Source organism: Deinococcus aerolatus, from assembly GCF_014647055.1.
Classification (GTDB): domain Bacteria; phylum Deinococcota; class Deinococci; order Deinococcales; family Deinococcaceae; genus Deinococcus; species Deinococcus aerolatus.
The window spans coordinates 554,993-604,095 of record NZ_BMOL01000001.1; the positions used below are offsets into that span (position 1 = coordinate 554,993).

At 68.2% G+C, this 49,103-nt stretch carries 37 protein-coding genes and 2 tRNA genes (1 of these 39 cut by a window edge); 18 read left to right on the plus strand and 21 right to left on the minus strand.

Features of this window, described 5'->3' with window-relative positions; genetic code table 11:
* A protein-coding gene (locus IEY31_RS02630; protein ID WP_188968668.1) for a S9 family peptidase crosses the window boundary here: on the plus strand, positions 1-1,374 show its 3' portion. Its footprint begins 708 nt before the window's first position; only the last 1,374 of its 2,082 coding nucleotides appear in the window; the start codon falls outside the window, past its left edge; the stop codon is at positions 1,372-1,374.
* A 75-nt stretch (positions 1,375-1,449) separates the two neighbouring features.
* Here IEY31_RS02630 and IEY31_RS02635 read toward each other — a convergent pair whose 3' ends face one another.
* On the minus strand, positions 1,450-2,688 hold the full coding sequence (locus IEY31_RS02635; RefSeq protein ID WP_229723264.1) for an MFS transporter: 1,239 nt from the start codon (positions 2,686-2,688) through the stop codon (positions 1,450-1,452).
* Between the two features lie 40 nt (positions 2,689-2,728).
* On the minus strand, positions 2,729-3,808 hold the full coding sequence (locus tag IEY31_RS02640) for an FtsW/RodA/SpoVE family cell cycle protein (protein ID WP_229723265.1): 1,080 nt from the start codon (positions 3,806-3,808) through the stop codon (positions 2,729-2,731).
* A 165-nt stretch (positions 3,809-3,973) separates the two neighbouring features.
* On the opposite strand from IEY31_RS02640, the gene IEY31_RS02645 reads away from it, so the two are divergent.
* Genes IEY31_RS02645 through IEY31_RS02655 form a run of 3 tightly spaced genes read left to right on the plus strand, consistent with a single transcriptional unit; the run spans position 3,974 to position 5,213 of the window.
* Entirely contained in the window at positions 3,974-4,558 is a 585-nt protein-coding gene (locus IEY31_RS02645; RefSeq protein ID WP_188968669.1) for a YceI family protein, read from the plus strand.
* Positions 4,559-4,565: 7 nt separating this feature from the next.
* Positions 4,566-5,009: a hypothetical protein gene (locus IEY31_RS02650; RefSeq protein WP_188968670.1), complete on the plus strand. Its 444-nt coding sequence runs from the start codon at positions 4,566-4,568 to the stop codon at positions 5,007-5,009.
* Positions 5,010-5,042: 33 nt separating this feature from the next.
* Entirely contained in the window at positions 5,043-5,213 is a 171-nt protein-coding gene (locus IEY31_RS02655) for a hypothetical protein (protein WP_188968672.1), read from the plus strand.
* Positions 5,214-5,252: 39 nt separating this feature from the next.
* Here IEY31_RS02655 and minE read toward each other — a convergent pair whose 3' ends face one another.
* Positions 5,253-5,504, minus strand: coding sequence for a cell division topological specificity factor MinE (gene minE / locus IEY31_RS02660; RefSeq protein ID WP_188968673.1), 252 nt, complete (start codon positions 5,502-5,504; stop codon positions 5,253-5,255).
* 1 nt (position 5,505) lies between these two features.
* The gene (gene minD / locus IEY31_RS02665; protein WP_188968675.1) at positions 5,506-6,306 is read right to left on the minus strand and encodes a septum site-determining protein MinD; all 801 of its coding nucleotides are present in this window, start codon (positions 6,304-6,306) and stop codon (positions 5,506-5,508) included.
* 147 nt (positions 6,307-6,453) lie between these two features.
* Here minD and IEY31_RS02670 point away from each other — a divergent pair, with 147 nt between their 5' ends.
* Positions 6,454-7,446: a carbohydrate kinase family protein gene (locus tag IEY31_RS02670; RefSeq protein ID WP_188968677.1), complete on the plus strand. Its 993-nt coding sequence runs from the start codon at positions 6,454-6,456 to the stop codon at positions 7,444-7,446.
* On the plus strand, positions 7,421-8,359 hold the full coding sequence (locus IEY31_RS02675) for a pseudouridine-5'-phosphate glycosidase (protein ID WP_188968679.1): 939 nt from the start codon (positions 7,421-7,423) through the stop codon (positions 8,357-8,359). Before IEY31_RS02670 ends, IEY31_RS02675 begins: the two co-directional genes overlap by 26 nt.
* Positions 8,360-8,475: 116 nt before the next feature.
* On the opposite strand, the gene accC is transcribed toward IEY31_RS02675, so the two are convergent.
* The 4 genes from accC to IEY31_RS02695 form a co-directional block, all read right to left on the minus strand.
* Positions 8,476-9,813, minus strand: a complete 1,338-nt coding sequence (gene accC / locus IEY31_RS02680; protein WP_188968682.1) for an acetyl-CoA carboxylase biotin carboxylase subunit — start codon at positions 9,811-9,813, stop codon at positions 8,476-8,478.
* Positions 9,814-9,822: 9 nt separating this feature from the next.
* Positions 9,823-10,338, minus strand: a complete 516-nt coding sequence (accB, locus tag IEY31_RS02685) for an acetyl-CoA carboxylase biotin carboxyl carrier protein (RefSeq protein ID WP_188968684.1) — start codon at positions 10,336-10,338, stop codon at positions 9,823-9,825.
* 207 nt (positions 10,339-10,545) lie between these two features.
* Positions 10,546-11,247, minus strand: coding sequence for an IclR family transcriptional regulator (locus IEY31_RS02690; RefSeq protein WP_188968686.1), 702 nt, complete (start codon positions 11,245-11,247; stop codon positions 10,546-10,548).
* 71 nt (positions 11,248-11,318) lie between these two features.
* On the minus strand, positions 11,319-12,401 hold the full coding sequence (locus tag IEY31_RS02695) for a M42 family metallopeptidase (RefSeq protein ID WP_188968687.1): 1,083 nt from the start codon (positions 12,399-12,401) through the stop codon (positions 11,319-11,321).
* Positions 12,402-12,493: 92 nt separating this feature from the next.
* On the opposite strand from IEY31_RS02695, the gene lpdA reads away from it, so the two are divergent.
* Both lpdA and IEY31_RS02705 read left to right on the plus strand, forming a co-directional pair.
* On the plus strand, positions 12,494-13,900 hold the full coding sequence (gene lpdA, locus IEY31_RS02700) for a dihydrolipoyl dehydrogenase (protein WP_188968688.1): 1,407 nt from the start codon (positions 12,494-12,496) through the stop codon (positions 13,898-13,900).
* A 69-nt stretch (positions 13,901-13,969) separates the two neighbouring features.
* Positions 13,970-14,917 carry a type I phosphomannose isomerase catalytic subunit gene (locus tag IEY31_RS02705; protein WP_188968689.1) on the plus strand — a complete coding sequence of 316 codons (948 nt, stop codon included), beginning with the start codon at positions 13,970-13,972 and terminating at the stop codon, positions 14,915-14,917.
* Positions 14,918-15,147: 230 nt separating this feature from the next.
* On the opposite strand, the gene IEY31_RS02710 is transcribed toward IEY31_RS02705, so the two are convergent.
* Entirely contained in the window at positions 15,148-16,593 is a 1,446-nt protein-coding gene (locus IEY31_RS02710) for a phosphoglucomutase/phosphomannomutase family protein (protein WP_188968690.1), read from the minus strand.
* A gap of 194 nt (positions 16,594-16,787) precedes the next feature.
* Between IEY31_RS02710 and IEY31_RS02715 the strand changes: the two genes are divergently transcribed.
* A tRNA-Glu gene (locus IEY31_RS02715) sits at positions 16,788-16,862 on the plus strand.
* A gap of 145 nt (positions 16,863-17,007) precedes the next feature.
* Positions 17,008-17,084, plus strand: a tRNA-Ile gene (locus IEY31_RS02720).
* A gap of 158 nt (positions 17,085-17,242) precedes the next feature.
* Here IEY31_RS02720 and IEY31_RS02725 read toward each other — a convergent pair.
* From IEY31_RS02725 to IEY31_RS02745, 5 genes are all read right to left on the minus strand, one after another.
* Positions 17,243-18,709: a glutamate synthase subunit beta gene (locus IEY31_RS02725; protein WP_188968691.1), complete on the minus strand. Its 1,467-nt coding sequence runs from the start codon at positions 18,707-18,709 to the stop codon at positions 17,243-17,245.
* A gap of 92 nt (positions 18,710-18,801) precedes the next feature.
* On the minus strand, positions 18,802-23,589 hold the full coding sequence (locus IEY31_RS02730; protein ID WP_229723266.1) for a glutamate synthase-related protein: 4,788 nt from the start codon (positions 23,587-23,589) through the stop codon (positions 18,802-18,804).
* Between the two features lie 259 nt (positions 23,590-23,848).
* Positions 23,849-24,943, minus strand: coding sequence for a hypothetical protein (locus IEY31_RS02735; protein WP_229723267.1), 1,095 nt, complete (start codon positions 24,941-24,943; stop codon positions 23,849-23,851).
* Positions 24,944-25,028: 85 nt separating this feature from the next.
* Complete coding sequence (locus tag IEY31_RS02740; RefSeq protein ID WP_229723268.1) at positions 25,029-27,893, minus strand: LPS-assembly protein LptD; 2,865 nt, start codon at positions 27,891-27,893, stop codon at positions 25,029-25,031.
* On the minus strand, positions 27,890-29,200 hold the full coding sequence (locus tag IEY31_RS02745) for a SpoIID/LytB domain-containing protein (protein ID WP_188968693.1): 1,311 nt from the start codon (positions 29,198-29,200) through the stop codon (positions 27,890-27,892). Before IEY31_RS02745 ends, IEY31_RS02740 begins: the two co-directional genes overlap by 4 nt.
* Before the next feature lie 110 nt (positions 29,201-29,310).
* Between IEY31_RS02745 and IEY31_RS02750 the strand changes: the two genes are divergently transcribed.
* The 3 genes from IEY31_RS02750 to IEY31_RS02760 all read left to right on the plus strand — a co-directional run bounded on the left by IEY31_RS02750 (position 29,311) and on the right by IEY31_RS02760 (position 32,682).
* Positions 29,311-30,564: an FAD-dependent oxidoreductase gene (locus IEY31_RS02750; protein ID WP_188968695.1), complete on the plus strand. Its 1,254-nt coding sequence runs from the start codon at positions 29,311-29,313 to the stop codon at positions 30,562-30,564.
* Positions 30,565-30,687: 123 nt separating this feature from the next.
* Positions 30,688-31,020, plus strand: a complete 333-nt coding sequence (gene tatA / locus IEY31_RS02755; RefSeq protein WP_188968697.1) for a Sec-independent protein translocase subunit TatA/TatB — start codon at positions 30,688-30,690, stop codon at positions 31,018-31,020.
* A gap of 162 nt (positions 31,021-31,182) precedes the next feature.
* Positions 31,183-32,682 carry a YifB family Mg chelatase-like AAA ATPase gene (locus tag IEY31_RS02760; protein WP_188968699.1) on the plus strand — a complete coding sequence of 500 codons (1,500 nt, stop codon included), beginning with the start codon at positions 31,183-31,185 and terminating at the stop codon, positions 32,680-32,682.
* 211 nt (positions 32,683-32,893) lie between these two features.
* Here IEY31_RS02760 and IEY31_RS02765 read toward each other — a convergent pair whose 3' ends face one another.
* Both IEY31_RS02765 and IEY31_RS02770 read right to left on the minus strand, forming a co-directional pair.
* Positions 32,894-33,187 carry a hypothetical protein gene (locus IEY31_RS02765; protein ID WP_188968701.1) on the minus strand — a complete coding sequence of 98 codons (294 nt, stop codon included), beginning with the start codon at positions 33,185-33,187 and terminating at the stop codon, positions 32,894-32,896.
* 112 nt (positions 33,188-33,299) lie between these two features.
* Positions 33,300-33,590: a hypothetical protein gene (locus tag IEY31_RS02770; RefSeq protein WP_188968864.1), complete on the minus strand. Its 291-nt coding sequence runs from the start codon at positions 33,588-33,590 to the stop codon at positions 33,300-33,302.
* 216 nt (positions 33,591-33,806) lie between these two features.
* On the opposite strand from IEY31_RS02770, the gene IEY31_RS02775 reads away from it, so the two are divergent.
* The 3 genes from IEY31_RS02775 (at position 33,807) to mutL (ending at position 37,956) form a co-directional block, all read left to right on the plus strand.
* The gene (locus IEY31_RS02775; RefSeq protein WP_188968703.1) at positions 33,807-35,084 is read left to right on the plus strand and encodes a hypothetical protein; all 1,278 of its coding nucleotides are present in this window, start codon (positions 33,807-33,809) and stop codon (positions 35,082-35,084) included.
* Positions 35,074-36,177, plus strand: a complete 1,104-nt coding sequence (locus tag IEY31_RS02780; protein ID WP_188968705.1) for a [LysW]-lysine hydrolase — start codon at positions 35,074-35,076, stop codon at positions 36,175-36,177. Before IEY31_RS02775 ends, IEY31_RS02780 begins: the two co-directional genes overlap by 11 nt.
* A gap of 78 nt (positions 36,178-36,255) precedes the next feature.
* On the plus strand, positions 36,256-37,956 hold the full coding sequence (gene mutL / locus IEY31_RS02785; protein ID WP_188968707.1) for a DNA mismatch repair endonuclease MutL: 1,701 nt from the start codon (positions 36,256-36,258) through the stop codon (positions 37,954-37,956).
* A gap of 71 nt (positions 37,957-38,027) precedes the next feature.
* Here mutL and IEY31_RS02790 read toward each other — a convergent pair whose 3' ends face one another.
* The 5 genes from IEY31_RS02790 to IEY31_RS02810 all read right to left on the minus strand — a co-directional run bounded on the left by IEY31_RS02790 (position 38,028) and on the right by IEY31_RS02810 (position 43,782).
* Positions 38,028-39,221 (minus strand): M20 family metallopeptidase, encoded by a 1,194-nt coding sequence (locus IEY31_RS02790; protein ID WP_188968710.1) that lies wholly within the window; start codon positions 39,219-39,221, stop codon positions 38,028-38,030.
* A 111-nt stretch (positions 39,222-39,332) separates the two neighbouring features.
* Entirely contained in the window at positions 39,333-40,910 is a 1,578-nt protein-coding gene (locus tag IEY31_RS02795) for an ABC transporter substrate-binding protein (RefSeq protein WP_188968712.1), read from the minus strand.
* A gap of 150 nt (positions 40,911-41,060) precedes the next feature.
* Positions 41,061-42,143, minus strand: a complete 1,083-nt coding sequence (locus IEY31_RS02800; protein WP_188968714.1) for an alpha/beta hydrolase family protein — start codon at positions 42,141-42,143, stop codon at positions 41,061-41,063.
* Positions 42,144-42,147: 4 nt separating this feature from the next.
* Complete coding sequence (locus IEY31_RS02805; RefSeq protein ID WP_188968716.1) at positions 42,148-43,134, minus strand: alpha/beta hydrolase family protein; 987 nt, start codon at positions 43,132-43,134, stop codon at positions 42,148-42,150.
* A 102-nt stretch (positions 43,135-43,236) separates the two neighbouring features.
* Positions 43,237-43,782 (minus strand): hypothetical protein, encoded by a 546-nt coding sequence (locus IEY31_RS02810; RefSeq protein ID WP_188968718.1) that lies wholly within the window; start codon positions 43,780-43,782, stop codon positions 43,237-43,239.
* 321 nt (positions 43,783-44,103) lie between these two features.
* On the opposite strand from IEY31_RS02810, the gene IEY31_RS02815 reads away from it, so the two are divergent.
* Both IEY31_RS02815 and IEY31_RS02820 read left to right on the plus strand, forming a co-directional pair.
* Positions 44,104-46,695 carry an Ig-like domain-containing protein gene (locus tag IEY31_RS02815; protein WP_188968720.1) on the plus strand — a complete coding sequence of 864 codons (2,592 nt, stop codon included), beginning with the start codon at positions 44,104-44,106 and terminating at the stop codon, positions 46,693-46,695.
* A gap of 158 nt (positions 46,696-46,853) precedes the next feature.
* Complete coding sequence (locus tag IEY31_RS02820) at positions 46,854-48,932, plus strand: S8 family serine peptidase (RefSeq protein ID WP_229723269.1); 2,079 nt, start codon at positions 46,854-46,856, stop codon at positions 48,930-48,932.
* Positions 48,933-49,103 lie beyond the last annotated feature (171 nt).

Below are 49,103 nucleotides of genomic sequence, written 5' to 3' on the forward strand. Positions count from 1 at the left end.
TCGGAGAATGGGCACACGCTGCTGATCGTCAGCGAGGCCAACATGGCGCAGGAGTGGCGGGCGCTGGACGCCCACGACCCCACGGCCACGCCGCGGCTGGTCCTGCCACGCCAGCGGGGCACCGAGGTCATGCTGGCCGACGGCGGCGATCACTGGCTGGCGCTGACCAACGCGGGCGGCGCGGAGGAGTTCAAGCTGGTGAGCCTGCCCCAGCAGGGGGAGATCAATCTCCCGAACGCTGCCGAGGTGCTGCCCTACACCTCCGAGCGTTATCTGACCGGGATGCACCTGTTCAGAAACCATCTGCTGCTCTCCGGGCGTGAGGACGGCTTCACGCGGCTGTGGGTGCTGCCGCGCACCGCAGACGGGTACGGCCCGGCCCGCCGGGTGGAGTTCCCGGAAGCCAGCTACACCGTCCACATCGGCAGCAACCGGGTGTACGACACCGACACGGCGCGCATCCTCTACACCAGCCTGACCCGGCCCACCGAACATCTGGACCTGCATCTGAACACGCTGGCCACCGCGCTGGTCAAGGCCACGCCCGTGCCCAACTACGACGCCAGCCTGTACGTCTCCGAGAGGGTCTGGGCCACCGCGCCCGACGGCGAACAGGTTCCGGTGAGCGTGGTCCGCCGCCGCGACACCGCCCTGCCCGCGCCGACGCTGCTGTACGGCTACGGCAGCTACGGCATCCCCGTCGACCCGGGGTTTTCCATGGCCCGGCTGCCGCTGCTGGACCGGGGCTGGGTGTGGGCCACCGCGCACATCCGGGGCGGCTCGGAGCGCGGGCGGCGCTGGTACGACGCGGGCCGCCTGAGCCACAAGATGAATACCTTTACCGACTTCGTGGCGGCAGGTGAACACCTGCGAGAAGCGGGCATGGCCACCGATCTGGTGGCGATGGGCCGCAGCGCGGGCGGCCTGCTGATGGGCGGGGTGGTCAACCTGCGCCCGGACCTGTGGAAGGCGGCCTTTGTGGGCGTACCGTTCGTGGACGTCCTGAGCACCATGCTGGACGCCAGCATTCCGCTGACCACAGGGGAGTACGACGAGTGGGGCAATCCCAACGACGCGGCAGCCTACGCCACCATGCGCGCCTACAGCCCCTATGACAACCTGAAGGCGGGCTTGTACCCGCACCTGTTCGTGTCCACCGGCCTGAACGATCCGCGCGTGGCGTACTGGGAACCGGCCAAGTACGTGGCCCGCCTGCGAACCCTGCGCGAGCCGGGCAGCGGCACGCTGGTGCTAAAAACCAACATGGGCGCGGGCCACGGCGGCAGCAGCGGCCGCTACGACGCCCTGAACGAGGCGGCGGAGGAATACGCCTTCGCGCTGGCGGCGGTCAACGGGGCACTGCAGCGCGAATGAATTCCGGACTGGGGCGGCAGCAGACCGGACACAACGCGGTGTCGTCAGCGAACAGGGCGTTCGGCCGCCCTGCCCCTAACGCGGGGCTGGGGCCAGATCGCGCAGCGCCCAGCGCAGGCCCCAGGCGGTGACAAATCCGGTGGCGGCCAGCAGCAGCCACGGCAGGGCGGGAAAGCCCAGTTGCGCCCCGGTGTCCACCAGCCAGCCGCCTAGCACGCTGCCCACCGCCCCGCCCACGCCCAGACTGATGGCACTGAACCCGAAGTAGCTGCCCACCTGCTCGGCGGGCGCAAAGCGGGCCGTCAGGGTCTGCTGGGTGGGGTACACCAGCATGGTGCCCAGGCTGTACAGCGCCACGCACAGCAGCAGTGCGCCGAAGCTGGAGGCCAGTGCCATCAGCCCCAGCGCCAGCCCCACCGTGCCCACCGCCAGCGTCAGCACCGTGCGGACGCGCAGGTGACGCTCGGCCAGACGCAGCAGCGGGTATTGCAGCGCCACCGCCAGCCCCGCTGACACCGCGTACAGCGGCCCCGTCGCCTGCGGCCCCGCCAGCGCAATGGCCTTGAGGGTCACCGCCACATTGATCTGCGTGCTGAGCAAAAAGTACCCGATCAGCACCAGCGTGAAGCGGCGAAACGGCACGTTGGCGGCGGCGGCGCGCAACCCGGCCATGCCGCTGCCGCGTGGGCGCTGTGGCGGGCGCACATGCGGCAGGGTCAGGCCCATCAGCAGGGCAGCCAGCAGGTACACGGACGCCGAGGCCAGCGCCGCCACCTGAAATCCCAGCCCCAGCAGCGCCGCGCCGATCAGCGGGCCGGTCACCATGCCCAGGTTGCCCGAGATGCTGGTCAGGCTGAACAGCCGCGAGCGGTGGGCCGGGTGCGTCACCGCGGTGATCGCCGCGTTCTTGGGCGCGTCGAACAGCCCGCCGCCGATTCCCGCCAGCAGCGCGGAGGCCAGCAGCACCGGCAGCGTGCCGCTGAAGGCCATCCACGCGAAGCCCAGCGAGCGCAGCACGCACCCCGCCAGAATCAGCGGCTTCGGCCCCACCCGGTCGGCCCACGCCCCGCCCAGCACGGTCAGGCCCTGCTGCGTCAGCTGCCGCAGGCCCAGCACCAGCCCCACGCTGGCCGCCGCCCAGCCCAGCCCGCCGGACTGGGGCGATCCGGCAAAATGCACCGTGACCAGTGGAATCACGGCGAAGAACCCGCCCCACATTAAAAAATTGGAGATGATCAGGCCCAGCTGTGCTCCCGACAGACGCAGGGGTGGAGGCTGGACAGGGATAGGCGTGGGGGGCACTGCGACCGTCACGCGGACCGCCTCTGCGGCAGCGGCGCGGTGGGCAGGCCGTTCAGATTGAGCCCTCGAAGCGGTCCCGGTACACCACGTAGGCCAGCCCCAGCGTGGCCAGCGTGCTGACCAGACTGCTCAGCCCGTAGCTGATCAGCGGCAGCGTGATGCCGGTCAGCGGCAGCACCCCCAGCGCCGCGCCGATGTTCTCCAGCGCCTGAAAGCCCACCTGTCCCAGCACGCCCGCGAACAGGATCTGGTCCTGCAGGCGCGGCGAGCCCGCCGCCATGCCCGCCAGCCCCCAGAACAGCAGCCCGTACAGCAGCAGCACGGCCAGCCCGCCCACCAGACCCTGTTCCTCGGCCCAGGTGCTGAAGGCAAAATCGGTGTGGGCTTCCGGCAGGAAACCGTTGTGTGACTGGCTGCCCGCCTTGTACCCCTTGCCCTGGACGCCGCCCGAGCCCACCGCAATGGTGCTCTGGATGACCTGATAGCCCGCTCCGCGCGGGTCCTGGTAGGGATCGAGAAAGATGGTCAGCCGCTTTTGCTGGTACGGCTCCAGGCGCGGGTACAGCAGCGTGGGCACGGCGGCGCCCACCAGGATCACGGCCAGCAGCGCGTGCCACCACGGAATGCGGGCGGCCAGCAGCATGATCCCGAAAATGACGCTCAGCACCAGCGCCCCCCCGATGTCCGACACGGCCACCAGCCCCACAGCCGGCAGAAACACCGCCAGGGCCCACAGGTACGTCTTCAGGCCCCGGTACCCGGCCCGCAGCGCCACCGCCAGCATCAGAATCAACGCAAACTTCAGAACTTCCAGCGGCTGGAACTGCAGCGGGCCGATCTCGATCCAGTTGCGCTGCCCGTTGACCTCGCGCCCGATCACGAAGGTGCTGGCCTGCAAAAGTAGCGCGGCCCCGTAGATCCACGGCGCGAATTTATAAACGCGGTCCCGGCCAGCCCACCACAGCAGCGCCAGCGGCACGGCGGCCAGGGCCACACCGATCAACTGCTTGGTGAAGATGCCCGGCGCGGCGCGCGGCGACAACGCGGCGGTGCTGACCGTCATCAGGCCCACCAGCAGCAGCGCCAGGGTCACCAGCGGAAAACGCAGATCGTATTTAAAGGCTTCCCTCACGCCCACAGGCTACGGTACCGGCGGCCAGGGAGGATGGGAACGCAGCCGGAACCGGGACACACCCGGAACGTGCCGTTGAACCTTTTGGATGGCCGCGCCGTAAACCGGGAGAAGCCCTCACCCTTCGCCCATGGCCGCCGCGCCCTTTCCCCCAGGAGAACCCCCATGCGTTACCTGTTTATGCTGCCCGCCCTGCTGCTCGCCAGCGCCGTTGCTGCCCCAGTCAAGTACGCCGTGACCGACCTGGACAACGTGAACGTGATGACCGCCGAGAACGAGACCGACATCGAGAACTTCACGGCCATCACCAACAAAATCAGCGGCACCGTCACGTTTGACGCAGTCGCCAAAACGGGCAGCGCCGATCTGACGGTGGACGGCGCCTCAATCAAAACTGGCGTGCCGGCGCGCGACGGCCACATGGTCAGCAAGGACTGGTTCAATTTCGCCGCTAATCCAGTCATCCGCTTCAAGACGACGCAGGTCACCTGGGTCAGCGGCGACGACTACAAGGTCAGCGGCACCCTGACCATGAACGGTGTCACCAAACCAGTCAGCACCACCGCCCGCGTCAAGCTGACGCCGGCCAACGACGTGACCAAAAGCATGAAAATCCCTGGTGACGCGCTGGCCGTCTCGGTGAAGATGAGCGTGCTGCTCAGCGACTTCGGCGTGCAGCACGCGGCGATCAAGGCTGGGCGCGTTGGCAACACCCTGCCCATCAGCCTCAAGTTCATTGCCTCCAGGTAGGCACGGCGTGTCTGAGAAAAGCCGCCTGAACGCAGGGGCCGTCCTGAAAAGCCTGGCGGCCCTGTGCGCCGTTCTGGCCGCTGTGGCGCTGGTGGCCGGACTGTGGCTGGGCATGCAGGCTCAGCCGGTGCAACTGCTGCGCCCGGCCCCGGCCGCGCAGGCCGATCTGTTCGGCGGCGAGGCAGCGGCGGGCGAGCCAAGCGGCACCCGCATCGGCAGTCCACAGGCCCTGATCATTCGCAATCCGTCGGTCTTCCTGCCCGAGACCGGTGAGGATGGTCTGCGCTACGTGGACGAGCAGCGGCTGACCGAGCTGGGCCTGTACCCCCTGCAACTCAAGACCGTGCGGCTGCTGAGCACCCTGGCGGCGCTGGGTTTCCTGGCCCTTGCATTGGCCCTGTGGCTGGGTGGACGCTGGACCCGCCGGGGCGTCCGGCACGCTGCCAGGTAGGGCGAGCGTGACGCACCGGGGCAGAATGGGAGCTTGAACTTCAAGAACAGCAGGGAGGCCCGGATTTCCGGTCTGGTGTTCAGCGCCGGCCTGGGCCTGCTGCTGGGCGCGGCCACCGCACTGGGGCCGGCGCTGGGGGCGTGTTGGGGCCGGGGCCTGCCGGACAAACAGCAGCCACAGGAGAAACCCGCGCCGCCAGCCTGAAGGGGGCGGGCGGCGCGGGGCCAGACCGGGATCAGGCGCTCAGGGCTTGGGACGGCCCGGCGCGTTCTCGTCAATGGGAATGTTGGCCAGCAGCACCACCATGTCACCGCGCTGCTCAATCTCGATGCTGCTCTGGCCGGTGGGGAAGTAGCGGCGCACCACCTCCAGCAGATCGTTTCTCAGGGCCTCAACCTTGCCCGGCGGAATCTGGGCGCGGTCATAGGCCAGCACCAGTTCCAGGCGGTCTTTCAGGGTCTCCTTGGTGCGTCCGCGCTTGAGCCAGGAAAACACGTCACGCCCCCCCGAACAGTCGTCGCAGGGCGGCCATGAAACCACCTTCCACATCAGGCTTGGGATACGGCACGTCTTCACCTCTCAGGCGGCGGGCCGTGGCTGTAAAGGCCTCGCCCGCACGGGTCTTGCCCAGCACGGCAGGTTCGCCGATGTTGGTGGACACGATGATGCCCTCATCTTCCGGAATCACGCCGATCGGCTTGACCCCCAGGATGTCCAGAATGTCGGCCTCGGACAGCATGTTGCCGCTGGCCACCATCTTGGGGCGCAGGCGGTTGATGACCAGCCGGATCTCGTTGATCTGCTGCGCTTCAAGCAGCCCGATGATGCGGTCGGCGTCGCGCACGCTGGAGACTTCGGGGTTGACAACCACCAGCGCGCCGGTGGCCGGGGCCGCCGCCGTCCGGAACCCCGACTCGATCCCGGCAGGCGAGTCGATCAGCACGCGGTCAAAGCCCTCGTTCTCGATCAGGCCGCGCACGACTTCCTTGAAGACCTCGGGGTCCAACGCGTCCTTGTCGCGGGTCTGGCTGGCGGGCAGCAGGTGCAGGTTCTCGATGCGCTTGTCGCGGATCAGCGCCTGACTCATGCGGCACTTGCCCTCCAGCACGTCAATCAGGTCAAACACCACCCGTGATTCCAGACCCATCACCACGTCCAGGTTTCGCAGGCCCACGTCCACATCGATCACCACGACCTTCTCGCCCAGCCGGGCGAGCGCCGCCCCGATGTTCGCGGTGGACGTGGTTTTTCCCACGCCACCCTTGCCTGACGTGACCACAATTGCCTTGGCATCCATTGTCCGGCAGTGTAGCGCCTGCGACGCCGGGGCGTGGGCGCAAGGTCCGGCAGCCGTGTGGGCGCGTGTCCGCGCCGGATCCGCCCGAATCTGGTCGACGACACGCCCGTCCCCTCAGGCCCCAGGCCCCGCTACCATACCGGCCATATGCCTCCCCTTCCTTCTCCCCAGGTGATTGCGGTCGGTGGCGCCAACATGGACCTCAAGGTGCAGACGCTGGCCCCCGCCGTGCCCGGCACCAGCAATCCGGGGCGGGCCGCGCAGACCCCCGGCGGCGTGGCCCGCAACGTGGCCGAGAACCTGGCCCGCCTGGGCGTGCGCGTGGCCCTGCTCTCGGCGGTGGGCACGGACCCACTGGGTGACACCCTGCTGCGGCTGGCGACAGAGGCGGGCGTGGACGTGGCGCCCACCCTGCGCGTGCCCGAGGCCGTCACGGGAACCTACACGGCGGTGCTGGACCGCGGCGGCGAGCTGCTGATCGCGGTGGCGGCGATGGAGATCATGCATGCCCTGACCCCGGCGGCGGTGGCCGGACAGGAGGCCCTGCTGCGCGGCGCGGCCTTTGTCGTGGTGGACGGTAACCTGCCTCTCCACACGCTGGAGGCCCTGCTGCGGCTGGGCGCCGAGGCTGGCCCCAGGATCGTCTTCGAGCCGGTCAGCGTGCCCAAGGCGGCGCGGCTGCGGTCCGCTCTGGACGGCGGGGCCGCGCCGTGGGCCGTGACGCCCAACCTCGGCGAACTCGCGGCGCTGGTGGGGGCAGAGGTGGCCGACAATACTCTGGCCATCCGTGAGGCGGCGCTGATCCTGCACGGGCGCGGCGTGAACGCCGTGTGGGTGCGGCGCGGCGTGCGCGGCAGCCTGCTGTCGGTGGCGGATGGGTGGCATGAACTGCCTGCCCTGAAGGCCGAGGTGGTAGACGTGACCGGAGCTGGAGACGCCATGCTGGCCGCGTTTCTGGCGGCGCTGCTGGCCGGGGAAACGCTGCCGGACGCGGCGCGTGAGGCCCACGCGGCGGCGGCCCTGACCGTGGAAAGCGCGCAGACGGTGGTGCCGGGCCTGACACGGGCGGCGGTGCAGGAAAGGCTGTTTACCGGACTGACGTACCCTGTGGCCTATGAGCCGCCACCCGATCCGTCCTGAAGTCGCCGCCCTGATGGACCTGACGCCCGAGGTGGCCGCCGCGCTGGAAGCGGGCCGGCCCGTGGTGGCCCTGGAAAGCACCATCATCAGTCACGGCATGCCGTACCCGCAGAACGTGGAGATGGCGCGCGGCGTGGAGGCCATTGTGCGCGAGAACGGTGCGACGCCCGCCACCATCGCCGTCCTGGGCGGACGCCTGAAAGTGGGCCTGAGCCCCGACGAACTGGAACTTCTGGCGACGGACAAAAACGTGCAGAAGATCAGCACCCGCGATCTGCCGGTGACGGTGGCGCTGGGAGGGCACGGCGCCACCACCGTGGCCTCCACCATGCGCATCGCGTCGCTGGCGGGCATCCGCGTGTTCGCCACAGGCGGCACCGGCGGCGTGCACCGGGGCGCGGGCCAGACCATGGACATCAGCGCGGACCTGCTGGAACTGGCCCGCACGGAGGTCTGCGTGGTCAGCGCGGGCGTCAAGAGCATCCTCGACATCGGCCTGACACTGGAAGTTCTGGAGACCCAGGGCGTGCCCGCCATCACGCTGGGCGCGGATGAATTCCCTGCCTTCTACTCTCGCCGTAGCGGCTTCGTCTCGCCCCTGAGCGTGCAGAACGAGGCCGAGGCCGCCCGCGTGCTACACGCCAAGTGGACGCTGGGCCTGGGCGGCGGCGTGATGCTCGCCAACCCCATTCCCGAAGACGCCGAGATTCCCGCCGGGGAGATGGCCGGCCAGATTGAACAGGCTCTGGCAGACATGAACGCGTTAGGCCTGACCGGTAAGGACACCACGCCGTATCTGCTGGGCCGCATCGTGGAAATCACGGGCGGGCGCAGTCTGGAGACCAACATTGCCCTGGTGCGCCACAACGCGGCGGTGGCCGCACGGGTGGCCGTGGAGTACGCCCGGCTGTAGGGGCCAGCGGGCGCAGGCGCCGCAGGCTCCAGAAAGACCCGGCGGCCACGCTTCCCGGCGTTTGTCGCCGCAGAAGGTGCCCACCGGGAACCTGGCCGCCAGGACCAGCGCCGCGCCTACATGTCCATGCGCGTTTTCAGGAAGTTGGTCATGACCGCCCCGCGCTTGTAGAACGGGTTGTCCATGATCTTGACGTACAGCGGAATGGTGGTCTTCGGCCCCTGAATCACGGTCTCTTCCAGGGCGCGTTTCATGCGCGCAATCGCCTCATCACGGGTGTCGTGCCACACGATCAGCTTGCCGATCAGGCTGTCGTAGTGCGGCGGGATCACGTAGCCGGTGTAGCAGTGGCTGTCCACGCGCACACCAGGGCCGCCTGCGAAATGCACGTCGTTGATCTTGCCGGCTGCCGGGCGGAAATCCTTGGAGGGATCTTCCGCATTCAGACGGCACTCGATGGCGTGGCCGCGCAGCACCACGTCCTCCTGCTGCAGGTTCAGGCCGTGGCCGGAGGCAATTTCCAGCTGCATGCGCACCAGATCCAGGCCGCTGATCATTTCACTGACGCAGTGTTCCACCTGAATGCGGGTGTTCATCTCCATGAAGTAATAGTTGCCGTCGCGGTCCACGATGAACTCCAGCGTGCCGGCCCCGGCGTAGTTGACGTGCTGCGCGAGACGCACGCCCGCCGCCAGGATCTCCTGCCGCAGGCTGTCGGGCAGGGTGCTGGGCGCCTCCTCTATCAGTTTCTGGTTGCGCCGCTGGATGCTGCAGTCGCGCTCGCCGATGTGGATGACATGGCCGTTGCCGTCTCCCATCACCTGCACCTCGACGTGCCGGAACTCCTCCAGGAATTTCTCCATGATCAGGGCCGGATCGCTGAAGTACAGCCGCGCCTCTTCCTGGGCCTGCGCGAAACCCTTCTTCAGCTCATCCTGGGTGCGGATGACCTTCTGGCCGCGTCCACCGCCGCCCGCACTGGCCTTGAGCAGCACCGGGTAGCCGATCTGCTTGGCAGCCAGGACAGCGGCGTCCAGGTCCGCCAGAACGCCGGTGCCGGGAACGACCGGCACGTTGGAGTCGGCGGCGATCTCGCGCCCGCCGGCCTTGGAGCCCAGCGCCCGCATGCTCTCGGGGGTGGGCCCGATAAAGACCAGCCCGTGCTCACGGCACATCTCGGCAAAATCGGGGTTCTCGGCCATGAAGCCGTAGCCGGGGTGAATGGCCTCTGCGCCGGTCATCAGGGCCGCCTGGAGAATGTTGGGAATGTTCAGGTACGACGCGTTGCTGGCCGGCGGCCCCACGCACACGGATTCGTCGGCCAGCAGCACCGGCAGGCTGTTCTCGTCGGCAGTGGAGTACACCACTACCGTCTTGACGCCCAGCTCACGCGCCGTGCGGATAACGCGCAGGGCAATCTCGCCCCGGTTGGCGATCAGGATTTTCTTGAACATAACCCGCCCTTACTCGATGAGGAACAGCGTCTGGCCGTATTCCACCGGCTCGGCGTTCTTGACCAGAATCTCGCGCACCACGCCACCCGTCTCGGCCTCGATCTCGTTCATCAACTTCATGGCCTCGATGATGCACAGCACCTGTCCGGCAGTCACGCTGTCGCCCACCTTGACGTAGGGCGCGGCGTCCGGGCTGCTGCTGGCGTAGAAGGTACCCACGATGGGCGCCTTGACCGGCGCACCCTTGCTGACGCTGGGCGCGGGCGGGGCACTCCCGGCAGGCTCGGCGGCGGCCGGAGCGGAGACGGCAGGCGCTGCCGGGGCAGGCGGGCTGTCGTGTGCTGCCTCAAAGGCAGGGGGCCGGGCGGCGGCAGGGGCGCCGGGCGCCTGCACGGGTGCGGGGCCGCCGCCGGCCTGCGGGCCGCGCTTGAGATCAAGAGAAAAGCTGCCAGTCTGGAGACTGAATTCGCGGACATCGGCGGCTTTCAGGGCATCGAGCATCTGTTTCAGGTCTTCCGGGTTCATGGCCCCTCCTCGTGGTGGTGACAGGTGGTGGTAACGGTTGGATCGGTTGAAACGGGGTGCGCCTGTCTATCATGACGGGTCAGCGGTGGGGCACGGAACCGCCCGCCACCTAACGCCCGTTTGGCTGCCTGCCGAGTCTAACCGCTTTGGTCTCGCGGCGCACGGTTCCCTGTTCCCGGTATTCTGCGCCGCCGGGGCGGGGATCACTCAGCGGCCCTCGGCCTCGCGCACGATCTCCTGCACGCGCTCGCGCACCGTGCGTTCCTCGCGCAGGTAGCGCCCGGCGCTCATCTGCACGCCGATGGCCGCCACCAGGGTATCCGCGTAGTGGTACGGCACGCCCAGGGTGCACTGCTCCGGAATCCATTCCTCGATGCTGTAGGCGTAGCCCAGCCGCTGCACCCGCGCAACCTCGGTGCGCCACTCGTCGGGCGTGGTGATGCTGCTCTGGGTGCAGGCTGCAAAATGCTTGGGGGCAATGTCGGCGTGGGCATACAGAATCTTGCCGCTGGCCGTGGCGGTGGCCGGCAGGTAGATGTCCAGCGGCAGGTCAATGTCGGCGTCCGGGTGGCGCTCGCGGATGGCGGCCACCACCTCCTCGCCTTCCAGGATGCACAGGAACGCCACGCAGCGCACCTCCAGCGCCAGCCGGGTAATCAGGGCGCGGGCGTCGGGAAACCACGGCAGCGAGGCCGTGAGCTGCGCGCCCATCTCGGCCAGATGCCACGACAGGCGGTACTTGCCCACAGGCGTTCGGCGCAGGAATCCCGCTCCCGTCAGGCCCGCCAGGTACGCGTGGGCCGTGGCACGCGGCACGCCCAGATGGGCCGCCAGCGCACGCACGCCCCACTCGGGCTGCTCGGCGCTGAAGGCCGAAAGAATGTTCGCCGCTTTTTGGAGGGACAGCACCCGTCCAGCTTACGCGGACATCAGGGGAAATGTAAATGTATATGCGGCTTCATTGCGGGTTGAGCCAGAGGTCAGTTTTGGGCAACTGATTTCGCCCCGTCCCCGGCGACGCCCGAGTTCAGGTACGCCAGCATCAGTGCCGCCGTGTCGCGCAGGGCGTCGGTGTGCATGCGCTCGTAGGCGTGGCTGGCGTCCACGCCGGGGCCGATCAGGGCCACCGGGTAGTCCCCGCCGGCCCGCCACGCCGCCGTGCCGTCCGAGGCGTAGAACGGGTACAGGTCCACACGCAGGTCGAGGCCCGCCGCCTGCGCCGCCGCCCGCAGCCGGTTGCCCAGCGCGTGATCGTAGGGGCCGCCGCTGTCGGCCACGCACAGGGTCACGCAGTGTTCGCTGCTGGTCTGGCCCTCGCCCACCGCCGCCATATCCACGGCGATCAGTTCGTCGGTGTGCGGCGGAATACCGGTGGCCGCGCCGTGGCCCACCTCCTCGTAGGTGGTGACGTGAAAGGCCACTGTTTTCGCAGACGGATTTTTGACGAGTTCACGGGTCACGGCCAGGAAGATCGCCACCGCCGCCTTGTTGTCCAGATGACGCGACTTGATGTATCCGGCGGCGGTCACGCGGGGCCGCGCGTCGAGGCTGACGAAGTCACCCACGCCGATGCCCAGGCTGCGGGTCTCGGCGGCGCTGGCCGCCCGCTCATCGAGGCGCACCTCCATCACGGCGGCCTCGCGCTTCAGCTCGCGCAGGGCCGCGCCGTGGACATGGGTGCTCTGGCGGATGTTGACCACGGTCCCCGTAATCACGCGCCCACTCTGGGTGTGAACCTGCACGTCCTCGCCCTCCACGGTGGTCCATTCGTAGCCGCCCAGCATGGACAGCAGCAGACGGCCATTGGGCTTGATGCCCTTGACCATCGCGCCCAGGGTGTCGGTGTGGCCGCTGAAGGTGACGTGGCCCTTACCATTGCCGGGCACCTCCCAGGTCAGGGCGCCCTTGCGGGTGCGCTGCGGCGTGATGCCCAGCGCCTCTACTTCTTTCCGGATCAGCGCGATAGCGGCGTCGGTGAAGCCGGTGGGGCTGGGGGTGTCCAACAGGCGCACGAGGATATCCAGGGTGTAGTCCAGATCGAAGGCCGGGGTGGCAGCAGTCATGGCCTCCACTATGGCGGATTCCCCCCCGCTGTCTCCAGCACAGGAACGCGCCACCTTCCGTTTTGGCGCGCAGTGATACGCTCAGGGGCGATATGGATTCTTATGACGTGTTGGTCATCGGCGGCGGCCCGGCGGGGTATGTGGCGGCCATTCGTGCGGCGCAGCTGGGCTTCAAGACCGCCTGCGTGGACGACTTCACGCGGGACGGCAAGCCCAGCCTGGGCGGCACCTGCCTGAACGTGGGCTGCATTCCCAGCAAGGCGCTGCTGGACTCCTCCGAGAAGTTCGAGATGATCGCGCACGACGTGGCCGATCACGGCATCACGGTGGACGGCCTGAAGATGGATCTGGGCAGGATGCTGTCGCGCAAGACCGGCGTGGTGGACAAACTGACCGGCGGCATCGCCTACCTGTTCAAGAAGAACAAGATCACCTCCATTTCGGGTCTGGGCAAGCTAGTGCGGCAGGACGGCGAGGAATGGATCGTGGACGCTGCCGGAACCGAGGTGAAGGCCAGGAACGTAATTGTGGCGACGGGCAGCAGCCCCCGCGAACTGCCGCTGGTCCCCTTCGGCGGGCACGTGGTGGAGAACAGCGGCGCGCTGAACTTCACGGAAGTGCCGGGGAAGCTGGGCGTGATCGGCGCGGGCGTGATCGGCGTGGAGCTGGGCAGCGTGTGGCGTCGCCTGGGCGCGGACGTGACCATTCTGGAGGCCCTGCCCGGTTTCCTGCTGGCTGCCGACGACGCCATTGCCAAGGAATCCCTTAAGCAGTTCAAGAAGCAGGGGCTGGACTTTCACTTCGGCGTCAGCATCACCAAAGTGGAACAGGGTGACGCGGGCGTGACCGTCACCTACACCGAGAAGGAACAGGAAGTCACGGCGCAGTTCGACAAGCTGATCGTCAGCATCGGGCGCGTGCCGCACACGGCGGGCCTGGGCGCCGACGCCGTGGGCCTCGCACTGGACGAGCGTGGCTACGTCAAGGTGGATTCTCATTACCGCACCAACCTGAAGGGCATCTACGCCATCGGCGACGTGATCGGCGGCGCGATGCTGGCTCACAAGGCGGAAGAGGAAGGCGTGGCGCTGGCCGAGCAACTGGCCGGACAGGCCGGGCACGTCAACTACGACGTGATTCCCTGGGTGATCTACACCAGCCCCGAGATCGCCTGGGCGGGCCTGACCGAGAAAGCCGCCAAGGACGCGGGCCACAAGGTCAAGACCGGACAGTTTCCCTTCAGCGCCAACGGGCGCGCGCTGGGCCACGGCGACCCGCGCGGCTTCGTGAAGGTGGTGGCCGACGCCGACACCGACAAGCTGCTGGGCGTCCACATGGTGGGTCCCAACGTGTCGGAACTGATCGGCGAGACGGTGGCGATCATGGAATTCGGCGGCTCCTCTGAGGACCTGGCCCGCACCATCCACGCCCACCCCACCCTGAGCGAGGTGGTCAAGGAAGCGGCACTGGCCGCCGACAAGCGCGCCCTGCACATGTAACTTGGGCGAAGCTTGAGGAGAGGGGGGGACAGGCTGCGCGGCCTGTTCCCCCTTGTCTATGATGCGGCCATGACCCAGAACCTGACCTCTCCCCTGCCGCTGGAATCCAGGCTGGTCGAGCGCGTGTGGGGCGGCACCCGGCTGATCCCCGAAGGCAGCGATGATGGCCGCAAGATCGGCGAAGCGTGGGTGGTGGGCGAGGACAACCGCGTGGCGGGTGGCCCCCACGCCGGGCAGACGCTGGCCGAACTTTCGAACCGGTTTCCGGCAGCGTTGCTCGGCAGCCGCGCCACTTCTCCCCGCTTCCCGCTGCTGATCAAGCTGCTGGACTGCGCCGAATGGCTGAGCGTGCAGGTTCACCCGGACGACACCCAGGCCCGCAGGCTGGAGGGCCAGGGCTTTCTGGGCAAGACCGAGGCGTGGCAGGTCCTGGACGCCGACGAGGGGGCACAGATTATCGCGGGCATTCAGAACGGCACATCACAGGACACCCTGAGCGCGGCGATTCTGGCCGGAAAGGTGATGGAGCATGTCGCTTACACCCCGGTCCATGCCGGGGACACCTTCCTGATTCCCGCCGGAACTGTGCACGCGCTGGGGCCAGGGGTCTTTCTGTACGAGGTTCAGCAGACCAGCGACCTGACCTACCGCATCCACGACTGGGACCGTCCTGCCGCCGCTGGCCGCGCCCTGCACCTGTCCCAGAGCGCGGAGGTGGCCCGGCCCTGGCCGGCCCCCGCCTCGCCCCCACCGCCCGCCGGAGACGCCGTTCAGGAGCTGACCCGCTGTGATTACTTCGTGTTGGAGCGCCTCAAGAATCAGGCCGGTACGCTGACAGGTGACACCGCCGGGCAGAGTTTCCACGTTCTGACGGTGACGCGGGGCGAGGCGCAGGTGGAAGCGGGCGGGGAGCGCTCTACCCTGGGGCCGTACGGGTCGCTGCTGCTGCCCGCCGCTGTCGGTGACTATGTGCTGTCCGGCGACTTTGAGCTGCTGCGCTCCAGCCTGCCGGGCTAGGGCACAGTGCCAGCAGGGGCGCAGGCGCGCGGGACAACGCCCCGTCCATCATCGGGGCTTTTTACCCAGGCGCTGGCCGGGAAGCGCCCTGGGTGCCCCTTCACCAGCGGCCAGCCCCAAGCAGCAGCCCGCCCACACTTTTTGCCCCTTGATCTGCTGGTCCGCCGGGTTGAGCACCTGGGTGTGACCGGGACTGCTGACGGGATGATTCAGGCCCTGGGCGTGACGCCTCAGTTGGGCTGGTACGCCGGGTCGTGCAGATAGACCCTTCGGGTTGCTTCCGCCAGAATGGCGCGCAGATCAGAGTCGCTCTGGGCCTCCACGTAGACCCGCACCACCGGCTCGGTGCCAGACGCGCGGAACATCGCCGACGCGCCGCCTGCCAGCGAGAGCTTCACGCCGTCGCGGGTGTTGACCTCCTCTACCGCCCGGCCCGCCACCTCGGCAAAGGTCTGGGCCTCGGCCAGCAGTGCGGCCTTGTCGAATTGGGTGCTCAGGTGCAGATCGGCGCGGTCATAGTGATGCCGGAACCCCACCTCTTCCTCGATGTCGGCAAACAGTTCCGGCAGACTCTTGCCGCTGGCCGCCATCGCCTCGATCATCAACAGGCTGTTCAGCAGACCGTCGCGCTCCGGAATGTGCCCGCGCGAGGACAGCCCGCCGGATTCCTCGCCGCCAATCAGGACGGCCCTCGATTCATCGTCCTGCCCTTCCAGAAAGGCGTCGGTGATGTACTTGAAGCCTACCGGCGTTTCCAGCACCTCCAGCCCCAGTTTCCGGGCCAGCAGCTCGATCACGCGGCTGCCCGACACGGTCTTGACCACGCGTCCGCGCAGGCCGCGCACACGGTACAAGTGGGCAGTCAACACGGCGAAGATCTGGTGGCTGTTGAAGAACTGCCCGCCTGCCGTGACCGCGCCTACCCGGTCCGCGTCGCCGTCGGTGACCACGCCCAGGGTCTGCCCCTCCTCTTCGGCCAGCAGAGCCATCAGTTCGCCCAGACTCTGGGGAACAGGTTCGGGATTGACGCCGTGAAACAGCGGATCGGGGCGGCCGTGCAGCTCGGTCAGATCGAGGTTCAGGCCCGCGTGTGCAGCGTAGCCGGTCAGCCAGCCGCTGCCCGCGCCGCCCATCGGATCGTGGATGACGCCGCCCCGGTAGGTCCGCAGCACCTCCAGGTCCAGCTGCCGGTCCAGCTGTTCGTAGTATGCCTGCCGGATCTCCAGGGGCCGCACCGTGCCGCGCGGCCCGCTGTAGGGTTCGGGCGCCTCCAGGGCCGCTTCCACCTCCGCCACCAGGGCCGGAGTGGCGCTGCCGCCGTAGTGCCCCTTGAGCTTGTAACCGCTGTACTGGGGCGGGTTGTGGCTGGCCGTCACCATGACCCCCCCGGCCGCGCTGTGATGGACCACCGCAAAGGACAGCGCCGGGGTGGGCAGGTATTCGGCGGCCAGCCACACGTCCAGCCCCCCCTCGGCTATCGTCTCGGCCACCACGCGGGCAAAGCCGGCCCCCTGGAAGCGGGTGTCGAAGCCCACCACCACTGAGCCGCCGCCCGACTGCCCCCTGGCCTGACGCAGCGCCTGGGCATGGGCGCGCGCCACCCGTCGCACGTTGGCGTAGGTAAAGTCCTCAGCGATAATGTCGCGCCAGCCGTCTGTTCCAAATTTTATGGGCATCCAGGAGTCTCCGGTCCCCAGCGTAGCAAGAAGCTTCTGACAGGATTCCGGCAGCCACCGGGCAAAGCCTGTTGGGCGGTGGGCGGGGTTGCCCATTGACGTATCACCCAGGCTGGGCTATGATTCACGCCGTGCTGAAAAGCACCCCTTGAAAGGGCGGCGGACACACTGAAAAAAGTGAATGCTGAGGGTGTGGCCCCATCGTCTAACGGTTAGGACACTACCCTTTCAAGGTAGCGATACGGGTTCGAATCCCGTTGGGGTCACCAACTCAAGCCTCCGCCTCGGCGGAGGTTTTTGCTTTGTGGTCCGTGCGGTTTTCCCCTGATATTGGGGTGCGCATTGACACCCCGCCGCCCCCTTGCTACATTGACTGCCGCCTGCCCGGTCACGGGCGCGCGGAACATGCGGTGCGCGGGTGTAGCTCAGTTGGTTAGAGCGCACGCCTGATAAGCGTGAGGTCCCCAGTTCAAGTCTGGGCATCCGCACCAAGCAGCAGGAAACCCCGTCCAGTACGGGGTTTTTTTGTATTCAGAAATTCAGCCCGAACACCGGAAAACGTCTGCATAATGGCCGTAAGCGTGAGGTCATATGCACGGCGAGAGGGGAAGCCATCTCTCGCTTCCCCTCCCCCACCACCCGGCCGCTGTTACCTCGGCAGGACGCTTGTGCCCATCAGGTACTGGTCGATGGCCCGCGCCGCCTGTCGGCCCTCGCGGATGGCCCAGACCACCAGACTTTGCCCCCGGCGCATGTCGCCCGCAGCGAACACGCCGGGAAGGTTGGTGACGTAGCCGCCTTCCTCCTCCGTTCTGGCCAGGGCGTTGCCGCGCGCGTCCTTGTCGATGCCGAACGCGTCGATGACGCTGCCCACCGGGCTCACAAAGCCCATCGCCAGCAGCGCCAGTTCCGCCGGGTGGACTTCCTCGCTGCCCTCGATTTCCTTGAGGTGACCGTCGACCAGTTCAATACGCACTGTCTTAACGCCGGTCAGCTTGCCGCCCTGGCCCACAAATTCCTTGGTGGCTATGGCGAATTCGCGGGTCACGCCTTCCTCGTGGCTGGAGCTGGTGCGCAGCTTGAGGGGCCAGTACGGCCAGACCAGCGGCTTGTTCTCGTGTTCGGGCGGCTGGGGCATGACCTCGAACTGGGTGACCGAGACGGCGCCGTGGCGGTTGCTGGTGCCGACGCAATCGCTGCCGGTGTCGCCGCCGCCAATCACGACGACATGCTTGCCATCGGCACGCAGTTGCTTCTTGAGTCTGTCCCCGGCATTGACTCGGTTCTGGCCCGGCAGAAATTCCATTGCGAAATGCACGCCGTCCAGCTCGCGCCCCGGCACCGGCAGGTCACGGGGCTGCTCCGCACCGCCCGACAGCAGCACCGCGTCGAATTCGGCGCGCAGTTCATCCGGGGTCACGGTCTGTTTGGCGAGGTTGGTCACCGTGCTTTTTCTGTCCCACGCGCCCACCAGCACGCCGGTTTTAAAGGTCACGCCCTCGGCCTCCATCTGGGCCACGCGGCGGTCGATGTGGTGCTTTTCCATCTTGAAGTCGGGAATGCCGTAACGCAGCAGGCCACCCACGCGGTCATTCTTCTCGAACACGGTCACGGCGTGTCCGGCGCGGGCCAGTTGCTGCGCCGCCGCCAGCCCCGCCGGACCGCTGCCGATCACGGCCACGGTCTTGCCGGTCCCCACCTGCGGCGGCTGCGGCCTGACCCAGCCCTCCTGCCACGCACGCTCGATAATCGCCAGCTCAATGGACTTGATGCCCACCGGGTCATCGTTGATGTTCAGGGTGCAGGCGGCCTCGCAGGGCGCGGGACAGATGCGGCCCGTGAACTCCGGGAAATTGTTGGTGCTGTGCAGGGTTTCGATGGCCGAAAGCCAGTCGTTCTCGTACACCAGATTGTTGAAATCGGGAATGATGTTGCCCACCGGGCAGCCGTTGTTGCAAAACGGGATGCCACAGTCCATGCAGCGCACCGCCTGCTTCTGTGCCGCCTCGCCTGCCAGTGGCAGCACGAATTCGGCGTAGTTCTTCAGGCGGACATCAACAGGTTGATACTTCTCTTTGACGCGGGGCTGTTCGAGGAAACCGGTAATTTTGCTCATATGCCCTCCGGGCAGCGTGTGGCATGTGGTGTGTGGCCTGCAGAAAAGAGGAGGAAACGGGCGCTTTCCGGCCCTTCATCCCCACGTCCTGCCTACTGCGTCAGCGTGCCCTGTCCGCCCTTGCGGCCCGCCCCGGCCCCCATGCCCGTCGTGTCAGCGGCCTGCACGGTTCCGGCCTCCTTCTGCGCGGCGGCCCGTTCCTTCAGCGCCCGCTGGTATTCCAGCGGAAAGACCTTCACGAAGCGCTTGCGGGCGTTGTCCCAGTCGTCGAGAATATCGCTGGCGATGGCCGAACCCGTCCAGCGGTGGTGGCCCTCGATCAACGTGCGAAGCTGCGTCTCGTCGGCCTCGCCGCCGTGCAGGCTGGCCACATCGGCGCTCTGCATCTGCTCGTCGGCCGGCTGGACCCGGTGCAGGCTGACCATGCTGTGGTTGCAGCGCTTCTCGAAGCTGCCGTCCTCGTCGAACACATATGCCACGCCGCCGCTCATGCCTGCCGCGAAGTTGCGCCCGGTCTGGCCCAGCACCACCACCGTGCCGCCCGTCATGTACTCGCAGCCGTGATCGCCGGTGCCTTCCACCACGGCTTTTGCCCCGCTGAGGCGCACCGCGAAGCGCTCCCCGGCCACGCCGCGCAGGAACGCCTCGCCCGCCGTCGCGCCGTACAGGGCGGTGTTACCGGTGATGATGTTCTGCCGCGCGTCGCCCCGGAACTCGATGCTGGGCCGCACCACCACGCGCCCGCCGCTGAGGCCCTTGCCCGCGTAGTCGTTGGCGTCGCCAATCAGGTACAGGGTCAGGCCCGGAGCCAGGAACGCGCCGAAGCTCTGGCCACCGGTGCCTTCCATCTGAATAAACACAGTCTGATCGGGCAGGCCTTCCGGGCGCACACGAATCAGTTCGCCGGAGAGCATTGCGCCCACCGAGCGGTTGACGTTCCGCACGTCCTGAAGGAAATGCACGCGCTCGCCTTTCTCGATGGCGGGGCGGCATTTCTCGATCAGGATGCGGTCCAGCGCCCCCTCCAGCCCGTGATCCTGCGTGCCGGTGTGGCGGCGGCCCACGTCGGGCAGGTCAGCGCGGAAGAACAGGCGGCTGAAATCCAGGCCCTGCGCCTTCCAGTGGTCTATTCCGGCGCGGGTGTCCAGCAGGTCCGAGCGCCCGATCAGCTCATCGAAGCTGCGGAGGCCCAGCGAGGCCATGATGGCGCGCACCTCCTCGGCCACGAAGAAGAAATAGTTGATGACGTGTTCGGGCTTGCCGGTAAAGCGGGCGCGCAGCACCGGGTCCTGCGTCGCCACCCCCACCGGGCAGGTGTTCAGGTGGCACTTGCGCATCATGATGCAGCCCTGCACCACCAGCGGCGCGGTGGCGAAACCGAACTCATCCGCGCCCAGCAGGGCGGCCACCACCACGTCGCGCCCGGTCTTGAGCTGCCCGTCGGTCTGCACCCGCACCCGGTCCCGCAGGCGGTTCAGCACCAGGGTCTGCTGCGTCTCGGCCAGCCCCATTTCCCAGGGCGTCCCAGCGTGCTTGATGCTGCTCCACGGCGAGGCACCTGTACCGCCATCATGCCCGGCAATCACGATGTGATCGGCCTTGCACTTGGCGACGCCCGCCGCCACCGTGCCGACGCCCACCTCTGAGACCAGCTTGACCGAGATGTCGGCACGCGGGTTGACGTTCTTGAGGTCGTGGATCAGCTGCTTGAGGTCCTCAATGGAATAGATGTCATGGTGCGGCGGCGGCGAGATCAGGCCCACGCCCGGCACGCTGTGGCGCAGGAAGCCGATGTACTCGCTGACCTTGCCGCCGGGCAACTGCCCGCCCTCACCGGGTTTCGCGCCCTGCGCCATCTTGATCTGGATCTGGTCAGCGCTGCCCAGGTAGCCGGTGGTCACGCCAAAGCGCCCGGAGGCCACCTGCTTGATCCTGGAACGCAGCGAATCGCCGGGTTCCAGCGGGTAATCCACCTCCACACGCCGCTCCCCGTTGGCGCTGACGCCCAGGATTCCGGCCAGCGTCTCCCCCTCGCCGATGCTCTCGCCGCGCAATTCACGCTCATAGCGGGCCGGGTCCTCGCCGCCCTCCCCGGTGTTGGACTTGCCGCCAATCCGGTTCATGGCAACGGCCAGCGTGGTGTGCGCCTCAGTGGAGATGCTGCCCAGGCTCATGGCCCCGGTGGCGAAGCGTTTGACGATCTCGGCGGCGCTTTCCACCTCTTCGATCGGCACGGGCGTCGCCTCTGACGTTTTGAACTCGAACAGGCCGCGCAGGGTCATGTGGCGCCTGCTCTGATCGTTGATGATGCGGGCGTATTCCTCGTAGGTGCTGGCCGAACCGCTGCGGGTGGCGTGCTGCAGCTTGGCGATGGCGTCCGGCGTCCACATGTGCTCCTCGCCGCGCACGCGCCAGGCGTACTCGCCGCCCGCGTCCAGCCCACGCGCCAGCACCGGGTCCGCCCCGAAAGCCGCCGTGTGGGTCCGCAGAACTTCCTCGGCCACCTCGAAGATGCCGATGCCGCCGATCTGCGTGGCCGTGCCCCGGAAATACTTTTCCACGAAGTCGGTCTGCAGGCCCATCGCCTCGAACAGCTGCGCGCCGCAGTACGACATGTACGTGCTGACGCCCATCTTGGACATGATCTTGCTCAGGCCCTTGCCGATGGCCTTGATGTAGTTGCGCATGGCCTTGGCCGGGGGAATGTCGCTCAGGTTGGGCATCCCCGGAATCTCGGTGTGCAGGTCGATCAGCGTTTCCAGGGCCAGGTACGGGTGAATGGCCTCTGCGCCGTACCCGGCCAGCGCGGCGAAGTGATGCACCTCGCGGGCGTCCCCGGTTTCCACCACCAGTCCGACTTTCATCCGCAGGCCCGCCCGGACCAGATGGTGGTGCACGCTGGACAGCGCCAGCAGCGCCGGAATCGCCACGCGCTCCCGGTCCACCCGGCGGTCAGAGATGATGATGATGTTGTGGCCGTTATCGATGGCGTCCACCGCCCACGCGTTGATGGTGGCGAGTTTGGCCTCGATGCCGCGCGCTCCCCACTCGGCAGGGTAGGTGATGTCCAGCTCGTAGGCGCTGAACTTGCCGCGCGTGTGTTCGCTGATGGAGCGGACGCGGGCCATGTCGTCGAAGTCAAGAATCGGCTGCGCGACTTCCAGGCGCATCTGCGGGTTTACCGCGTTGATGTCCAGCAGGTTGGGGCGCGGCCCGACAAACGACACCAGACTCATGACCACCGATTCGCGAATCGGGTCGATGGGCGGGTTGGTTACCTGCGCGAACAGCTGCCGGAAGTACGAGTACAGCGGCTTGCTGCGCGCCGACAGCACCGCCAGCGGCGAGTCGTTGCCCATCGAGCCCAGGCCCTCTTCCCCGCTTTTTGCCATCGGCCCCATCAGAAACTTGAGGTCCTCCTGGCTGTAGCCGAAGGCCTGCTGGCGGTCCAGCAGCGTCTCGCTGAAGGTGCCGACGGTACCCATTTCCTCGGCGTCGGCCAGCGGGACGCGGGTGTTGTCCACCCACTGGCGGTACGGCTTGGCCGAGGCGTACTGCGCCTTCAGTTCCTCATCCTCGATGATGCGCCCGGCCTCCAGGTCCACCATGAACATCTTGCCGGGCTGCAGGCGCCACTTCTTGACGATGCGGCTTTCGGGAATCGGCAGCACGCCGGATTCGGAGGCCAGAATCACCAGATCGTCGCGGGTCTGGATGTAGCGCGCGGGGCGCAGGCCGTTGCGGTCCAGCATCGCGCCCACCTGCCGCCCGTCGGTAAAGACCATCGCGGCGGGGCCGTCCCAGGGTTCCATGAGGGCCGCGTGGTACTCGTAGAAGGCGCGGCGGCGGTCATCGAGCAGGGGGTTGTCCTCCCAGGCCTCGGGAATCATCATCATGGCGGCGTGGGCCATCGGGTAGCCCGCCAGCGTCAGCAGTTCCAGCGCGTTATCGAAAGTGGCGGTGTCGGACTCGCCCTCGAAGGACACCGGGTAGATCTTCTTCAGATCATCGCCCAGCACCGGAGAGGACATCACGCCCTCGCGCGCTCGCATCCAGTTGAAGTTGCCCTTGACGGTGTTGATCTCGCCGTTGTGGGCCACCATGCGGTAGGGGTGCGCCAGCGGCCATTCGGGAAAGGTATTGGTGGAAAAGCGCTGGTGCACCAGGGCCAGGGCCGACACCACCGCATGATCTTGCAAGTCCAGGTAATACTCGCCCACCTGGGTGGCCAGCAGCAGGCCCTTGTAGATGACCGTGCGGCACGACATGCTGGGCACGTAATACTCCGCCCCGTGCGTGAAATTCAGTGCGCGAATGGCGTTGCTGGCGCGGCGACGGATGACGTACAGCTTGCGCTCCAGCGCGTCGGGAACGAGGGTGTCCGGCCCCGCCCCGATGAAGATCTGGCGGATCACGGGTTCCTTGGCGCGCACGGTGGGACTCATGGGCATCTCGCGGTTAACCGGAACGTCACGCCAGCCCAGCACCAGTTGCCCCTCGGCGAGGACGGCCCGCTCCAGTTCCTGCTCGCAGGCCCGGCGCGAGGCGATTTCCTTGGGCAGGAAGATCATGCCCACGCCGTAGTCCCCGGCAGGGGGCAGGGTCACGTTCTGCAGGGCCATCTGGGCACGGTAGAAGGCATCGGGAATCTGGATCAGCAGGCCCGCGCCGTCGCCCATCAACGGGTCTGCGCCCACCGCACCCCGGTGGTCCAGGTTTTCCAGGATCTTGAGGCCCTGCTGGATGATCGAGTGCCCCTTGAGCCCCTTGATGTGTGCCACGAAGCCCACCCCGCAGGCGTCGTGCTCGCGGCCCGCGTACAGACCCTGCTGCCGCGCCGCCTCGATCTCCCCGCGTGACGGCGGCCGTGAGGGAGGCACGCATTGGGCAGGAGTCTGGGAATGGGGCAGGCCCGGAAGGCTGGGGTCGGTGTTGTTCGGCATAGGCACGCTCCTGTTCTGGTCATGAGCGCCGCGCCCGGTGTAGGCGGGGCTTCATGGAATCACCATACAGTGGGGTGAATTTTCATGCAGAACGTTGTTTATAACGCGCCCAGCCCACATTTGGCCTGTCGAATGACAGGTGGGGCTGCACCCGCGCCCGAGTGGGCGTTCACGCCGCCGGCCACGGTCCGCAGCGTCAGTTGGCGGCGGGCACCTGCGGCACCAGCCAGACCACCGCGCGGGCGTCATTCAGGCCGCCGAGCAGCAGGCGCGGCACGAAGTTGCCGGATTGCAGGCCCAGAGCCGTGTTGTAGCGGGTCAGGGTGCTGGCGGTCAGGGTGTACAGGTTGCCGTCGGGGGCCAGCGTCAGGTCGCGCAGATCGGCCACGCTGGCCACGCTGAAGGCCGCCCGGCCCGGCGTGCCGTCCCAGACCAGCAGCGGCTGGGCGCCCTGACTGCTCAGAACGTTGCTGCGCCACGCGGCCAGCAGGTTCTGGCTCCCGGCGCTGCCGCTCCACAGCCGGTCAAAGCGCCGCGCCCCGAAGGCAGCCAGCGCCGCGCCGTCTGGGACGCCGGTATCGCTTACCCTCTGCACCCCGGCGTCGGTGGCGGCCAGGATGTCCTGGTTGTAGGCCACCAGATCGCGGATGGCCGGGGTGGGCAGCGGGTCGCTGACGGCGGCCACCGCGTCGCCCACGTTCTGCGGCGCGGCACGCAGCACCTCGCTGCCGCCGCCCACACGCGGGCGGGCCACCAGGGCCACGTCGCCGCGCACCGCCAGCCGCACCGGCGGCACGTCCGGCCCCGGACTGGGCGGCAGGTAGGTGCGCAGCAGCGCGGTCCAGACCACGCTGCCGTCGGCGCGGTACAGCGCCAGTTGCTGCGGCCCGTTGGGGCACTGGCTCAGGGTCAGCAGACGGTCACGCCCGGCGCTGCTGGCCGTCTGGGTCAGGCAGGGCGGGGTGAAGGGCAGGCCCGCAAACGGCTGGATGTCAGCCAGATCACCGTCGCGGCTCTCGATCCTGGCCTCGGTGGTCAGGGCCAGCCGTTGGCCGCTGGGCAGCAAGTTGAGGGTCACGCCCCCGGTGATGGCCACGGTCCTGTCGGCGCTGACCGGCGCAGCGTTGCTGTCGGCATTGGGGGTCACGGTTCGCAGCGTCGTGCCGCCGTCAGTCAGCAGCGCCACGCGCAGGGCCACCTGCGGCTCCTCGGTGCCGGTGCAGGCCACCAGCAGGGCAGGGGTCAGGAACAGGGCGGACAGGCGGGCCAGGGGGGTGGGCAGGGGGGTCATGGGCCTCCTCGGAGGGGATGGGCGGAAACGTACGGAAGCCGGTCTATGCTGGTGCCCGCCCGCAGGCACAGGCGCGGAAGGCTGCTCAGGGCGTGCTGGGGTTCAGCAGCGGCACCCGGGTCCCATCGGGGGTCAGGTCGAACAGCGGGTACTGACTCTGCCCCGGCAGGCCCACCGACAGGCGGTAACGGCGCTGCACCAGATCGGCCTCAGCCTGAACAGCCCAGCAGCAGCGGTCGATGGTCAGGCCGATCACCGGGGACAGCGGGGCGGGGTTCTGGCGCACGCCGTCCACCCAGGTAAAGGTCTGGCGCAGGCTGCCGGTCAGGTACGCGCCGGGCGACTGCCCCTTGCGGCCGATGCCCAGGCTGACGCGCAGCGGATCGATGCTCAGGACATCGGTGGCTGTGTCCTCCGGGTACAGGCCGCTGCGGCTGCGGTAGTACTGCACCCGGCCCGACAGCGCCGCGCGGCTGCCGAACTGGATGTTGGCGTCCAGATCCGCCCGCGTCAGCTCGGTGCGGAACTGGTCCAGGCCGGGGGTGTTGACGGTGGCCGACAGCGCCAGCCGCTGCCCGGGCCGGGTCACGCTCACACTGCCCGACACAGTGGGGCGGGTAAAGCCGCCGCGCACCAGATCGTAGGGGCCGCCGTAGGTAAACTGCCAGTCGTTGGCGCTGCCGCCCACCGTGCCGACGCTGAAGGTCAGGTTGCCGCTGTTCGGGGAGCTGCCGGGGGCCGGGTTGGGGTCCACCGGACGGTTCAGCAGCAGGTCATGGGCGGTGGACAGCCGGTAACGCGCCCGCCACGTCAGGCTGGCGTTGCCCGCAATGCGCCCGGTGGGCGGGTACAGCGTCTCGCTGGCCGAGAAGGTGATGGGATTCAGCACCGCGTCACGCCCCACCGAGGCGTTGATGGTGGCCCCCACCTCGTCAATCTGGGGTTTGGCGATGTTGTGGGTCACGTAGGCGCTGATCGAGTCCGCGCGGGTGGCCCCGGTCACGGTCGCCCGCAGCGTGAAGGGCGCGTGTCCGTTAATGCGCGTGTAGCTGCCGGAAGCCGTCAGGGTCAGGTCCGGCGCGGGCCACGCGCTGCTGCGGCGCAGGTACGCGGGCCGGGCCGGAACGGCGGGGCCGAAAGCGGTGGCCTCGCGGGCCGGCTGGGCGTCCACCGGGGTCAGCGTACCCGCGTTGGCATCGCCCACCGTGGCGCTGTACGAGAAGCTCTCCAGGTCCTTGGTAAACGGCTGGTAGCCCAGCTGGGCGCTCAGGTTCAGTGGCAGGCGGTTGACGGCGACAGTGAAGACGGCGGGGGCCTGCAGGTCCGGGGCCAGGAACAGGTCACGCCGCAGCGACACGCCGAAACTCACGTCCCGGACCGGCACAGTGCTGAGGTTCAGCGTCAGCGGGGCGCTGAGCAGGCGCCCGTTGACCGCGTCAAAGGCAAAGGGGCTGGTGCCCTCGCGCCGCAGGTAGCTGGCCCCGAAGGTCACGGTGTTGGTGGTGTTGAAACGCTGGGTCAGCTGGGCACCCAGGTTCAGGTCCACTGTTCTGGCCCCGGTGCCGTAATAGCGCCCGGTAAAGGTGTTGCCCAGGGTCAGATCGGCGTCCTTCCACGGCTGGGCGGTATAGGCCAGGGCATGCTGCTCCTCGAGGCGGGTGGTGGTGATGTTTTTGCCCTGCGCGGTGGCACTGGGCGACAGCGGGTTGCTCTGGGCCGTGTAGCGCCCCGCCGTCAGGCGCGTGTCGGCGCTGAAGGTGCCGTTGGTGTAGGGCTTGGGGTCCAGCACCACCTCGGTCTTGCGGTATGGCGAGGCCACCCCCTCGGTCGGCTCCGGGCCGAAGCGGCCCAGGTACGCGAACTCCGCCGAGAACAGCGGGTACTCCACCCTGGCCCCGAAATCCACCCGCGTCACGCCGCGCTCGGTGCTGTTCTGTGGCCGCCCGATATCCTTTCGGGTGACGTTCAGGCGGTAGTCCAGGTCACGCACGGCCAGCGACAGCGGCACCCGGCCGGTCACCCCGAAGTCAATGTCCACGTCGTAGCCGGGGTTGGCGCTGCCGTCGGGGTTCAGGGGTCTGGGGTCCGCCAGCGTGTACAGGTTGAGGCGGTCCACGAAGGGCAGGGGCGCGTACGAGCGCAGAGACACGCCCGCGCCCACGCTGGGGCTGCGGTTCTGGTAATAACGCAGCAGCGTGGTACCTAGCGTGCTGCTGCCCACCGAGAACGGCAGGTCAGCTTCCACGGTGTAGCCGTCAGCCGAATCCTGCCCGATCAGCAGCCGGGGCTGGCGTTCGGGGTCATTCAGGGGAATCACGATCACCGGCAGGAACAGCACCGGCACGTCGGCCAGCAGCAGTTGCGCGCGGTAGGCCACCAGCCGGTCACCGGGGTACACGATCAGGCGCTCGGCACGGAAGGCGTAGTCGTTGGGCGTGCGGCCGCACCGGGCGCAGGTGGTGAAGTAGCCGCCGGTGGCGCGCAGCTGCCCCGGAATGCGCTCCACCTCCTGCCCCCGGATCTCCAGATCGGCGTCGCTGATCAGCACGTCCTGGCCGGTGACCTGCTCGTCGCCCAGATCGACCACCAGGTTCTCGCCGCTGAGGTCCTGGCCGTCTTTCGCGCTGCGGTAACTGGCCGCGCCCACCAGGGTCAGGGTGCGGCGCGTGCGGTTGTACTCCACCCGTCTGGCGCGCACCACATCGTCGTCCACGCGCAGTTCCACGTTCGCGCCGCTGATGATGACCAGCTCCTGCCCGTCCACCTGCCGCAGTTCCAGCGTATCGGCCGAGATGATCTTGACCGTGCGCGCTTCCGCGCCGCCCAGCACGGCGGCCCCCAGCAGGCCCACGGTGAGGACCGCCGTGCGCGCCAGCGTGCGGAGGCGCACCGCCCCGTGTTGCGGGGCGGTGCGCGGCCTGCCCAGCCCCATCCGGCTGCCGAAGCTCACTGGACCGGCCCGCCAGGATGCACGGCGAGTGCCGGGATGCCTGCGGCTGGGGCGTCCGCCACCGACGGCAGCCGGAAGCGGCCTGCCAGCACCGCGCCGCTGCGGGTGGCACCGGCCAGCACGCTCAGGCTGGTGCCGGGGTAGTAGAAGCCCAGGATTCTCAGGTGGTCCTGTCCGCTTCGCGCCAGCCCCAGCGCCCCGTACTGAGACAGGCCCACGCCGTGGCCCGCGCCGCTGCCGGTGATGACCAGCGGGTTCAGGCCGCTCAGGGCAACGCGCGTGCCGGGTGCCCCCAGCGCCCGCACGAAACCGCCCGCGTTCGCGCCGGTGATGCGCGCCGTGCCGTCCACCCCGCTCAGGGTGATCTCGGCGGGCCGCCCGGACGGGCTGAGGCGCGTGACGGTCACGGCCCGCAGGCTGCCCACGCGGGCGCCGTAGCGGGCCGCCACCGTCTGCGCCTGGGCCGCCGTGACCTCCACGCGCCACCCGGCACGCGGACTGCCCGCCGAGTACGGATCGGCCTGCGCCCGCAGGTACGGCAGGTCCCGGCCCCAGACCTCGGCGCTGGACGCAGTGAATCCTCCCGAATCGCTGCTGAAATAGGTGCTGGCCGGCTGGCCCGCGTAGCCGAGCACCTGCGCGCGGGTGGCCTCGACAGCGGCGCTAGTCTCGGCCTTCTCGGCTTTCAGGCCGGGGTAGACCTGACAGCTCTCGGTGGCGCAGGTGTCAAACGGGGCCGCCGGATTGATGCGGGCCGCCACGTAGGTCCGCGCGATCACCGCCTGGGCGGCCAGCGCGGCGGCAGGCCACGAGGCGGGCATCTCGGCCGGCACCACGCCGCGCAGGTAGTCCTCGATGTCCAGCACGTTCACGCCCTGCACGCCGCCGTCCTGGACGCGCAGCAGTACGCCGCCCCGGTAGGCCTTGCCCGCGATCTCCACCACACTGCCGGGACTGGGCGGCAGGTACAGCGTGCTGTTGCCCGCCGACTGCCCGTTCAGCGTGAGTTGCCCGCCCGACACGCCCACCGTCCAGGCCGTCTGCGGCTGCGGGCGCGGCGCGGGCAGTCCCGGCGGTGCAAAGGCGTCCGGCGTGGGGGTAACAGCCGGGACCGGCGTGGCCGACACGCGCACCGTCAGTTGCGGGGCGCTGGCCACCAGCACCCGCACGTCCAGGGCAGATGCAGGGGGGGCGCAGGACAGGGCCGCGCCGACAGCCAGCCACAGGGACCGTCCATGCCGCGCCCGCGTCTCTGTCGGCCGCAGGGCCGCAGAGGTGTTCAGCAGGAAGAGGGATGTGTTGGACATGGTTGACCCCGAGTATAAACACCCCGCATGTGCGCGCCTCTCACAGCGGCGTGAGAAGCCCGGGTCACAGCCCAGCCTGAAGGCAGGCCGCACGCGGCATCATGGCGGGCATGGACTCTGCCGCCACCCCCGCAACTCCCGCCGCGCCGTCCTCCGGTCCCGGCACGGTCTGGGCGCACGTGGGCCAGCCCTTCACCCCGCGGGATTACGACGTGGTGGTGCTGGGCGCGGGCCGCATGGGGGCCGCCGTGGCCCTGTACCTGCGGCAGCTTGCCCCCCACCTGAGCCTGCTGCTGCTGGAGGAAGGTGGGCTACCCAACGAGGACGGCGCCACGCTGCTGGCCCCCGGCGTCTGGACGGCGTGGGGGCTGCCGGAAGACCGCATGGCCCAGGCGCGGTGGACCCGCAGCCAGCTGGAAACGGCCTTCGGGGACATCCGCTTCCAGACCCGCCCGCTGATCGAGCTGTTCATGGAAGGCGGGACGGGCCGGACTCCCGCTGCCGACGCCCTGGCCCCGTACCCGGATGCGCAGGCGCTGGTCGACACCGTCGCCCTGCCCTTCGCGCGGGTGGACGCCGGGGCCGCCACCTACCGTCCCGGCGCCCTGGCCCTGGCCGCCGCGCAGCAGGCCGTGCGGGCGGGGGCGGACCTGATGCTCAACGCCCGCGCCCGCGCCGCCCTACCTGCAGACGGCTCACTACATCGCGCGGAACCTGACGGCACGGGCGCCCGCGTGGTGATCGAGCGCCTGAGCGTGACCAATACGCACCAGATCATTGTCCACGACACGCACCGCCTGCGGGCCGGGGTGGTTGTGCTGGCGCTGGGGGCGGACGGCCCCCACGCGGCCGAACACGATCTGGGCCAGCACACCACCCACGCCCGTGCGTACCGCCAGGCGCCGCGCCTGAATGTCTCCAGCGGCGACGACACGCCGGTGCTGCGCGCCGCCGGCCTGACCCTGCGTCCGCAGAACGGCGGGTTCACCCTGGTGCCGGCCGTCCACCACCGCGATCCACACGGGTACGTGCCCACCGGGGGCCGCCTGACCGGCGTGCCCACGGGCCTGCGCCGCGAGACCCTGGAGGAACTGGTGGCCCTGATGGACGCCCTGCCCCCACTGGGCACCGAAGCGCTGGGCCTGGGACGCAGCATCAGCGATGTGCCCGGCGCGTGGCTGGCCCTGCCGGGGGGCCGGGCGGACGGCCTGCCCCTGCACCAGACGCTGGCAACCGGCATTCACCTGCTGCTGGGCGGCCCGCACGCCGACACCCTGGGGCTGGCGGTGGCCCACGATCTGGCGGCGGCGCTGGCCGGGCTCCGGGGCCGTCCGTGGGACAGCCCGCCCCCCGCACCGCGCTGAGGCGGGGCCACCATTCCCACTTCATTGTTTCCAGACTGTGCCTCCGGAGCTAACCTCCCGTGAACGCTCGGGGCTACACTGCGGGCCAGGACGCCGCGCCACGTGCCCCACAAGGAGACCTCCATGCCCAACATCGGCCCCGCAGAACTGATCGTGATCCTGATCGTCGCCCTGGTGGTGTTCGGTCCCCGCAAGCTGCCTGAACTGGGCAAGAGCCTGGGCGCCGGCCTGCGCGAGTTCCGCAAGAGCACCCAGGGCCTCAAGGACGAGCTGGACGTCGGCCTGAACGACCGAAGTGCCCAGGCCGCCCCGACGCAGACCATCCACGCCACGGTGCCTGCGCAGCCCGTGAGCGCCGCCGCTGTGACCCCGCAGACCCAGCCCGCCGAAGGGGGCACCGAGCCCGTGACCGGAACAGTTCACCTGGACAAGGAGAAGGAACCGGTCCAGGGCTGAGACCCGCACCCGTGCCTGCCGCCCGCCCAGGGCGGCTTTTTCGTGTGCAGCCGGGCATGGGCCGTTCGCAATAAGGGCGCTGCGGGTGTAAGTGACGTGTGAGGACGCGGCAGTTAGGCTGGCCGCCGTGTCTCCTTCCCCTTCTCAGACCGGGCGGCCCTGATGCTGGCCCGCGCCCGCAGCGTGGCCCTGATCGGTGTGGACGCTGTTCCCGTGGAAGTCGAGGTGGACGTTTCACCGGGCCTCCCCGCGTTCACCGTGGTTGGCCTGCCGGATCAGGCGGTCAGCGAGGCCCGCGAGCGGGTGCGGGCGGCGGTGCGCAACGCCGGGCTGCCGTTTCCGGCGGCGCGCATCACGGTCAATCTGGCCCCGGCCGACCTGCGCAAGGAGGGACCGCTGTACGACCTGCCCATCGCGCTGGGGCTGCTGGCCGCGCAGGACCTGCTGCCCGCACGGGCGCTGGACGGCCTGCTCTCGGCCGGCGAACTGGCGCTGGACGGCAGCCTGCGGCCCATCGCCGGGGCCGTCAATCTGGCCCTGCTGGCGTCGTCGCTGGGCCTGCCCGCCCTGTTGCCTGCCGGCAACGCGCCCGAAGCCGCCCTGATTGACGGCCTGACCGTCTACGGCGCGCGGACCCTGCTGGAGGCGGTGGCACACCTGAGTGGCCGCGCCGCACTGCCCCCCACCCCGGCCCCCGAGGCGGCGGACGACTGGGGTCTGCACCCCGATCTGGCGGACCTCAAGGGACAGGCGGCGGCGCGGCGGGCCCTGGAAATCGCGCTGGCCGGGGGGCACAACCTGCTGCTCATCGGCTCGCCGGGCAGCGGCAAGACCATGCTGGCCCGCCGCGCGCCGGGGCTGCTGCCGCCGCTAACCCGCAGCGAGGCGCTGGAGGTCACGCGCATCCACTCAGCGGCCGGCACGCTGAACCTGCGCGGCGGCCTGAATCTGGCGGCCCCCTACAGAAGTCCCCACCACACCGTCTCGGACGCGGGATTGATTGGCGGGGGCAGCGTTCCCCGCCCCGGCGAGGTGAGCCTGGCCCACCGGGGCATCCTGTTTCTCGACGAGTTTCCCGAGTTCAGCCGCAAGGCCCTGGAAACCCTGCGCCAGCCGCTGGAAGACGGCACGGTGACCATCAGCCGGGCGCGGGCCACGGTGGAGTATCCGGCGCGTTTTCAGCTGATCGGGGCCATGAACCCCTGCCCCTGCGGGCACCTGGGCGACCCGGAGAAAGGCTGCAGTTGCACCGCCTCCGAGCGGGCGCGCTACGCCGCCCGAATCAGCGGGCCACTGCTGGACCGGCTGGACCTCGTGTGCCGGGTGCCCCGGCTGACGGTGGACGAGCTCACCCGCGCGCCGGAGCCGGAAGCCTCGGCCCCGGTGCGTGCGCGTGTCACGGCGGCGCGGGACCGGATGCTGGACCGGCAGGGTAGCCGCAACGCCGATCTGGCCGGACAGGCCCTCCGGAAGTACGCGCCGCTGGCTCCCGGCCCCGAAACCTTCATCCGGGCGGCGGCGCGGCAGTTGGGCCTGACCGGTCGCGGTTTTGACCGCGTGTTGCGGGTGGCCCGCACGGTGGCCGACCTGGCCGGTGAACCCGACGTGCGCGAAATGCATCTGGCCGAGGCAGTGACATACCGCCCGCGCGAACTGGGCTGAGAGGGCGCCCCCAGCCCGGAAGACCTAGCTCTCGCTGGTGCCCCGGTCCCGGTCCCGCAGGGGCCTACCCACCTGTTATACGGATTCTGTCTGTTTCATCAACAAACCGGGAGGGCGCCGGTTTGCCAGCTCCACTCCCGGAACCCGTTCTACTCGTTCTCGCTTCGCTCGGATTTTCATCGTTTTGCAAACGATTCAATCGGAGCCCGTATTATTCGTCGCTCTGGCCCACGTCGCCGCGCACAGCAGTGTCTGCACGGGTCTGATCGGGGCGGTCCACTGACCCACCTCCATCTTCTGTCAGTGCGTCGGGATTGACCACGGCTGGAAACCCGGCAGAGCCGCCCGTCCCTCCACTCACGACGACGGGAACAAAGTCCGCCGCAGCGTCCAGATCCCGTCTGTTCTCGCCGGGCAGCGGGGAGTTGACCCGGTTGCCCTGCTCGTTCTCGACTTCCTCGACGCTCTTGCCCAGGGGTTTGTCGCCGTACCGGTTGTCCGTCATATTCGCAGTGTGGGTGACCGCAGGGCTATCCGGGTGAGGGCCGCCTGCACCCTTCTTTATCCCCACCCTTTCTCCTGGTCCGCCTATCGCGGGCCGGATGCCGCACCGGCGCTCAGCCCTCGCTATTCTCGCTGGTCTGCCCGGCGCCGGGGCCAGCCTGTGCCCGGTCGCGGCGCTCGTCGGCCGCCACGCTGTCGGTCAGCAGGGCGTCGGGCGCGATCACGCCGGGCGTGGTGCTGGTGTTGCTGTTCGTGACGGCGGGAACCACGGCCACCTCCTGCTGATCGTGCCGGACCTGCTCGCCGGGCACCGGGGAATTGACGCGGTTGCTCTCCCCGGCCTCGACCTCCTCGACGCTCTTGCCCAGGGGTTTGCTGCCGTAGCGGTCAGAGGAATCGGTCATGCGCCCAGTGTGTTGGCCGCGCCGCCGGGGCGGGTGAGCCAGCGGTGACCCCGCCTTCACGCTGCCCGCTGCGGGCCAGCACGCGCGGCAGCCAGACACAGCGGCCCACCACGACCACGACAAATCGGTATGCTGGGCGGCAAGTACACAGCCGAGAACCCGCAAGACAACGCGGTCCAGCCTGGAACCACTGCCCCACCCCCCCGAGGAGAGAACATGACCCAGAGTGCCCAAAGTGAACGCGCCCGGACGGCCCTGAAGGCCAGCGGGATAGACGGAGCGCCCCTGATGTCGCTGGAGCGGGAGGACGCGCTGTTCGTGCTGACCGACGACATGCTGGTCTACCAGGACGGCGGCGGCACGCGGCGCGTGACCCTGCGCGACCTGACCCGCATCCACAGCGATCAGGCCGGGCTGCTGCGGGTGGAAACGCCTGCCGGAACGGCCCTGACTGCCAGCCTGCTGGGCTTCGACGTGGCCCAGGTCCAGAGCTTTTTCAAGGGCGTCAGGAGCGCCACCGCCCGCGCCAAGGATCTGCCCGACTCGCCCACGCCGACCCTGGGCGGGGCCAAAACCTTTGGGACTGCGCCTGCTGCCGGCTCCGCGGCGGCGGCCAGCCCTGCCCAGGCCAGCCCGCCGCCCACCGCCGGCAGCGGGGCCACCAGTGGTCAGCCTGCCCGTGACCAGCCCGCCGGGGCCGACGCCGGGGCCAGAACACCTGTGCCCGAGGTGGACGGGATGCCGGAAGCGTCCAGCACTTCGGCGGCGGGGGCCGCGCCCAGCCCCCGTACCGTGGTGATTGGCGAGGCCGCGCCGCAACCCAACGGAACCCCGGCCCCCGAGACCAGGAGTCCCGAGCCCCGCAAGGGTGGAGGCAACGCCGAGAACCCGGTGGTGATCTCGTCGTCGAGCTTCTCGCCGCATGTCAGCAAGCCGGGGCTGGGGGCGGGTGGCGTGGCCTCCGGCGGCGCAGCGGCCCGGCCCGAGCCCGCGCGCCCTGACCTGCGCAAGCCCCAGCCGTCGGCCGCTGCGCCTGCCATGACCCGGGCACATGCGGCAGCCACCCCCGCCGAGGTGCCCACGCCACCCGCCATGCGCGCCCCGGCCGCCCTGGGGGGCAACAGCGCTCCGGCCCCGGTGGACCCGTCTGATGCCCCGCCGTCCCCGGCCGAGGCCACGCCCGACACGCCGCCCGTCACCGCGCTGTCCAGGGTGGCGGCGGCCACGGCACTGGCGCGGCAGTCCGGCACGGTGGAGGCGCTGGCCGGACGCCTGCGGATGCTGGGGGCGGTGCTGTTCGTGGGGGCGCTGGCGCTGGCCTTCTTCCAGTTCACCGGCGATCAGGCGCTGGCCGGCCTCTGGACCCTGCTGGCCGGCGGGGTGGGCGCCATCGCGCTGCTGGCGCTGGGCGAGCTCTCGGCGCTGCTCGCGCTGCTGGCCCGCGCTCCCGGCCCGGCAGGCAGCTCCGTGACCGACAGCGGCCATGACGGCTGAGACCCACACCGGCGCCCAGCGCGAGGCGCGGGAACTGTTGATCGGGGCCGTCTCGGTTCCTTCCCTGTCGGGGCAGGAGGGTGAGGTGGCCGCGTACCTCTGCAGCTGGATGGAGGCGCGCGGCTTCGCGGTCAGGGTGGACGAGGCGGGCAACGCGGTGGGGGCGCGGGGCAACGGCCCGTACACCGTGGCGCTGCTGGGCCACATGGACACCGTACCGGGCGACATTCCGGTGCAGGTAGACGCGGACGGCGTGCTGCACGGGCGCGGCAGCGTGGACGCCAAGGGTTCGCTGTGCACCTTCGTGGCGGCGGTGGCGGCCCTGCCCCCCGAGGCGCTGAATCACGTCCGCTTCGTGGTGATCGGCGCCACCGAGGAGGAGGCCCCCAGCAGCCGGGGGGCACGGCACATCGTGGGGGCGCTGCAACCCGACGCCGTGCTGATCGGCGAGCCCAGCGGGTGGCAGGGCCTCACGCTGGGCTACAAGGGCCGCCTGGTGGCCCAGGTCCACGCCGAGAAGGACAACTTCCACACGGCGGGCGAGGGCAGCAGCGCCGCCGACGACCTGACCGAGGCATGGTTCCGTGTGCGCGGGTGGGCCGCCGACAGCGCGGGCGACGGCGGCATCTTCGACGCGGTGCAGGCCACCCTCCAGAGCATCGGCTCGGCGGGAGACGGTCTGACCCAGCGGGCCGAGGCAACATTCGGCCTGCGCCTGCCGCCGCGCCTGTCGCCACAGGACGCGGAGCGGCAGGTGCTGGAGTTGCTGGTCGATCTGCCCAGCGTCTCGGTCCGCTTCGTTGGCCATGAAACGGCGGTGCGCCACCCCAGGGACAATGCCCTGACGCGGGCCATGCGCGTCGCCATTCGCGCCCACGGCGGCACCCCGGTGTTCAAGGTCAAGACCGGCACCAGCGACATGAATGTGGTGGCCGCCCACTGGCCGGTGCCCACGCTGGCCTACGGTCCCGGCGACAGCGGGCTGGACCACACCCCCGACGAACGCCTGAATCTGGCCGAATACGACCGCGCCGTGGCGGTACTGACGGACGCCCTGACGCGGCTGGCCGCCTCAGTGTCGCAGCGGGATTAAGGGGCGGGCAGGCGAAGCGCCCCAAGCGCGAAACCCGCCGCAATGGCCCGCCGGCACCTGCGCTACGCTGGCCCCCGCATGATCCACGTTCTGCCCCCCGAAATTGCCCGTCTGATCGCGGCGGGCGAGGTCGTGTCGCGCCCGCTGGACGTGGTGCGCGAACTGGTGGACAACGCGCTGGACGCCGGGGCCACGCGCGTCGAGATCGAGGTGGAGGGCGGCGGCCTCTCCCTGGTGCGGGTGCGCGACAACGGCAGCGGCATCGGCGCAGGCAGCGTGGAACTGGCGGCGGTGCGCCACGCCACCAGCAAACTGGAACCGGTGGCCGGGGCGGTGGAGCGCGTGACCACGCTGGGCTTCCGGGGCGAGGCGCTGTGGGCGGCGGCGCAGGCCGGGGACCTGCACCTGATCACCCGCCCGGCAGACCAGGTGGGCGCCTCGGAAGTGTGGGCGCAGGGCGAGAGCGTGCGGGTGGGCCGCGCCGCCGCCCCGGCAGGCACGACGGTCACGGTGCGCGGGCTGTTTGCCCGCCTGCCCGCCCGGCTGCGGACGCAGGCCACCCCCGCCGCCGAGGTCCGCGAGATCACGGCGCTGATGGGCCGCTACGTGCTGCATCATCCGGGCCTGCACTGGCGGCTGGGCGTGGACGGCGAGGCCCGGCTGGTCCACGCGCCCACCGATCACCGGGGCGCGGTGGCCAGCGTGTACGGCCCGCTGAACGCCAACCGCGTGCTGCCGGTGGAGCGGCCCGCGCACGCCGCAGCCGGGAGCAGCGTCGGCGTGCGCGGCGTGATCTCGCGCCCGGAGCTGACGCGGGCGCGGCGGGACCGCATGCATTTCAGCGTCAACGGGCGGCCTGTCCTCGCGCCGCCGGAGCTGGAAAGGGCCGTGATTGAGGGCTACGCCGAACTGCTGCCTGCCGGGGCCGCGCCGCTGTGCGTGCTGGACCTGAAGGTGGCGCCGGGTGACCACAATCCCAACGTCCACCCAGCCAAGCAGGTGGTGGCCCTGGCCGATCTGGGCGGCGTGGCGGCCCGCGTGCGGGAGGCGGTGGCGGCGGCGCTGGCGCAGCACCCGCTGGCCCGCGCGGCCCCGGCCCTGATCGCCCCGCCCACGCCCGCCGAGACGCCGCGCAACGGCAGCTTTCCCGCACTGACGCTGGTGGGCCTCTATCAGAACCTGTACCTGCTGGCCCAGGGCGAGGGAGACCTGTGGGTGGTGGACGCCCACGCCGCCCACGAACGCGCGCTGTACGAGCGCCTGACCCGCGAACTGTCGGCGGCGCCGCCCGTGGAGCTGGCCGAGCCGGAGCTGCTGCATCTGACCCCACAGCAGCGGGCGGCCCTGCACGAACGCGCCGCCGAACTGCGCGGCTGGGGCCTGGAGATCGAGGACTTCGGCGCGGGGCTGGCGCGGCTGCGGACCCTGCCCGCCGCGCTGGCCGCCCTGAAGGTTCCCCGCCTGCACGAGCAGATCGTAGAGGGGGCGCTGGGCACCGGCCCCGACCCGCGCCGCGACGTGCTGGCCGCGCTGGCCTGCGCCCCTGCCCTCAAGGCCGGCATGCTGGACCATGGGCGAGGCACGCTGGTTCTGGAAGCCCTGGCCGCCTGTGAACACCCCTGGGCCTGCCCCCACGGCCGCCCCACCACCCTGCGCCTGTCCGAGCGTGATCTGGCGCACGCGTTCGGGCGGCGGGGAGTGCGCGACGTGGCGCGGGGGCGGGACGCCACCCCGGACGTGGCCCCGAAAGACACTTCAAGCGACGCCGGGCGCCACTGAACACGGCAGGCTAGACGAGACGTGACGAGGGGGCGCGTGACCGTCACGGCGCCCCCTCCGCTGCCCTGGCCCTACAGCGGCTGGGTCAGGCGCCGCGCCGCGCCGACGTACATCCGGGTGCCGTGGTCCAGGGCGCGTTCATCAATGTCGAATTTGGGATGGTGGTGCGGCGCGTGGTCCGGGCCGCCCGCACCAATCAGCACGAAGGCGCCGGGCGCCACCGTCATGTACGCGCTGAAATCCTCGCTGCCCATCATGGGCTTGCCCTCGGTGACGGTCACCGTGTCGCCGAACGTTTCCTGGGCCACCTCGCGCAGCAGGGCCACGGTGGCGGCGTCGTTGACGGTGGCGCGGTAGCCGTTCTGGTAGCTGAAGGTGTAGGTGGCTCCGAAGGCTTCGGTGATGCCCTGCACGATCTTTTCCATGCGCTGCGGCATCAGCTCGCGCAGTTCAGGGTCAAAGGTCCGCACCGTGCCGTTCAGGGTGGCGGTGTCGGGAATGATGTTGTGGGCGGTGCCGGAATGAATCTGCGTGACGCTCAGGACCGCCGGGACAATCGGATCGAGCTGGCGCGAGATCACGCTCTGGAAGGCCAGCACGATCTGCGCGGCGATCACCACCGGGTCCACCGTCTGGTGCGGGCTCGCGCCGTGGCCCCCCTTGCCCTGGATGGTGATGTCAAAGCCGTCCGGCGAGGCCATCAGCGGTCCCTCGCGCAGCATGATCACGCCGGCTGGAATGGGGCTCATGACGTGTTCGCCCATCACCACGTCCACGCCCGCGAGCGCCCCGCTGTCCACGATCTGCTGCGCGCCGCCGGGAAAATGCTCCTCGGCGTGCTGGAAGATGAAACGCACCTCGCCGCACAGCTTCTCCGGCTGACCCGAGAGCACTTTCGCCGCCCCCAGCAGCATCGCGGTGTGCGCGTCGTGGCCGCAGGCGTGCATCACCCCCCCGCGCTTGCTGGCAAACGGCAGCCCGGTTTCCTCCTGAATGGGCAGCGCGTCCATGTCGGCCCGCAGCAGCACCGTGCGCCCCGGCCCGGCCCCGCCCTTCAGGGTGGCCAGCACGCTGGTGGGCGTGGGACGCGTGACCGTGAGGTTGGGAAGTTTCTGCAGCTGACCCTCCACAAAGTCGGCGGTCTCGTTTTCCTGAAACGACAGTTCCGGGTTCTCGTGCAGGTAGCGGCGCCACTGGATCACCTGCTGCTGCAGGGCGAAATCCTCGATGCTGGCTGGTGTGGTTTGACGGATGCTCTGGGTCATGGGAAACCTCTCACGGGGTCTGGCAGGGCTGGGTTGCAGGGAAATGGGCAGGGTGAAGGGTGACCCGCAAACTTGTCCGGATCACCCCACTGGAGTCAGGCTGTCAGCGGCTTACTTCTTGCCGTCAATCGTGATGTCCTCGAAGGGCAGCAGGCTGGACGGCCCCGGCTGCCAGCCCTTGACGTAGGTGCGGATGGCCGCCAGCGGGCGGGAATGCACGATGGGCAGGCGCACATTGGCGTCGTAGGTGATCTGATGGATCTGGGCGTAGGCCTTGGCCTGGTTGGCCCGGCTGCTGCTGGCGGCGGCCACACGCAACTGATCAAAGATGGTCTGGTTGCTGAAGTTGCTGTCGCTCGTGGCTTCCTCGCCGTAGTAGGTGTTATAGAAGTTGTACGGGCTGGCATACGGGCCGGTCCAGCCGATCATGTACATGTCAAAGCCCGGGGACTTCAGGCGGTCTGCCAGGTACTTGGCCCAGTCCTCGGTCTTGAGGGTCACCTTGATGCCGATGGCGGCCAGATCGGCGGCCATGGCCTCGGCAATCGGTTTGGGCGTGGGGAAGTAGGGACGGCTGACCGGCATGTACCACAGGTCGATGGAAAAGCCGTTGGGGTAGCCCGCGTCGGCGAGCAGTTTCTTGGCGGCGGCCGGGTCGAATTTGTAATCGGCCGGCACCTTCGGGCTGTTGGCCCATTTCAGTGCGGGGGGCAGGAAGCTGGCGTCCGTCACGGCCAGGTCGCCCCAGAAGGCGTCCACAATGGCCTTCTTGTTGATGGCCATGCTGATGGCCTCACGGACCTTGTCGTTCTTCAGGTACTTGTTGCCGAGGTTCAAGCTGAGCATGCCCACGTTGAAGGACGGCACCAGCACCGCTTCCAGGTTCTTGTCGGCCTTGACCGCGCCCAGCTGTTCGGGATTCAGGTCGGTGGTGAAGTCGATGGTCCCGGCCTTCAGCTCGTTGAGGCGGGCGCTCGGGTCCTTCAGGAAGCGCAGCACCAGCGCGTCGTACTTGGCCTTGGTGCCCCAGTACGCCTTGTTGGGGACCAGGTTGATGCGGTCCCCAGTTTTCCATTCGGTCATGATGAACGGCCCGGTGCCCACCGGCAGCGCGGCCGGCGTGCCGTACTTGGCGCCCGCCTTCTTGATGGCGGTCGGCGAGGCGATGCCGAAGAAGCTGGTGGCGAGCGTTTCGGGCAGCTGGGCGTAGCCGCGGGTCATGGTGAAGATCACCTTGTTTGCGCCGTCGGCCCGCACGCTTTTCAGAAGGGAGCTGCTGTCGCCCTTGAAGCCGCCGAAGATGAACTGCCACGACGTGAAGGTCTTGCTCTGCTCCTTGGCGCCGCCGGGGGCCTCGGGATCCCACCAGCGGTTGACGTTGTACACCACGGCGTCGGCGTTGAACGGCGTGCCATCGGTGAACTTGACACCGGGGCGCAGGTAAAAGGTCCATTCGGTGGCATTGGCATTGGTGGTCCACTTCAGGGCCAGTCCCGGCGCAATGTCGCTGGTGCCGTTCTTGAAGCGCACCAGCCCGTCGTAGACCATCATCTGCGGGGTGGCGGAGTTGCCGTCGGTGATGGTGCCGGAATCCAGCGAGACGGGTTCGCCGCCCGCGCCGTAGACCAGGGTGGCCGCGCCCGCTGGGGTGCCCAGCAGGGCCAGGGAAAGAAAGAGGGTACGCCGCATAGGAGCCTCCTGAAACACAAGTGGAAAGGCGAGGGCCGGTCGAGACACTGGATTGAAAAGGCTGAGGAACAGTTCCGAGGCTAGGGACTGGAGCGGGCAATGTCAAATGCGTTGCCCAGACCGCGTGGCCGGACCTGGCACGGCCCGGCGCTACAGATGTTCCTTGAAAAACGCCACGCTGCGGGTCAGGGCCGTGCGCAGGTTGCGGCTCAGGTTGTGGTTGTCGCCGGGATACTTGTAGGCCGTGAAGCGCTGTCTCGAGGCGCGCAGGTCATCGGCAAAGGCTTCCTGAAAGCTGTACGGCACGTCCTTATCGGCAGTGCCGTGCTGCAGCTCGAGGGGCCGCCCGTCCAGCTGCTGCAGGGAGGCGTTGGGGCTCAGGGCGCGCAGGTAGCGGCGGTTAAGGCGGTCCAGCGTCGGCTTTTCTTCCCCCTGGGGCGAATTCCAGTCGGTGGCCAGCACGTCGTAGCTGGCCACCACGCCCGCCCACAGCGAGGCAGCCTTCAGGTCCGGGTCCACCAGCATGGCCCGCAAGGACAGCTGGCCCCCCATGCTGTGCCCCCAGAGCCCCAGGCGTGCGGCGTTCACCCGCGGGTCTTTTTTCAGACTGGCCGCCGCATTCAGCACATCCACGGTGTAGCCGGGATCGTTGTACCCGCCCCGGGCCTCGCCCTCCGAGTCGCCGTGGCCCCGGTAGTCGCTTTTTAGCGTGACGAATCCGGCCCGGGCAAAGGCGTCCTGATACGCCACGTAACGCTCGGTGGTGCGGTATTGCTGGGGCGGAATATAGCCGTGGTTGAACACGATGGCGGGCCAGCCCCCCTGCGGCGGCGGGCCGTTCGGAACGGTCAGCAGCGCGAAGATCCTGAGGCCCTCGGACTGGTAGCTGACGATCTGACGGCGGTAGTTGTCCCCTGCGTTCAGATTCCGCACCACCGACAGGGGGCTCCCCGGATACTGGCGGGCCCGCAGCGCCGAAAGACTGATGGGCTGCCGGGCCACCAGCGCCTCGATGGCGGCGTCTGTGATTTCGCCCGGTGGGCCGGGCCGGGCGGCCGCGTCGGGCGGCGCGTCGGCGGGGGAGGTGCCCTGCGGCGACAGGGCCGGGGTGGACGACGTCTGTGGCTGTGGCTGCCACGGCACCCTGAACGGCAGGTTCTCCGGCTGGGTCAGGGCGATGTACCCCGCGCCCAGCACCAGCAGCAACACCACGAAATTGACGAGGCGGCGCACCGGGTTACAGGTGCTCCTTGAAGAACGCTACGCTGCGGGTCAGGGCCGTCTGCAGGTTGCGGCTGAGGTTGTGGTTGTCTGCGGGGTAAACGTAACTCTGCACCGGCTTGCCCAGGGCCTTCAGGTCGCTGCTCAGGGTGGTGTGGAAGACCACCGGCACATCCTCGTCCGCCGTGCCGATGTGCAGTTGAAGCGGGCCGCCCAGATCCCTGAGGTAGTTGTTGGCGCTCAGTGTGTTCCAGAATGTGGGATTGCTGGCGGGGGTGCCGTACTTCGCAACGGCCTTCCGGCGCAGATCCAGTACGCGCTGCGGAATGCTGGCCGGCACGGGGCTGTTCCACTGGGTCATCATAGCGTTGTAGTCCCCCACCACCCCGGCCCAGATCACCCCGGCCTTGATGCCAGGATCGATGACCATCGCCCGCAGGGTCAGAAAGCCGCCCATGCTGTGGCCCCACATGCCGATGCGCGCCGCGTTCACCCGTCCGTCCCGCTTCAGGCTGCCCAGCGCGTTCATCACGTCGTCGGTGTAGCCGGGCGCGTAGTAGCCGCCGAGCGCCTCTCCCTGGGAGCTGCCATGGCCGCGGTAATCGCTCTTGAGGGTCACGAAGCCTGCGTGGGCGAAGGCGTCCTGATACGCCACGTACCGTTCGGTGGTGCGGTACTGCTGCGGCGGAATATAGCCGTGGTTGAACACAATGGCGGGCCAGCCCCCCTGCGGCGGCGGGCCGTTCGGAACCGTCAGCAGCGCACGGATGGTCAGGCCGTCAGACTGATACGCCACCACCTGACGGCTGTAGTTGCTGCCGGCGCCCAGCGTGGTCAGCACCTTCAGGGCGCTGCCGGGATACTTCTTCTCGCGGGCGGCGGCCACGCTCATGTCGGCCACGTCCACCTTCGCCAGTGCGGCAGCGGACTGTGCCCCGGCCTGGGACCCCAGGGCAGGGACACCAAGCAGCGCGGTCAGGAAAAGAAGGGGGGTAGCTCTCATCCTCTCAGGCTAGAGGCAGATCCGCCTCCAGAAAGCGTCAGGAGCAACGGTGCGGCCTTGAGACGGGGTTGCGACTCGGTTCAGGCACGGGCCGAACCAGCTTCAGCGGCTGATGTCGTAGCCGGTGATTTTAGTCACGGAGCGCGGGTTGCCGTTGCCCAGCACCGCAGAACGGTCATACAGGTTCCAGCCGCGTGAGACGGTCATCTCGGGCAGCAACTCGGTCTCGTCGCCGGGCCAGTTTTCCGGGAGTTCCAGGGGGCCGAAGGTACCGTCCGCCGGGCTGAACACCAGCCACAGACGATTGCGCGCCACCGTCTCGCCCAGCGTCAACCGGGCGTCGTTGTTGGCGTCATTGAAGGCCACCACCTGATACACGCCCGCCACGCCGGGAATGTTCGGCAGATCGAAGCCGTACTGCCAGGTGTTCACGCCCGCGCTGACCACGTTCTGGGCAATGCCACTGTTGTTGGTCACGGCCACCGGAACCCCGGTGCCGACCAGAGCCAGACGCAACCGGGGAGAAGCGCCCCAGTCGCCGCCGATGGTGCCGCTCAGGGCGTAGTCGGCGGGGGCCTTGACCTCCTGTTGCCCACAGGCAGCCAGGATCAGCGGAAGCAGCAGAGAAGCAGTCGACAGGGGGCGCATGGCACCAGCGTACCCAGCCGAATGGTGAGAAGACGCAGCCTGTTTTGCACCTCCCAGCGTCCCCATCCACAGGGCACAGGGCCAGCCCGTACCTGAATCTATTTTTGAGTGAGCACCACATGACGAGGCCGTGAAATTTGCTTGCCCTGGTCGCCCATGCACGCTATCCTGGCATCCGTCCAACACACTGCTTGATCCAGTGCAAGCACCTCATTTTCAGGAATGTCGAGTCACATTCGCTGACCTGGCGCACGCGACGGCCTCAGGAGGCCCAGTCCCGTTGCCAGCGCTCAGACGGAAACGGGCCGACAAGGAGATCACATGAAACGATCCTCACCCCTCGCATTTCTGGCCCTCACTGGCTTGCTGCTCACGGCCTGCGGCGGCACCACCCCAGGCGACGTCACCGCACCCGTGATCAAGCTCGCGGCGGCCCCCAATCCTGTCACCGCGGCCGGCGACGTCACCCTGACTGCCACGGCCAGCGACAATGTGGCCGTAACCAAGGTGACCTTCTACCGCGGCACCACCGAGATCGGCAGTGACACCACCGCGCCCTACGAACTCAAAGACAGCGTGACTGCCGCCAACAACGGCAGCGTGATCTACCGCGCCGTCGCCACCGACGCTGCTGGGAACACGGCGGACACCGCAGAAGTGGTGACGGTCAATATCAGCACAGACACCGCAGCGCCCACGGTCAAGCTCACGGCGGCGCCCAGCACCGTCACCACCGCCGGTCCTGTCACGCTGACCGCAGACGCCACCGACGATGTGGACGTCGTCAAGGTGACCTTCTACCGCGGCGCCACCGAGATCGGCAGCGACACCACCGCGCCCTACACCTTCAGCGACAGCGTGACCGCCGCCAACAACGGCAGCGTGGTCTATCGCGCCGTTGCGGTGGACGCCGCTGGAAAGAGCGGCGAGTCCACGGCCACGGTGACTGTCAACATCGACGATGCCCCGGTAGACACCACCAAACCTACGGTCAAACTCGAAGCGGCTCCCAAAACGGTCACGTTTACTGGGACCGTCACCTTGACCTCCACCGCCAGCGACAACGTGGCCGTCACCAAAGTCGCCTTTTATAAGGGCAACACCCTGATCAGCGAGGACGCCACCGCCCCCTACACGGCAACGACCACCGTCGGCCCGGCAGACAGCGGCACACTAACCTTCCGCGCGGTGGCCAGCGATGCGGCAGGGAACACGGCGGAAGCCACCGATACGGTGAATGTCGTTACTGGGACGGGCATAATCCAGGGTATCGTCGTGGATCAGAATATCGGTGCGCCTGTGGCCGGCAGCAGCATCACGGTAACGTCGGCGGGCAAGACCTTAAGCACGCTAACCAGCGGGTCCGATGGCACCTTCAATCTGGATAAGCTGCCCGCCGGAACGTATGACCTTCAGGCGCGCAAGGCTGGGATGGCGGGCTTCGATCTGCATGGTCTGGTGGTAGAGGACGGGGCTGTCAAGGTGCGCGTGATTCAGCCGCCCGCCTTTGAAACCAGCGCCACCACTGACGGTGCCAAACTGCTGCTGACGCGCGCAGACGGCCAGACGCCATTGGCAGGCACGACATTCACCGACACCGTGGACTTCAAGATCACAGGAGCCAACGATTCCAATCATGTGGGACCGGTCCGTGTCATGTATGCCCAACTGGGACGTACACCCGGCTCCAGCAGCGTGACAGGCTCCTCGCAGGACGGCAAATGGTTCTTTGCGCCGCCGCAGGACGTCTTGGCGCCCCCCACCTCCGGGGCCGTGACTCTGCCCAATGCGGCGACCCCCAATTTCGTCAAGGGCTTCGGCAGTGCCGCCGGTGAAGCGGTCAATCTGGAAGTTCTGGTCATCGACTATAACTACAACTACTCGCTGTACATCGTGCCAATCACGCTGAAGAACACTTCGGCCGCAGCGGGCACAACGGTCACGGCCCCCACCAAGGCCGCTGCCGTGGCCTACACCTTAAAGCAAGAGGGTTCGTGGACCCGGCCCTACTCCCTGCCCGACGCAGATGGCTCCACACCAGCGGGTGACGCCGCACCCAATGGCTCCGGCATCTTTGTGGAAGTGCGCTGGTGCAACACCGGCGCTGCACCATTCGGCTTCGATATCGAGCGCTCGGCAGATGGAACGACCTTCAGTAAGATTGGTACCGTGGCAGGCGGAACAAGCGCCTCGTGCTCGGCCAATCAGCTCTCACGTCCCTTCTTCTACCGCGATAACAGCGCCGACCTGAGCGTGGGCAAGACCTTCACCTACCGCGTTGTGGCGCGCGGCGCGAACACTGCGGTCAGCAACACCACACAGACCACTCCGCTGGCTCAGTTCCTGCCCAAGTTGCTGGGGCCAGCCGATGAGAGCACTGGCGTGTCGCTGACCCCCATCTTCGTGATCGGTCACCCACAACTGGCCATCGGCGCGGACGGCGCAGGTTACAACCTGCAATTACGCGACCTGTTCAATCTCAGCGGTTATAACCTGCCAGGCAACCCGGCTGTGGCCAACACCCTGGGCCTCTTCCGGGTGGAAGAAGGCACTGGCGACGCAGGCAATGGCGTTCCTGTCGGACAGACGCTGGTCTTCACCTCGGGGCTGAGGAACAATGCCCTCCTGACCGATACGGCGGGCGTCATCAGTGCCAGCAAGCCCAATCTTGCCCCTGTGGACACCACCAACCACACCGTTAGCCTGCCCTCGGAGCTGTTTATCAATCCGCTTCAGCCGCTGCGTCCCCACAAGTGGCAGATGTATGCCGGTTACGCCTACAAGTACCTACCTGCCGAAGAAGGGCGCGTGAACGCCTACTCGGTTTACACCTGGCCCAGCAGCACCACCCAACCGATCCCGGCCACCCGGCCTCTGAACCAGAACTTCGACTTCATCACAGGTCAGAAGTAAGCGGGAAACCGTGTGGCGGACCCTTGTCCAATGCCGCACGGCTTTGCAGTTGAGTTCGTCACGTAATTCCAGCACCGTCATAGCCGTTCTACGGCCAGCGCGTTCAAGGAGATTTCATGCACAGACCATCACTTCACAACCTCAGTCGCAATCTCGGCATGGTAGCCCTTACGGCGCTGCTGGCCGCCTGCGGACAACAGACCGCTGGCACTGCCCCGATGGGCGCCTTGCCCAAAGCAGATCTAAGTGAAAACGCCACGGTGGCCCAGAGCGGCAAACTCAGGTACGTACAGAACGAACTGATGGTGGGCTACACCGATGACGCCAGCCTCAAGCGCGCTGTCTCCACCCTGAAGGCCACTGTGGTAGCGACGATTCCCGAAATCCGGGTGGCCCTGCTGCGCGTTGAGGGCGACAGCCTGAAGGTCAGCGCGCAGGCCTTCCGTCTGCCGGGCCTGCGTTACGCCCAGGCCAACGAGATCATCGCGGGTGACCAGCTGCCGGCCGGACAGGTCAAGGGCGATTTGAACGCCCAGGCTGCGTCTGCGGATCAGATTTTTGATGAGTTGCCGCAGTATGCCCTGGACCCCCGCCACCTGAACGCCAAGGCCGCCTGGGACGCCGGCCTGAACGGACAGGGCGTGGTGGTGGCCGTGCTGGATGATCCCGGCGACGTCTCGCACCCCGACTTGAAGGCCAACTGGGCTGGGAAGGCTTATAACCCGTTCCTAAACAAGGTGTATACCGACGCCGCCGAGTGGGTCAAGGACTCCGCAAGTGAGTTTGCCGATCACGGTACTTTCGTGGCCTCCAGCATCGTGGCAGCCGACGACGGCAAGGGCATCGTGGGGGTTGCGCCCAAGGCCACATGGCTTCCTGTGGTCATCAACCCGGCAGCCAAACAGACCAACGAGTTCTACTCCTCGTTCTACATCGCGCGGGCCGCCGTGTGGGCCAGCAACAATGGCGCGCGGGTGCTGAACAACTCCTGGGGCGGCGGCATCTCCTTTGGGGCCGTCAAGGACGCCTTCGACTACGCCATGAGCAACGGCACAGCCGTCGTGGCCTCCATGGGCAACAGCTACTACGACGAGTTCCAGTACCCCGCCGCGTTACCTGGCGTGATTGCCTCGGGGGCATTAGACGGCAGTAACCGCCGGGTCACCTTCTCCACCATGGGCCGTCACATCTCATCTTCGGCCCCCGGTCAGGACACCATGCTGGCGAGTCCCACCTGGCAGGGCGGTGGACACGCGCTGATTTCAGGAACTTCCTTCTCCAGCCCCTACACCGCTGGCGTTGCCGCCCTGGTGTACCAGAAGTGCCCGTCCGCCACGCCTTTCCAAGTGCGCCGCGTGCTGGAAACGACGGCCAACAGCAGCATCGGTTCCAACCCCAATGGTTTTGACCGCGACACCGGCTGGGGTGCGCTGAACGCCGGGAACATCGCCAAAACCCTGACGTCCTGCGACAAGCTGCCCGCCAAGGGCGCCAACGTCAAGATCAATGTGACGTATATCGATGACTCCGGACAACATCCTGGTGTCCTGGGCGACGTTATGTTGCGGGGCAAAGGTATGCGTGCCGGGGCCACCGACGACCCCACCCCACTGTACCTGTCCACCACCGATGCACAGGGCAACGCCACCTTCGCCGAGATCGCGCCTGGCGAGTATGACCTGTACGTGGCCGGTTCTGATCTGAGCGTCACGGGCGGACTCACCGAGGAGCGGGGAACTTACATCGGCAGCTTCACGGCCACGTCCGGCTCCACTCGGGCAAATCCGGACATCAAGCAAGTGGTGCTTACGGCAGCCTCCCCCGACTTCAATCCGGTGGACCCGTATGAGCCTAACGACAGCCCATCCGCTGCCAAGCCCATCACGTACGGCCAGACGACCCAGACTGCCTACATCTACAACAAGCCCAGCGACTACGACTACTTCAGTTTTGCGGGGACAGCCGGGGACGATATCAAGGCCGAGGTCCTGGCGATGGGCCAGCTGGGAGGATCGCTCGACTCGTATCTGTTCCTGTTCGGCCCGGACGGTAAGAAGCTAGCCGACAACGATGACCGTGGTAATCCCCGTATCGACTCGGATTCTGAGATCAGCTTGAAGCTTCCCGTGTCAGGAACCTATTACCTGGCTGTTACCAGCTACAACATCGCTGAGGGAACGGGCGACGATGGCAGTCCTTTTAACAAGTACAAGCTGAAGCTGGCCAAGACCAACTAAAGATAGTCAGAAGGGCGATCAAGTCATCGAATGACTTGATCGCCCTTCTGACTATCTTGCTACATGCTCGAAAGTACACAGGCGGTCAAGGGGCAATACTGGAATGAACCCCTCGGACAGGACCACGGGCCAAGTCACTTCGCCCCGGTCAGCGGCTACGCTGACCAGACC

Coding starts and splice junctions, on each gene's coding strand:
- IEY31_RS02645 (WP_188968669.1), top strand. CDS start 3,974: ATGCGTTACCTGTTTATGCTGCCCGCCCTGCTGCTCGCCAGCGCCGTT.
- minD (WP_188968675.1), bottom strand. CDS start 6,306: ATGGATGCCAAGGCAATTGTGGTCACGTCAGGCAAGGGTGGCGTGGGA.
- IEY31_RS02670 (WP_188968677.1), top strand. CDS start 6,454: ATGCCTCCCCTTCCTTCTCCCCAGGTGATTGCGGTCGGTGGCGCCAAC.
- IEY31_RS02675 (WP_188968679.1), top strand. CDS start 7,421: ATGAGCCGCCACCCGATCCGTCCTGAAGTCGCCGCCCTGATGGACCTG.
- accC (WP_188968682.1), bottom strand. CDS start 9,813: ATGTTCAAGAAAATCCTGATCGCCAACCGGGGCGAGATTGCCCTGCGC.
- accB (WP_188968684.1), bottom strand. CDS start 10,338: ATGAACCCGGAAGACCTGAAACAGATGCTCGATGCCCTGAAAGCCGCC.
- IEY31_RS02695 (WP_188968687.1), bottom strand. CDS start 12,401: ATGACTGCTGCCACCCCGGCCTTCGATCTGGACTACACCCTGGATATC.
- lpdA (WP_188968688.1), top strand. CDS start 12,494: ATGGATTCTTATGACGTGTTGGTCATCGGCGGCGGCCCGGCGGGGTAT.
- IEY31_RS02705 (WP_188968689.1), top strand. CDS start 13,970: ATGACCCAGAACCTGACCTCTCCCCTGCCGCTGGAATCCAGGCTGGTC.
- IEY31_RS02710 (WP_188968690.1), bottom strand. CDS start 16,593: ATGCCCATAAAATTTGGAACAGACGGCTGGCGCGACATTATCGCTGAG.
- IEY31_RS02725 (WP_188968691.1), bottom strand. CDS start 18,709: ATGAGCAAAATTACCGGTTTCCTCGAACAGCCCCGCGTCAAAGAGAAG.
- IEY31_RS02735 (WP_229723267.1), bottom strand. CDS start 24,943: ATGACCCCCCTGCCCACCCCCCTGGCCCGCCTGTCCGCCCTGTTCCTG.
- IEY31_RS02745 (WP_188968693.1), bottom strand. CDS start 29,200: ATGTCCAACACATCCCTCTTCCTGCTGAACACCTCTGCGGCCCTGCGG.
- IEY31_RS02750 (WP_188968695.1), top strand. CDS start 29,311: ATGGACTCTGCCGCCACCCCCGCAACTCCCGCCGCGCCGTCCTCCGGT.
- tatA (WP_188968697.1), top strand. CDS start 30,688: ATGCCCAACATCGGCCCCGCAGAACTGATCGTGATCCTGATCGTCGCC.
- IEY31_RS02760 (WP_188968699.1), top strand. CDS start 31,183: ATGCTGGCCCGCGCCCGCAGCGTGGCCCTGATCGGTGTGGACGCTGTT.
- IEY31_RS02765 (WP_188968701.1), bottom strand. CDS start 33,187: ATGACGGACAACCGGTACGGCGACAAACCCCTGGGCAAGAGCGTCGAG.
- IEY31_RS02770 (WP_188968864.1), bottom strand. CDS start 33,590: ATGACCGATTCCTCTGACCGCTACGGCAGCAAACCCCTGGGCAAGAGC.
- IEY31_RS02775 (WP_188968703.1), top strand. CDS start 33,807: ATGACCCAGAGTGCCCAAAGTGAACGCGCCCGGACGGCCCTGAAGGCC.
- IEY31_RS02780 (WP_188968705.1), top strand. CDS start 35,074: ATGACGGCTGAGACCCACACCGGCGCCCAGCGCGAGGCGCGGGAACTG.
- mutL (WP_188968707.1), top strand. CDS start 36,256: ATGATCCACGTTCTGCCCCCCGAAATTGCCCGTCTGATCGCGGCGGGC.
- IEY31_RS02790 (WP_188968710.1), bottom strand. CDS start 39,221: ATGACCCAGAGCATCCGTCAAACCACACCAGCCAGCATCGAGGATTTC.
- IEY31_RS02795 (WP_188968712.1), bottom strand. CDS start 40,910: ATGCGGCGTACCCTCTTTCTTTCCCTGGCCCTGCTGGGCACCCCAGCG.
- IEY31_RS02805 (WP_188968716.1), bottom strand. CDS start 43,134: ATGAGAGCTACCCCCCTTCTTTTCCTGACCGCGCTGCTTGGTGTCCCT.
- IEY31_RS02810 (WP_188968718.1), bottom strand. CDS start 43,782: ATGCGCCCCCTGTCGACTGCTTCTCTGCTGCTTCCGCTGATCCTGGCT.
- IEY31_RS02815 (WP_188968720.1), top strand. CDS start 44,104: ATGAAACGATCCTCACCCCTCGCATTTCTGGCCCTCACTGGCTTGCTG.
- IEY31_RS02820 (WP_229723269.1), top strand. CDS start 46,854: ATGGTAGCCCTTACGGCGCTGCTGGCCGCCTGCGGACAACAGACCGCT.